Origin of the sequence: Flavobacterium cellulosilyticum (assembly GCF_004349355.1) — a bacterium.
In the GTDB taxonomy this organism is placed as follows: domain Bacteria; phylum Bacteroidota; class Bacteroidia; order Flavobacteriales; family Flavobacteriaceae; genus Flavobacterium; species Flavobacterium cellulosilyticum.
Genome location: NZ_SMFK01000002.1, coordinates 230,686 through 288,356, shown reverse-complemented (window position 1 = coordinate 288,356; position 57,671 = coordinate 230,686). Strand labels below are relative to the sequence as shown.

The 57,671-nt window shown below is 36.8% G+C and carries 51 protein-coding genes (2 of these 51 only partly in view); 24 read left to right on the top strand and 27 right to left on the bottom strand.

What is annotated here, in order from left to right:
* The 13 genes from E0F76_RS19465 to E0F76_RS19570 form a co-directional block, all read right to left on the bottom strand.
* Positions 1–329, bottom strand: the 5' portion of a protein-coding gene (locus E0F76_RS19465) for a hypothetical protein (protein ID WP_220398899.1). 106 nt of this gene lie to the left of the window's left edge; 329 of the gene's 435 nt are visible here — the first part of the coding sequence; it begins with the start codon at positions 327–329; its stop codon lies off the left edge, out of view.
* Between the two features lie 140 nt (positions 330–469).
* The gene (locus tag E0F76_RS05240) at positions 470–916 is read right to left on the bottom strand and encodes a hypothetical protein (protein ID WP_132002346.1); all 447 of its coding nucleotides are present in this window, start codon (positions 914–916) and stop codon (positions 470–472) included.
* 148 nt (positions 917–1,064) lie between these two features.
* Complete coding sequence (locus tag E0F76_RS05235; protein ID WP_132002343.1) at positions 1,065–1,292, bottom strand: signal peptidase; 228 nt, start codon at positions 1,290–1,292, stop codon at positions 1,065–1,067.
* 51 nt (positions 1,293–1,343) lie between these two features.
* Entirely contained in the window at positions 1,344–4,634 is a 3,291-nt protein-coding gene (locus tag E0F76_RS05230) for a T9SS sorting signal type C domain-containing protein (RefSeq protein WP_132002340.1), read from the bottom strand.
* A gap of 675 nt (positions 4,635–5,309) precedes the next feature.
* Entirely contained in the window at positions 5,310–6,080 is a 771-nt protein-coding gene (locus tag E0F76_RS05225) for a hypothetical protein (protein ID WP_132002337.1), read from the bottom strand.
* Positions 6,081–6,209: 129 nt separating this feature from the next.
* On the bottom strand, positions 6,210–7,430 hold the full coding sequence (locus E0F76_RS05220) for an alginate lyase family protein (protein WP_132002334.1): 1,221 nt from the start codon (positions 7,428–7,430) through the stop codon (positions 6,210–6,212).
* 37 nt (positions 7,431–7,467) lie between these two features.
* On the bottom strand, positions 7,468–9,267 hold the full coding sequence (locus E0F76_RS05215; protein WP_165932640.1) for a T9SS type A sorting domain-containing protein: 1,800 nt from the start codon (positions 9,265–9,267) through the stop codon (positions 7,468–7,470).
* Between the two features lie 125 nt (positions 9,268–9,392).
* The gene (locus tag E0F76_RS05210) at positions 9,393–10,424 is read right to left on the bottom strand and encodes a glycoside hydrolase family 88 protein (RefSeq protein WP_246021987.1); all 1,032 of its coding nucleotides are present in this window, start codon (positions 10,422–10,424) and stop codon (positions 9,393–9,395) included.
* Positions 10,425–10,813: 389 nt separating this feature from the next.
* Positions 10,814–11,680: a polysaccharide lyase family 7 protein gene (locus tag E0F76_RS05200; protein ID WP_132002327.1), complete on the bottom strand. Its 867-nt coding sequence runs from the start codon at positions 11,678–11,680 to the stop codon at positions 10,814–10,816.
* A gap of 85 nt (positions 11,681–11,765) precedes the next feature.
* On the bottom strand, positions 11,766–12,116 hold the full coding sequence (locus E0F76_RS05195) for a cupin domain-containing protein (RefSeq protein WP_132002324.1): 351 nt from the start codon (positions 12,114–12,116) through the stop codon (positions 11,766–11,768).
* Between the two features lie 8 nt (positions 12,117–12,124).
* Positions 12,125–14,380: an alginate lyase family protein gene (locus E0F76_RS05190; protein WP_132002322.1), complete on the bottom strand. Its 2,256-nt coding sequence runs from the start codon at positions 14,378–14,380 to the stop codon at positions 12,125–12,127.
* Positions 14,381–14,722: 342 nt separating this feature from the next.
* Entirely contained in the window at positions 14,723–15,031 is a 309-nt protein-coding gene (locus E0F76_RS19575; RefSeq protein ID WP_342773056.1) for a transposase, read from the bottom strand.
* A gap of 69 nt (positions 15,032–15,100) precedes the next feature.
* Positions 15,101–15,490: a transposase gene (locus E0F76_RS19570; protein ID WP_246021985.1), complete on the bottom strand. Its 390-nt coding sequence runs from the start codon at positions 15,488–15,490 to the stop codon at positions 15,101–15,103.
* Positions 15,491–16,139: 649 nt separating this feature from the next.
* On the opposite strand from E0F76_RS19570, the gene E0F76_RS05180 reads away from it, so the two are divergent.
* From E0F76_RS05180 to E0F76_RS05150, 7 genes are all read left to right on the top strand, one after another.
* Positions 16,140–16,985 (top strand): RteC domain-containing protein, encoded by an 846-nt coding sequence (locus E0F76_RS05180; RefSeq protein WP_132002319.1) that lies wholly within the window; start codon positions 16,140–16,142, stop codon positions 16,983–16,985.
* A gap of 250 nt (positions 16,986–17,235) precedes the next feature.
* Complete coding sequence (locus tag E0F76_RS05175; RefSeq protein ID WP_132002316.1) at positions 17,236–17,589, top strand: helix-turn-helix domain-containing protein; 354 nt, start codon at positions 17,236–17,238, stop codon at positions 17,587–17,589.
* Between the two features lie 26 nt (positions 17,590–17,615).
* Positions 17,616–17,924 (top strand): helix-turn-helix domain-containing protein, encoded by a 309-nt coding sequence (locus tag E0F76_RS05170; RefSeq protein ID WP_132002313.1) that lies wholly within the window; start codon positions 17,616–17,618, stop codon positions 17,922–17,924.
* An 83-nt stretch (positions 17,925–18,007) separates the two neighbouring features.
* The gene (locus E0F76_RS05165) at positions 18,008–19,480 is read left to right on the top strand and encodes a DUF3945 domain-containing protein (RefSeq protein WP_132002310.1); all 1,473 of its coding nucleotides are present in this window, start codon (positions 18,008–18,010) and stop codon (positions 19,478–19,480) included.
* 66 nt (positions 19,481–19,546) lie between these two features.
* Positions 19,547–20,005 (top strand): hypothetical protein, encoded by a 459-nt coding sequence (locus E0F76_RS05160; RefSeq protein WP_132002307.1) that lies wholly within the window; start codon positions 19,547–19,549, stop codon positions 20,003–20,005.
* Positions 20,006–20,011: 6 nt separating this feature from the next.
* Positions 20,012–22,096: a type IA DNA topoisomerase gene (locus tag E0F76_RS05155; RefSeq protein WP_132002304.1), complete on the top strand. Its 2,085-nt coding sequence runs from the start codon at positions 20,012–20,014 to the stop codon at positions 22,094–22,096.
* A complete protein-coding gene (locus E0F76_RS05150) occupies positions 22,096–22,974 on the top strand; it encodes an ORF6N domain-containing protein (protein ID WP_132002301.1) in 879 nt (292 codons plus the stop codon). Before E0F76_RS05155 ends, E0F76_RS05150 begins: the two co-directional genes overlap by 1 nt.
* A 75-nt stretch (positions 22,975–23,049) precedes the next feature.
* Here the strand turns inward: E0F76_RS05150 and E0F76_RS05145 are convergent, their stop codons facing one another.
* Genes E0F76_RS05145 through E0F76_RS05125 form a run of 5 tightly spaced genes read right to left on the bottom strand, consistent with a single transcriptional unit; the run spans position 23,050 to position 30,339 of the window.
* Entirely contained in the window at positions 23,050–24,696 is a 1,647-nt protein-coding gene (locus E0F76_RS05145) for a type I restriction-modification system subunit M (RefSeq protein WP_132002298.1), read from the bottom strand.
* A gap of 1 nt (position 24,697) precedes the next feature.
* On the bottom strand, positions 24,698–25,945 hold the full coding sequence (locus E0F76_RS05140) for an AAA family ATPase (RefSeq protein WP_132002295.1): 1,248 nt from the start codon (positions 25,943–25,945) through the stop codon (positions 24,698–24,700).
* Positions 25,942–27,195 (bottom strand): restriction endonuclease subunit S, encoded by a 1,254-nt coding sequence (locus tag E0F76_RS19250; RefSeq protein WP_165932639.1) that lies wholly within the window; start codon positions 27,193–27,195, stop codon positions 25,942–25,944. Before E0F76_RS19250 ends, E0F76_RS05140 begins: the two co-directional genes overlap by 4 nt.
* Positions 27,188–30,154, bottom strand: a complete 2,967-nt coding sequence (locus tag E0F76_RS05130) for a type I restriction endonuclease subunit R (protein ID WP_132002292.1) — start codon at positions 30,152–30,154, stop codon at positions 27,188–27,190. Before E0F76_RS05130 ends, E0F76_RS19250 begins: the two co-directional genes overlap by 8 nt.
* Positions 30,151–30,339, bottom strand: coding sequence for a helix-turn-helix transcriptional regulator (locus tag E0F76_RS05125; RefSeq protein ID WP_132002289.1), 189 nt, complete (start codon positions 30,337–30,339; stop codon positions 30,151–30,153). The genes E0F76_RS05130 and E0F76_RS05125 overlap by 4 nt, the downstream gene beginning before the upstream one ends.
* 223 nt (positions 30,340–30,562) lie before the next feature.
* On the opposite strand from E0F76_RS05125, the gene E0F76_RS05120 reads away from it, so the two are divergent.
* Positions 30,563–31,000 (top strand): DUF1896 domain-containing protein, encoded by a 438-nt coding sequence (locus E0F76_RS05120; RefSeq protein WP_132002286.1) that lies wholly within the window; start codon positions 30,563–30,565, stop codon positions 30,998–31,000.
* On the top strand, positions 30,987–36,404 hold the full coding sequence (locus tag E0F76_RS05115) for an N-6 DNA methylase (protein WP_132002283.1): 5,418 nt from the start codon (positions 30,987–30,989) through the stop codon (positions 36,402–36,404). Before E0F76_RS05120 ends, E0F76_RS05115 begins: the two co-directional genes overlap by 14 nt.
* Positions 36,405–36,473: 69 nt before the next feature.
* On the opposite strand, the gene mobC is transcribed toward E0F76_RS05115, so the two are convergent.
* The 3 genes from mobC to mobA form a co-directional block, all read right to left on the bottom strand.
* Positions 36,474–38,474, bottom strand: coding sequence for a conjugal transfer protein MobC (gene mobC / locus E0F76_RS05110; RefSeq protein WP_132002280.1), 2,001 nt, complete (start codon positions 38,472–38,474; stop codon positions 36,474–36,476).
* A 101-nt stretch (positions 38,475–38,575) separates the two neighbouring features.
* Positions 38,576–39,865 carry a conjugal transfer protein MobB gene (mobB, locus tag E0F76_RS05105; RefSeq protein WP_132002277.1) on the bottom strand — a complete coding sequence of 430 codons (1,290 nt, stop codon included), beginning with the start codon at positions 39,863–39,865 and terminating at the stop codon, positions 38,576–38,578.
* Between the two features lie 2 nt (positions 39,866–39,867).
* Positions 39,868–40,299: a conjugal transfer protein MobA gene (gene mobA, locus E0F76_RS05100; RefSeq protein ID WP_132002274.1), complete on the bottom strand. Its 432-nt coding sequence runs from the start codon at positions 40,297–40,299 to the stop codon at positions 39,868–39,870.
* A 700-nt stretch (positions 40,300–40,999) separates the two neighbouring features.
* Here mobA and E0F76_RS05095 point away from each other — a divergent pair.
* From E0F76_RS05095 to E0F76_RS05085, 3 genes are read left to right on the top strand one after another with little or no spacing between them, the layout of a single operon-like run.
* A complete protein-coding gene (locus E0F76_RS05095) occupies positions 41,000–41,767 on the top strand; it encodes a ParA family protein (protein ID WP_132002271.1) in 768 nt (255 codons plus the stop codon).
* A gap of 4 nt (positions 41,768–41,771) precedes the next feature.
* Complete coding sequence (locus tag E0F76_RS05090; protein ID WP_132002268.1) at positions 41,772–42,209, top strand: DUF3408 domain-containing protein; 438 nt, start codon at positions 41,772–41,774, stop codon at positions 42,207–42,209.
* Positions 42,210–42,213: 4 nt separating this feature from the next.
* On the top strand, positions 42,214–42,849 hold the full coding sequence (locus tag E0F76_RS05085) for a conjugal transfer protein TraD (RefSeq protein ID WP_132002265.1): 636 nt from the start codon (positions 42,214–42,216) through the stop codon (positions 42,847–42,849).
* Between the two features lie 19 nt (positions 42,850–42,868).
* On the opposite strand, the gene E0F76_RS05080 is transcribed toward E0F76_RS05085, so the two are convergent.
* From E0F76_RS05080 to E0F76_RS05055, 6 genes are read right to left on the bottom strand one after another with little or no spacing between them, the layout of a single operon-like run.
* Entirely contained in the window at positions 42,869–43,354 is a 486-nt protein-coding gene (locus tag E0F76_RS05080; RefSeq protein ID WP_132002262.1) for a TIGR02391 family protein, read from the bottom strand.
* Positions 43,355–43,385: 31 nt separating this feature from the next.
* On the bottom strand, positions 43,386–43,670 hold the full coding sequence (locus tag E0F76_RS05075) for a hypothetical protein (protein WP_132002259.1): 285 nt from the start codon (positions 43,668–43,670) through the stop codon (positions 43,386–43,388).
* A 5-nt stretch (positions 43,671–43,675) separates the two neighbouring features.
* A complete protein-coding gene (locus E0F76_RS05070) occupies positions 43,676–44,713 on the bottom strand; it encodes a nucleoid-associated protein (protein ID WP_132002256.1) in 1,038 nt (345 codons plus the stop codon).
* Between the two features lie 2 nt (positions 44,714–44,715).
* Complete coding sequence (locus E0F76_RS05065; protein ID WP_132002253.1) at positions 44,716–46,590, bottom strand: DUF3732 domain-containing protein; 1,875 nt, start codon at positions 46,588–46,590, stop codon at positions 44,716–44,718.
* Complete coding sequence (locus E0F76_RS05060; protein ID WP_132002250.1) at positions 46,587–47,033, bottom strand: three component ABC system middle component; 447 nt, start codon at positions 47,031–47,033, stop codon at positions 46,587–46,589. Before E0F76_RS05060 ends, E0F76_RS05065 begins: the two co-directional genes overlap by 4 nt.
* A complete protein-coding gene (locus E0F76_RS05055) occupies positions 47,030–48,262 on the bottom strand; it encodes a hypothetical protein (protein WP_132002247.1) in 1,233 nt (410 codons plus the stop codon). Before E0F76_RS05055 ends, E0F76_RS05060 begins: the two co-directional genes overlap by 4 nt.
* Positions 48,263–48,479: 217 nt before the next feature.
* Between E0F76_RS05055 and E0F76_RS05050 the strand changes: the two genes are divergently transcribed.
* The 12 genes from E0F76_RS05050 to E0F76_RS04995 form a co-directional block, all read left to right on the top strand.
* A complete protein-coding gene (locus E0F76_RS05050; RefSeq protein ID WP_107317354.1) occupies positions 48,480–48,785 on the top strand; it encodes a DUF4134 domain-containing protein in 306 nt (101 codons plus the stop codon).
* Positions 48,786–48,796: 11 nt separating this feature from the next.
* The gene (locus E0F76_RS05045) at positions 48,797–49,126 is read left to right on the top strand and encodes a DUF4133 domain-containing protein (protein ID WP_072938797.1); all 330 of its coding nucleotides are present in this window, start codon (positions 48,797–48,799) and stop codon (positions 49,124–49,126) included.
* Positions 49,123–51,627 carry a TraG family conjugative transposon ATPase gene (locus tag E0F76_RS05040; RefSeq protein ID WP_132002244.1) on the top strand — a complete coding sequence of 835 codons (2,505 nt, stop codon included), beginning with the start codon at positions 49,123–49,125 and terminating at the stop codon, positions 51,625–51,627. The genes E0F76_RS05045 and E0F76_RS05040 overlap by 4 nt, the downstream gene beginning before the upstream one ends.
* Before the next feature lie 27 nt (positions 51,628–51,654).
* A complete protein-coding gene (locus tag E0F76_RS05035; protein ID WP_132002241.1) occupies positions 51,655–52,287 on the top strand; it encodes a DUF4141 domain-containing protein in 633 nt (210 codons plus the stop codon).
* Positions 52,288–52,289: 2 nt separating this feature from the next.
* A complete protein-coding gene (traJ, locus tag E0F76_RS05030) occupies positions 52,290–53,285 on the top strand; it encodes a conjugative transposon protein TraJ (RefSeq protein WP_132002238.1) in 996 nt (331 codons plus the stop codon).
* Between the two features lie 22 nt (positions 53,286–53,307).
* Positions 53,308–53,931 (top strand): conjugative transposon protein TraK, encoded by a 624-nt coding sequence (gene traK, locus E0F76_RS05025; RefSeq protein WP_132002235.1) that lies wholly within the window; start codon positions 53,308–53,310, stop codon positions 53,929–53,931.
* Between the two features lie 11 nt (positions 53,932–53,942).
* On the top strand, positions 53,943–54,230 hold the full coding sequence (locus E0F76_RS05020; RefSeq protein ID WP_132002232.1) for a nitrogen regulatory IIA protein: 288 nt from the start codon (positions 53,943–53,945) through the stop codon (positions 54,228–54,230).
* Positions 54,217–55,554: a conjugative transposon protein TraM gene (traM, locus tag E0F76_RS05015; RefSeq protein WP_132002229.1), complete on the top strand. Its 1,338-nt coding sequence runs from the start codon at positions 54,217–54,219 to the stop codon at positions 55,552–55,554. Before E0F76_RS05020 ends, traM begins: the two co-directional genes overlap by 14 nt.
* A 23-nt stretch (positions 55,555–55,577) precedes the next feature.
* Positions 55,578–56,477 carry a conjugative transposon protein TraN gene (gene traN / locus E0F76_RS05010; RefSeq protein WP_132003141.1) on the top strand — a complete coding sequence of 300 codons (900 nt, stop codon included), beginning with the start codon at positions 55,578–55,580 and terminating at the stop codon, positions 56,475–56,477.
* 20 nt (positions 56,478–56,497) lie between these two features.
* Positions 56,498–57,058, top strand: coding sequence for a conjugal transfer protein TraO (locus E0F76_RS05005; protein WP_132002226.1), 561 nt, complete (start codon positions 56,498–56,500; stop codon positions 57,056–57,058).
* Between the two features lie 11 nt (positions 57,059–57,069).
* Positions 57,070–57,519 carry a DUF3872 domain-containing protein gene (locus E0F76_RS05000; RefSeq protein ID WP_132002223.1) on the top strand — a complete coding sequence of 150 codons (450 nt, stop codon included), beginning with the start codon at positions 57,070–57,072 and terminating at the stop codon, positions 57,517–57,519.
* Positions 57,520–57,628: 109 nt separating this feature from the next.
* Positions 57,629–57,671, top strand: partial view of a molybdenum ABC transporter permease gene (locus E0F76_RS04995; protein ID WP_132002220.1) — the 5' end (the start) only. The gene runs 251 nt beyond the window's last position; only the first 43 of its 294 coding nucleotides appear in the window; its start codon is at positions 57,629–57,631; the stop codon falls past the right edge of the window.

Genomic DNA, 57,671 nt, shown 5'->3' with positions numbered 1-57,671 from the left:
AACAGGATAGCCTTCTTGTCTGCAACAAAAGCTTGTCGCTCCAAGAATGCTTTTTGTTTTTCTAAAAGCTTGACTTGAACTTCAAGCTCCATAATCTTTTGTTCGGGTGATTTTTCCATCTTTGAAGGGATTTGGTTCTCCCAATCAAAGTTACCAAATTTAATTAACCATTGTACAACTGTCTTTCTACATTGGATACCGTACTTCTTGGTTGCCTCAGTAACTGTAAGTTGTCCTCGTTCTATTTCTTGAACGATTTCTAATTTTAAAGACATAGTGTAGTCTTTTTGCGTACGCTTTAAATAGCGCTTTTCTTGTAATGATTCCATAGGATACTTTTTGTGTATCGCTATTTCAGGACTAGACATTTATAAAAAACAAAACCCTGTCCGAACTATCGAACAGGGTTTTCAGTCTGAAAAAAGATTTCTAACTTGCCGTATTATAACAAACATATGGCAAATCAATTTCATAGGTGTGCCATTGCGTTTGTTTTATAGTATAAACCTTCTTTCTTAACGGAATTTACGATAGAGATGGTTTCGCTTTTCGACCGCAAAGACACCTTTTTTATAAAAAAAGTGCCATCTTTCAAGCATACTTTTAATCTGTACCATCTGTAATTATATACTTTTATAAAAACTGGAACAACGGTAAATAAAGCCACTAAAAGCACCATTTCAAATGGTAAAAACTGTATAGAAAGGAATACAAATAGAAATGGAAACAAGATAAATGCAAATTCAAATAATGGGTTTAATTTATACGATTTAATATAAATATTGTCCAGTTCCGAAAATGAAATTGTTCTTTCCGCTCTTTTGCCATTCTTTAAAATTAGTCCGTTCTCGACTATAGTTAAGCTGTCAAATTTAGCAGTACCAGCAATAATATTAGTAATAGTAGTAATATTCATATAATCTCATTTTAAAGATTGAATTCACTTGTTTTTCTATTGGGATAACCAAAACGGGGCTTTTCGGTTCTATTATTTGAAAAATTAAAAAAAAAACCCTGCCCAATGAACAGGGTTTGCAAAATAAATCAGTAGGTTTTGCGTGTTATTATTTCAATTGTGTATTTCCTTGTTTGGCAAGAGTCCTGAATTTAAAGAAAACAAAGACTAGACCTATCAATGCCAAAACCCACACATAATCGTCAATTGGTGCTGCTGGTGTGTCCGTGCCTTCTAAACCGGTACCGTCATCTTCCGTTCCAGGTTGTGCAAATAGAGTGAAAGTTGAACACAAGAAAAAGGCAGCTATATAATATTTTAATAAATTATTTTTCATTTTTGCTAATTTTAAAATTAATGATTTCGTTTAATTAAATCCCAAAGGTTTCTAATTCACTACTTTTTTGCTTACTACTTTATTGTCTTCAGCCGTGATTTTAATAATCAAAACTTGTTGTGTGGTCTTCAAATCCTTGATGGTGGCTGAATTTGCCTTCACATTTTTTTGTTCTGCAATCAACCTTCCTTGAATATCAAAAACTTTGATATTGTTGATTGTGTTTGCTCCCGAGTTTATATACAATACTCCTCCGCTTTTATACACGGCGACACTGTTATCATCGAAAGATGCAGCATTAACACCTAATGTCTTTTGATATTTCAACGAAAATCTGGCGTTATCTATTCCTGCTACTGTCGTGAAAGTATAGGCTCCTGCTTTCAAGTCTGTTTCTGTTCCAGTCGTGTTGTCTTTAAGAAAAACGTCTTGACCTTCGGCAAACAAACCGTCAACGTGGTCTAGTCCAATGGTGTAATCACCGGCAACATCTGTTTTGAAGTTTAAGGCAACAACATCAGAAGGGTCAAATGGCAAGGCACGACCTTGGATAGTGTAGTCTTCATTGTTGATGTTGGAGGTCAAGGCAATTGGACTGTCATTAATGTATTTTCCATCAATTCCAGCATCAACATCTTGCGTTGCATTCGTTATGTAACCTACTAACGCCTGACTAAAAACACCTGTTGCATTAGTCAAGTTCAACCAAACACGACTTCTTTCGGTGTTGTTTTTGGTTTTAAAAAACTGGTTTGCCGTATTTGCAGTTCGCATCGCATTGGTAAAAAAAGTATTTACTGTTGCAGCACTTTTAGCTTGAACAAAGAAACCTTGTCCCACTTGAATCGTCCCATTTGGCGCAGCACTAGTTGGCGTTGTAGTCGTCGCTCCTCCCGATGTATAAGTGGCATAAGCAGAACCACCTGCTCCATTTGTTTTTCTCCAGAAATACAAGGTGCTTTCTATGTTTGCCGAATTAGCCGCAAGAAATGTTTCTGCATTAATAGTCGATGGATAAGGATTTCCAACCATATTGTATCCGTGAGTGGCATCAACATAATTTAAAGTTACAGGAGTATCTCCATTATTCGGCAAACCTGTAAATACCCCAGAATAAGGTGCTGCTACAGCCAATGGATCCAACACTTGATCTACCCAATTGTCCGGCGTACGAATTAAATATCCAGCTGCAGTTGCGAATGGAGTGGTCGCCGGGCTTGATACTGCATTGTATAAGTTGGTGCTCGTATTATAGTTGTAAAATCTTGTAGGTAATGTTAATGGAGAGAAATCCAATAAATACTTGCTAGAGTTTGCAACCGGCGATGACCAAATAGTATAATCTAATTTAAATAAAGAAGAACTATTTCTTTTTACGGTAATATCACCCGCATTGGCCACATTATTCACCTGAATCAGGTTGGCTCCACTTTCGATGACAACGGCAGAAGCAGTTGAATTATTGGTTAATCCATTTTGAATGGTTATGTTGGCACCTGAACTCAAGGTTAAAGAACCTGTGGTCAACGTTAGAGCACTTATGTTTTTAGTCGTATTTAAAGTAACGGCTCCTGAACTAATGTTAACAGTAGTGGCTACGGCACTTGAATTTGGCATTTCATAACCAACAGTTTTGGCGACGGAAGAATTATAGTTTAGAGTCAATGTATTTCCAAAAATTGGTGCAGCATCTAAACTACCGCCCGATCTTGAAATAATGGCACCGTCCCCTAAAGTTATAAAATCACTATTAATTAATGTTCCTGCAGACAAACCCAAAGTTGTTGAGGTTGGAGATATACTTAATATAGTAACCGGTGTTCCTAAAGTGACAGAAGCATTCAATCCTGTTCTGTTTATGGTAAGGATATTGGCAAACTGGCTGCCGCTTGTGAAGTTTAATGTCCCCGCATTGCCATCATTTGCACCTCCAAAAGTGATACTGGCATTAGTATGTCCACTAATTGTTCCTGTTCCAGAAATAGTACCATTAATAGTAAAAGTAAATGAAGTGGTTGGCAATAAAACAATTATTCCATTATTTACAACATTGGTGGCAGTTCTTCCTCCTGTAACCGTGTAAGTAACTCCGCTATTAATTGTAAGCGTACCTACTTTTCCAGGAGTTGGAGAAGATACAAATTCATTACTGTTTGTTATGGTTGAACCAATGGTAACATTTACAAGATCTGTAGATAATTGACCATAAAAAACAGCACCAAGGGCACTAGGAAGAGAAGTCCCAGAAGTAACACTACGCTCTACCGTTGAGCCATCGAGCATGGTTAGAGGAAGTGAGGCTGTTGCCCCAAGAGTGGCAGTTCCCGTGAATTTCAACAATGAACTTACCGTTATAGGAGCAATAGGAGTTTTTGTATTTGAGTTAGACAATATTAATGTGCTGTAATTGTTAAAAAGAGTAGTACCCGGAATAGCATAAGCTGCCGAAGCAGATTGAAGTAATGTTTGAGAACCTACCCTGCTATATATTACCGTTCCATTATTTGTAAACGTCGTGCAATTTATGGCAGGAGTCGATCCTGTCAATTCAAGAATACCACCGGCCTCAATAGTTACAATACCACAAATTGCCGAAGATGAATTACCTATTACTCCTGAAGTTGAACTTATTGAAGTGACGAATTTCGCACCATTTTTTATGGTAAAATCTCCGTTTGAAACCGAAATAACAGAATTTGTTGCAACAGTGCCACTGGATATGACAATTGGTTTAAATTTGACACCAACGCCACTCAGTGTACCTATTGCATTTGCATCCAAAGCAAACTCTGCTGCATTTATAGTTCCTGAGGCATTCCATTCCCCAGCATTTGTAATATTTCTTGTTCCTCCCACAAATTTTAAAACACCGGGATTTATGGTTGTTATCATTGTGGCTGCAGGTGTCGTACTACTTGTCTGATCACTATAAAAAGTTCCATCATTAGCAGCAGCACCAATGACTGCGCCTAAAGTAGTTGTGTATGCCCTGATTTTTCCGCTCACGTTGACTGTATTTACACCTATGGCAAGAACTCCCACTATATTTAATTCTAAATCTTTGCAATACACATTGGCAACATCAACGGTTACAGTGTGACCATTTTGGACATAAACGTTGTTGGTAGCTGTAGGGACAACGGCAGTAACCGCCCATGCTCCTGAGGTTCTGGTTTCCCACATATCCGTGTCACTCCAATTACCCGATACTTTGGCGGTACGATAATCTCCATCAGATGCGATTTGGGCTTGTACTTTTGCGGAATTTGCAAACAGCGCCATAAAGCACAGACTGTAAAAAAGGGTTGACAGTTTTTTTCTACTAAGTAATTGTTTTTTCATAATTTATTCTTTTTAGTATTAATTGTTATTGGTTAATCGTATTCAAATGCTATTCTAAGTTAATCTCGGATGAAGTGTAAAAACAATATTTTTTTACCGTTTTTTTTGGATGACTAGTTTGGATAACCAATTTGGTTTTCCAAATATATTATTTATTTCCGAAAAAATAAATAAATTATCGGTTTTAAAACATAATAATTTGAAATCTAATAAAATATGGGAATCAAATCGTATCTATTCAACCGTCTGACCCGGTGGAATATGCAGAGCAACTTATGGGAAACAGCCAATGTCATTACTGCTATCTGTGTACCTATTAAAATTTTTGGGGATTTTACTTAAATAAGACACAATGCCCAAAACTAACGCAGCAACAAAACAAATCTAAATACTAACATCTGATCGAAAATTCAAAAATGGAGACACTATTGTCCAAATTCACGTTGACAATGAAATCAATTAAACTAGGTAGATTATTTGGCACTGCTATTTAACTGGATTGCAAAAAAAATAGTTCTACAACCAAATTAGAGGTTGCAGAACTATCGTTCTTGTACTACAGCGAGTTTGGGACTAAATTAAGCCCATTATTCGGATTTGCCAAATCATCATACAAAACCAACTTTCCATTAAGCCTATTGCCCAAATCCGTTGTAGCTGTTAGTGGCTGGCAATTTATTTTTTGTAAGTAATTTTAAATTTTGCAATTTCCTTATCCTTTGATTCTTGAAAACTCTTTTCCATATCTTCTTTCGTTATTACTCCTTTCATCATTTCTTCTATTTCATTATAAAATGATTTCTTAAGAATTTCTTTTTCGAATTCAATAGAGTCAAAGTATTTTTTCAATTCATCAGTTGGTTCAAAGTAATATATAAATTGAGCGGGAATGTTTTTTAAATATTCATATAATACATTTTCACAACCAATTTTTTTAAGTAACTCGTAGCAAATATGATGATTTGGAGAATTAGTTAACTGAATTTTATAAATAGCAGAATCAAGTTTTTCACCATATCTATAATAAGCACCTGCTAAAAAAGAATAAATCTGATTTTTTGTTTCAAATTTATTACTTAATAATTCCTCTTTTTCTCCGTAAAAACTATTTTTTTTTTTTGAAAGTTCATCAGAATACATTTCACTGTGATTTGATTTTTCAAAAATGATATCAACAGTAATATTTAATTCAGCCTTAATGTATAAAGTCAAATAATTTACCATTGGTTTTTCAAAAGGAAAATATCTGTCAATTTGCTTTTCTCTTTTCACATAATAAAAATGCCCATTATAATCACTTAATGTTCCCAACACAAAATAAACAGGATCAATTGAAACTGTTTGTTTTGTGTTTGCTAAAAGATTGCTTTCTACTTTTTTGTCTGTTTGGGAGAAAGCAGATTGAATTACTAAAAGAAATGCTATTATTAAAAGGTTTTGTCTCATTTAATCGGTTTTGTTTTTTGCTTGCCACTAATATGTGGATTTAACTTTGAAAAATTATGAGAATCATTCTTGCTAGGTTAAATTTAACCCTTTTGAATCCATTAGAATTCTGTCCTCCATTATCTCCTATTAAAAAAACAACTGATTGCTGTCCAATTGATATGTTTTTAAATCAATTTTTTTAGCCAAGGTATCATACTCTGGATTGGAATATTTTTTGGAAGCTATTTTCAAAATCCTGACGGTTTCTCCAAAACCTATATTTTGGATTTGCTCATACTCCCATTTTTTTTCATTTTTAAGGTAGGGCAGTAACCAATCAACGGCAGATTTTATATTTTTTCCCTCCTTGGTTTGATAGTTCCAAAGATCGATCTGGCTATTTTCGGCCAATCGGGCTGCGATAAAATAACCATCCAAATTCATGTTTGCATAATTCCAGGATTTTGTCCTTGTCAATTCGAAAGGCTGGCTTCCGTCGGGTTTTAATTGACTTTCCAACCTGTTTTTGAACGTTTCTATTTCGGCCACTGCAATTTCAGGATGATCCGTAAAAATGGCATAGGAAATTGCTTGAACACTGTAATGGGTTCCGTGATTGTTGTGCTCATCGGCTTCGTCTTTCCCTATTGGACTTTCCGTAAGCCAAGTCAAATAGTCCGAAAACCACTTTTTAAGTGCTAGATGATCTTCGCTTGACCAATTATTTGAACCTTGTATCAAAATGGCGGCATCTATAACACGGAACAATCCTCGAGTTTCGATTAAACCTATGCCTCTGCCCGTATTAATTCCCGGTATGGATTGCCCAAAATTAAGATTTGGATTTTGTCGTGTTTCCGAATTTAAAAACCAAGTTTTAATTACTTGTGAAGCCCATTGCGCATATTTGTCTTCCTTGGTAAAATAGTATGCCAAAGCCAAAGTTTCCGCATCATCTTCCACTCTATCCATTTCTTGCGAATCGCTGATTTCATAATATTCCGGATTACGCAAGCCGTCTTTTCTGATGTAAGGCAATCCATCAGGCTTGGTTGGATCTGGCCACCAATAAGGTCCTATGCTCATATAATCGTGCTTGTCACCACTTTGAGGTGTTTGTTTTTTGTTCATCACCGAATACAATTTTCTCGCTTTCAGCATTTTATCGGCTTTGGACAGAAGGCTTTGCAGTGCTTCTTTTTTTTCGGTGTCGTTTTCAATTATTAGTTGGCGATTGCGTTGCAAAACTGCCCCTTCCAGAACAATCGTTTTTGGAAAATTGCTTGCAGATTCCTTTACATTTTGTGCCGAAACGCCCAAAACACTAGAAAAGAATAAAAGAAATGTGACTTGTTTTAGATTTTTCATCTTGATAATTTAATTTATTAATTTTTGGGTTGCAAAATCATTTTTTTACGACCAACTTCATTGTTTTGGAAAAATCTACTGCCGTAAAATGTACGAAATAAATCCCCTCATTCAAATTTGAAATACTATATTCCATACTCAACTGATTTTGATTTACAGCCAGTATTTTGACCCGTTGCCCCGTTGCGTCATAAACAGTGATGGCTAGAGGTGAACTCATCTGGATTGTCCTCTTAATAGTGATGCTGTCTTTGGCTGAGTTAGGAAATATGGAAATGCTATCATTTTCATCCAATAAATTAATTTCCTTCACGGAAAGCAAATTGGATAACCTCTCGCTTAATTGAGCTTGAAATAAACTGGGAATGGCCGCGATCGGAGTTCCCTGAGATTCTACAGTCCCAAACGATTCCGTGACCACCGTCCCTACATTGGTAATTTCTGTGGCTTTGCATCCAATAGCCCAATTGCGCTCATCACCGGGAGGATCTTGAAGTATCATTTTTCCCGCAGTGCAGTTCCAAAACATGATTTGCCCTCCCGACCATCCATGACCGGAACCGGCATCAAGTCGATTTTGCACATCTTGGCTTCCATTGCCCACGATATTATCAAACAAAACTCCCGTTGACCATCGATGGTGTGGTCCAATATCGCTATTTTGAATGGTCGACGTGTTGTTATAAAAAACATTGGGGCCGCAAGTTCGACTGCCATTCACATAATCATGGCGTCCATTTTTTGTAGTGCAATTTGTCACAAGATTCCGTTGCCCATCGACATTAAAAGAATAGCGTCTGCTACCCGTAATTATTGATTTGGCATCCAGCATTTTGCAACTGTCCACCGTAACCCATGAGGCCGTGCCCGTGATATGAACTGCTGAATAGCCAAAATAATACACTTCTATATTTTGAGCCCAAGCATTGGCAATATTGGCAAAAGAAATAGCTGTCCAACCGTGTAATTCATCAGTATCGGAAGCATAATAAGACGAAATCCTCAAGTTTTCGATACCGCATTTTTCAATTCGGTTGGAGGTATATTTCATCAATTCTCCCGTGGAATAAACAGGATCTATGATGTCCATAATTGGTGCGTCCAAGGTAATCACGTTCCCATTAACTTCCATAACTTTTCTTTCCGAATACACGTCATAAGCAGAAGCTACCCAATCAATCGCAAGAGGATCAGCCAACGATATTTTATCCATTCCCAACAAGCTTATCCAAGCATCATTCGGTATCCGATGAACCAAAACCTTGTCTCCAACAACAAAAGTGTGAGCCGATGCCACAGTAATTTGTTTTTTTCCGATAGGCAAATAAGCATCCGTAATTTTTTTTATGGAAGATGAAATACTAGTTTTTCCGTTTGCTCCCGCAAAATTAAACAAGGTATGTTGAGACGTTTTAGTTGCCACAAAATTAGTTCCGGTTCCATCAAAACCTTCACCACGAAGAACAATTCCACTAGCTGTAATGTTAATGGTATTACTCAATTCATAAGTGCCACTTTTAAAAAGAATAGTTCCTCTAAAACCATTGGAATCTAGAGGCAATGCCGCCACTTCATTGATGGCGTTTTGCACATTCGTCCAGTTATCACCTGCCAAAGCATTGACTGTTTTCACGACAGCAATCGTTGGAATTGAAGATTCACTGTTCCTATAACCAACTCCGCTAAAATCGGGAACCACATTGCCTTTACTATCCGGCGTATAAACTAGTTTTCCATTAGAACCAATAGAAACCAGACTTGATGTTTGGGCATTGCCCTCTTGGAAAAACAGTAGCAAGAGTAAAAGTGAGAAAGCAGCTTTTAGGTTATTTTTCATCGGGGAATTTTCTTTGAAACCTTGATTTTGATTTATATTTTTTTGAATTTTAAATACTCTCCTTTTTCTGCGCATTAATGTTACCAAAACCAAATAGAATAAAAACCACCAATAGATTTGTTCTATTATAAAGATTGATTTTCATAAAATTTAAGGGCTTTTTTTCTAATTATTGCTTCCAAAAAGTAGTAATCCGCGTATATGATTGGCTCGTCTATTTCGTCTTTTTTAGGCCAATCCCCTGTGCTGTGATTCAAAATAAAAGGGCTATTTACAGATTTGTTTAAAAGGTATTTATCCGAACTCAACGTTTGGATTACTTTATTTGAATAGTTCAAATATGCCTCGTTTTTGGTGTATTTATAGAGTTCAACAAGAGCGGAAGCCATCACTGCTGCGGCTGAAGCATCTCTTGGAGCATTTGGAATACTCGTGTCGTTAAAATCCCAATATGGAATTCCGTCTTCAGGCAAATTTTCATTATTCATGAAATACTTGGCAGTAGCCTCGGCCTGTTTGAGATAAGCCAAATCTTTGGTATAGCGGTAACACATTGTAAAACCATAAACCGCCCAAGATTGTCCCCTGGCCCAAGAAGAATCATCCTTAAATCCTTGATAGGTTATTTTGTTTTTAGCAGCGCCAGAAATGGTATCGTAAACAACAACATGATAACTGCTGCCGTTGTTTCTGAAATGATTTTTCAAGGTCGTGTTGGCGTGTTGGATGGCAATATTTTTAAATTTTTCATTACCTGAAAATTTGGTCGCCCCAAAAAGCAATTCCAGGTTCATCATATTGTCAATAATCACGGGAAACTCCCAAATGTCTTTATTGAAATCCCAAGACCTGATGGAACCCACTTTTTTATTAAATCGGGTAGTCAGCGTTTCGGCACTTTTAACAACGATAGCTTTATATTTTGCTTTGTCTGCAACTTCCAGCCCTTTTCCAAAACTGCCAAAAACCTTAAATCCCACATCATGGCTATGATTATTAAATTTTTCTTTTTCCATAAAAGCATTCCAAAAAACTGCTCTTTCCTTGAATCGAACATCTCCCGTAAGTTGATAAATCTGCCAAAGATTTCCAACAAAAAAGCCACTTGTCCAATCTTTAGAAGGTACTTTTTTAATAACAGCAGTCTTTAAGGACATACTCCGCGGAAACCCTAAAGAATCAATTGGGTAATCCAACAGTTTCTCATATCGCTTTGAAAAAGGGCATTGACATCTTTCGTATTTGAATGATTTTGTGCTACAACATTAGATTTACACGCTGTAAAAAACGTTGTAAAAACTAACATAACAATTAAATATTCGATTCTAACCATAACTGTTTTTCAATAATGTGATTACTTAATATATTGGAATAAATTAGGAGATGCTTAAAAACAGAAAAAAAACAAAGTGATTTATCATTCTGGTTTCGAAAAAAAGTAAGGAACATTTACTAACAGAAAGCTTGGGAAGCTTATTTGGCTATTTGTTTAAACCTTTTCACTTTACCCTCGATACAAAGACTTTAGTTTTTTTTGTAAAAATTATTAATGCGAGGTTTCTAAAGCGTATATCTTAACCTTGGCAAAAGCATTGGGCTCTGTTGATTGAAAATAATTTCCCGCTTTGAAATAGTTTTCAAAGGCACCCCATTTTTTCATGTTTATATCATTATAAACAAATGACTCACCACCGTTCAGAGTGACTATCATTTTGCCTTCAGAAACTTTAATTTCCAATGTGAATTTGTCGAAATTCACTTTTTCATTAAAATCCTTGCCTTCATCATCGCCCCAAGCTTTCACATTCAATATTTCTTTTTCAGATGCATTTAAATCTTTTAAAACCTTTGTTTTAACTCTGATTTTTCCCTTATCCCAATAGATTTTTAATATCGGCGGCGCATTGTTGTCTTTTTGTCCAATTAAATCTCTCTGTTCATTCGTTAAACGTCCGTGAATTTGAGCAATAATCACACGACTGTATTTACCATCTGCTTCTTTTGAAACAGCATCAATTTTATAGGTTCCTTTAAAATATCCTCCTTGGGCAAAAGTCCAATTTTTGTTCTTATTACCAGGATCCATAGTCTCTCTCAATTCTGATCTAGAATATGAACTATTGGCTGTCGTTGTACCTGATGGAAAAGCATAAAACACTATTGATTTGTCTTTTTCATCGTTATACATCCATTTATTTAAAAGTGGATTATTTGCATAACCCAATATTTCCGGATATCCAACTTCAATTGGTTTACCTGGTTTGTTTGGATTTTCTCCAGGAACTGTGACACTCCAATACGATAAATCTATTGATGGTGTTTTCTTTATTTCCTTGCCTGCATCTTGACCATAACTATAACATACCAAAGAAAGGGCTGCAAAGGCTGCGATTTTTGAAAATTTTATATTCATTATAATTTAAAAATGGGTTGTGACAATTTATTTATATTAAAAACATCTTTCTGTATTAACCTTGTTTTTTCTAATCCTATGTGGACTAAACCGTCATGAAATCTTCACGAATTGGACTAAAAACATCAATAAGAACACCGTCTTCCAGACAAATAGCTCCGTGCAATACGTGAGGCGGAATATAAAAACAATCTCCACCTTTCAAAATTTTGGTATCATCGCCAATTGTCATTTCAAATTGACCGCTAACAACATAGGTTACTTGTGCATGATAATGCTCGTGCATTGGACCTATGCCACCTTTTGCAAATGATACATTTACAAGCATAATGGTGTCATCATAACCCATTATTTTTCGTTTTACTCCTTCTCCAACTACTTCCCATGGAATTTCATCTCCCAATAAAAATTCTTTACTTGCTCCAAAACTTTTCATACTGTTTTTTATTTAATTGTTGTTTTATAATATGCCCCTACCCAATTGTAGGTTTTGTTATTTATTTTCAAACGGTGTTTCTGATTTACTTTGTTGTTTTTTGTTGCCAAAACAAAGAGAGTAACTACTCCAGATTTATTTTTAATTTCGACTCCAATATAATTTGGGTCTTCATAAACTACTTTTAATGAATCAATAGTACTATACGAATTTGTAGCTAATTCAGTAACTTTATTGTAGTTACCGTGCGTTTCGAGAACAGAGACAAAAGTGGCTTTTTGAACATTCTTTTTTCTAAAAATAATACCTGGATCTTTTCTTAAATTAAAGTTGGGATCGTTTGCCCCTATTCTCACAAAGAAAACCTCATCATTGGGCTGTGTAACCGAAGTTAGTGTATAAAAACTTCCTTCGTTCAACCAAGAAATCTTGGAATTATCTGTTGAAAAAATAGCTGAGCCTTCTTTCCATAAATGTTGATAGCCGTTTGCTTTTCCATAAGGCTCCAGAGATTTTGGGGTTTCATAAGCAAAATTAGCCGACATAATTTGTCCCAAATAATAGAACGGCAAATCATATTGATTAGCAGTTTTTGAATCTAACTGAATAATATCCAGCAAAAATGGTTTTTCAAATCCTTCTTCTTGGATTAATGTCATTGTTCTTTGCATTGTCGTTCCTGGATAGGCATTGTTTTCGTTGGCACTAATAATTTGAACTTTAGGATTAGAAACATCAAACAGGTATTTTTCAGAAAAAAACTTGCTTCCTGTCTCAAAATCTCCACCAAAATGGGAAGTTTCGTTTTGAACAATCGTGTTGTGCGCTATGGTTTGTTTGGCCCATGTTGTGTTCTCCTTTAGATAATTACCGCCTCCTTTTTGTTCAATATTCACAAATCTTGCTAATCCATAATCTTGCAGGACATCCGTGCCGTTATTATAAAATGAAAAAGAAAGCTTATCGTAATGTCCGTGACTCAATCCTTGAGAAGCATATTTCATTACCAAAGTCAATTCATTTTCATCCGTTTTATTCCTAATAATAGCGACTCCTCCTTGCTTTCCATCAGACCCGTCGGATAAATCGATGGATTTTTTTTCAAATGGTTTTTCTAAATTATTCTTAATCCCGAGTGCCACCGCCATACCTGAATTGTCTAACTGGACTCTTCCTTGTTTTTCGGCAATTGACAATAGAGAAGGATCTTTTCCTCCATAAAAATAGGCGATATCTACCGCTGAAACTAGTTCTCTGGAATAATAAGACATCCCTTTTTGACCATCATTCAACGGAAAAAACTCTCCTTCTGAATTAGTCAAATTCAACAAAGTATATACAGACTTTATCAAAATACCATTTTTATATTCAAAAATTTTTAAATCGGGCTTAATGTTTTGAAGGGCTTCGGCAAAAACCATAAAAGGATACATGGCATATCTTTGATAATAAGGCCCTTCCGTGTAATAACCATCAGGAGAAAAAGGCTCGTCAACATTGGCCAAAAAACCTGTTTTTTGACCCTCTTTTTTAATTAATCCGCCATCATTGTCTTTCATTCCTATAGGCAAACCATCATTTTTCAAACCATTTAAAGCACGATCTAGAAGTTCCACATCATTCATTACTAAACCTATCATCCCAACGGCAACATTACCCCATGTGCTGTGGTTATGCACCCTGTTAAAAAACTGTGGGGAACCAATTGATATAAAATCTGCAAAAGGTTTAAACAAGTCTTTTTCAATTGTAGAACGGTCAGTTGGGCTAATAAAATCATAGACACAATCATAAGCTTGGCTCACATATACAAGCCAATTGGCATCATTTAAAGCTTGCCAAAAAATCTTCCCTCTGGCATAAGAACGCTCCTGCGGGTGCAAAGGTAAAGTAGGATACATTTTGGCGTAAGCCAATAACATATCTCGAACATAAATTGCATATTTTTTGTCTTCTAATATTTGATACAAAACTCCTGCCCTTTGTAAAATGAGGAAATTTCTTTTATGACGTTCGTGCGTGTATCCTCCCGAAAAATCTTTTGGGACAGGAATATCATTACCCAAAACAATTTCGGCATCTACTTCTTTTTTTACATCCGCCAAGGAAGCATCAAAAAGCGGCACTTTTCCTAATTGAGATCGGATTTCGCGAACTCCTTGCTGCGTCAAAACCAAACTTGGATGTGTTTGTGATTTTACATTTATATGTAAAAATGTCAAAAGTATAATTAGTACTATCCGTGCTTTATTAATTGTGCTCATAATTTATTTTATAATTTCCTTCTTGTGAAATAATTCTCCAAACTTTAGTTTCCATTTTTATCTTGATTAAAGTCTTTTTATTATGTTGTAGTTCTCGACTATTACCAATCATTCAAAAACAAATATTGGTTAACCAATTTGGCTCTCCAAATATATTGTTTATTATTAAGACAAAAAATAAAAAAGGCCTTTTTTATTTTTTTCTGAAAAAATGTAAAATAAAAAGAGAATATTCTTTGAGTATATTTTTAAAAAATTTGTTTAGTAGGAACAAATAAAAACGAATAAAAAACTATAGTAAACGATATAAATTAGTAATAAGACTTAGTAACTGTTTAAATTTTATTTTTCGAGCCTATTTAGCATTAATTTTAGCATTGCAAGTTGAACAATTACTTCGCTGATTTTTGTGTGATATTCAAAATCTTTGCTCAATCTTCTGTAACTTTCAAACCAAGAAAAAGTTCTCTCCACGATCCATCTTTTAGGAAGTATTTTAAATTTTTCCTCTTTGTCAGTTATTAAAACTACTTCTAACAAGAAATTCAAATTATTCTTTACATCATCAATTAGTTCTCCTCTATAACCGCCATCGGCAAAGACCTTTACGAGTCTATAAAACTCACCTTTTAATTTTTTCAAGAACCTCAAAAGCAGCTTTGCTATCGTGCCAGTTTGCAGCGTGAACAACCACAACTAATAATAAACCTAAAGTATCCACTACAATATGTCTTTCCTCCCTTTTACTTTTTTACCTCCATCAAAACCCCTGTTTTCGCCACCTTTTCTGGTTGTTTTAACAGACTGACTATCAATAATTCCTACACTTGGAGTTTCGTTTTTTTTGTACTTCTTCCTAACTTTTTCTCTAATAACTTTGTGAATAAAATCTATAGTTCCATTATTTTTCCATTTCGTAAAATAGTAATAAACTAACTCCCATTTAGGGAAATCTTTCGGGAGCATTCTCCATTGACAACCTGTCTTGACTAAATAAAATATAGCATCAAAAACTTCTCTTAAGCAATGCTTTCGTTTGCGTTTATCCTCTAAAATGGTTAATATTGTTTTCCATTGACTTTCAGTGAGATTTGTTGAATATTTTTTCATTTTTAACTTTATGTGGTTAACAACCATAAAGTTACGAAAATCAATCGATTTAATAATCTGATAATCAATGCCTTATATTGATTATTTTAAAAATTAAACAGTTACTAAATATTTCACATTTTTATTACTAAAATATAATTTTCAGTTTGGCTAAAACTCAATTTATACAAATAGAACACCAACTTTTGTTATTAGCTTTCTTTATGACATCTGTTTCTTTCTCACAAGAAACTGCTTTATTTAGGGTATAATTACTTCTCAAATATAAAATTTAGACCAAGACAAAGTTGTTTCATTAGGTACTAAAAAGACACGTAAAAAGTTACTCTAAAAAAAGAAGATAGAGCAACTACATTTTTTCGTATAGATTTGGATGGAAAAATATTTACACGTTTACAAAAACGTTTGTCAATAAATTTTATGTGCTATTTTTTTATTTCCACAATTAAAGGAACAATATTGAGTTAATTAATAATCATACTTATAAAAGTGTCATTATTACTACAATAAAATAATAGAAAGATGAAATAAATAAGAAATACTGTAGTTAATTACGCTTAGGAAATATTTTCTTTTATCTTATTGATGTTTGTAAATTAATTAGGGGAATTCGCTATAAAGGACGGTAATCCTCGTAAAAAATATAGTTATGAAGTACTCATTACAAAACATTATTTTAGAGATTCATAACAAGGAGGATAAGATTTTATCGCAAAATAAGAGATTGATTGATGAAGCTTACGAAATGACTTTGTATCTCCAAGACTTGTTATTTACGGTCAAGAAATACGTTATTGAAGAAGGATTTAAAAATGATGAAGAAGAGATATATTTTTTCCATACCATTAAGCCGAAAATCCTTGGAAAGCTAATTTATTACAATAAGGTATACCGCATAGAAACTGGTTGTCCTGTTAGTAATGGTAAAATATATCACACCTATTTTACAAGCCGTTTGCAGGAATTGAAAAAAGAATACGATGAGCACATTTGTAATTCAGATTTTTATAGATATTACCGCTCAGGAAGATCTGATAAAGATGACGTTTACTACCGACTTGGCAACATCAACTATCACGATGGACTTAATAGTTTCGTATTTGAAATTGATCCTCAGTTCTCTACTTTTTATGACTATAAAGTGGCTCGAATTATAGCAAATGAGTTATTGTATAATTACTTGCTAACAAAAATTAATCCCGACGAAAACCCCGATGTGATTTTACAAAATTCTGAATCAACAAAAGATGTTTTTTGGACAGATAGCAAAAATGCACTTATAGAATTGGTGTATGCTCTTTATGCTTCAGGAGCTATTTCTCACGGTAAAATTGGTATCCGAAAAATAAGCTTAATGTTTCAGATACTTTTCCGAGTTCCTCTCGGAGATCTACATCACTCTTTCCACCGAATGAAAACAAGGGCAGGTTCTAGGACAGCATTTTTAGATCAGCTCAAATTATCACTCGAAGAGTATATGAACAAAGAGTTTTAACTAAATGAAGTACCCTGTTCAAAGCAGTGCATTTAATGTACTGCTTTTTCTTTGCCCATATCTGCCAATTGGCAAATGTTGGCAAAGCCCTGTTACAAAAAACACCCCAAACACCTTAAAATCTTTATTAAACAAGGTTTTTTTCTATTTATAAAAATTTTCAAAAAACAGCCAAACCAATTGGCAAGGATTGGCAGACAACCACTGCCACCTTCCACAATTTTGCATAGTGAACTTTAAATGCTGTGCAATGAAAATAATAACCATTGAAGAAGAAGCGTGGCAACAGCTAAACAGCCGTATCAATGCCATTGCCGACTATCTGAAAAGACAGGAAGACAAAAGCTATGATGACCTATGGCTCAATAACCACGAAGTATGTCAATATCTGCATATCAGCGAAAAAACCCTCTGGCGTATGCGTACCAAAGGTGAGATAGCTTATTCAAAAATATATGGTCAATACTTCTATACCATTGGAGCTATTAGGGATATGCTCAAGGCCAATGCCATACAGAGCAGTGATGAATTTGTGCAGGAACTTATGGTAAAAGGCAAAAGCTATATCGAAAAAGGCAGAAAGCTAAAGACAGATAAAAAATAGGTATGAACCCTTAAAAGTATATCCCTATGAATATAGATAGAATGGAATTTTTGGGGTGGATGGAACGACTAATGGGTCGCCTTGATATGCTGGGCGACACTATAGACGAATTACAAAAGAAACGTAACAGTATAGACGGTGAGGAATTGTTGGATAATCAGGATTTGCTCCAAATGCTAAAAATCAGTAACCGTTCTCTGCAACGATACCGCTCCATCGGCAAACTGCCTTATTATACCATTAGCGGAAAATTGTATTACAAGCTATCTGATGTGCATCAGTTTATAAGGGAGAGTTTTAATCCTCCCGTAACTAAACTGAACGCCAATAAGTGACAAATACTGCCTTTGACTGCCACTTTGGGTAATGCAATGGATGCTTACTTTACATTCGGCATCAAGCTTAAATTTTTCGGATTATGAGTAAAGAAACAACAAATAAACAGGAAATGCCCGCCGAACAACTATCGGACATATTATTGGTGCTGGATAAAGAAAAAATGAAAATCCAGGCAGTAAAAAGTATTGACGAAAACGGAAAATTGGAAACCGTTGGACCAACGAAAAAGAACCAAAACCAATTTATGCGTGTGGACAAAAGTGGTGATTTCTTCTCCAATTTCTTCTCCAATTTTTTTAGCCAACTGAAGAACCCAACCAATTTGTCATTTTTTAAAGTATCGGCTGATGAAGCTGTAAATAAAGCGCAGGAAATGCAAAAGCAGGTAGATAACCCAACACCCAAAGGTGAAAAAGTGATGAAAGAGCACGAAATAAAAGTCGAAGCAAAACAGGATAGTAAACAAGAAAATCAAAATAATATGGAAACAGCACAAACAACGCCGGAAACAAGCGAATACCGCTACAAGCCGGAACTGATTGATTGGGACACAATGAACAATCTCGGATTAAGTAAAGAATACCTTGAAAAAAGAAACCTCCTTGAACCTTTATTGAAAGGCTACAAAACCAATGAGCTTATACCTGTGAGCGTTAATTTTGGCACAGCCATTCTCCGTACAGATGTACGCTTGTCTTTACAGGCAACCGAAGACGGAAGAGTAGTTCCTGCATTGAACGGCATTCGCAAAGAACCTAACCTCAACTTTGAATTTTTCGGACACAAGTTTACGAATGAGGACAAGAAAAACCTACTCGAAACAGGTAATATGGGTCGTGTGGTTGATTTGAAAAACTCCAAAACAGGCGAACTGATGCCCTCTATTATCAGCGTGGACAGGCTTACCAATGAGCTGGTTGCATTACGAACGGATTTCATAAAAATCCCCGATGAAATTAAAGGCGTGAAATTGAACGATACCCAAAAGCAAACTTTGATAGAGGGTAAACCGCTGAAAGTAGAAGGTATGATTTCTACGAAAGGAACTGAGTTTTCGGCAACAGTACAGTTCAATGCGGACAAGCGTTATGTTGAGTTTCTTTTTGATAGAAGTAATTCTAATAAGCAAACGCAAAGCAACGGACAGAACGATCAACAAAGCAATCAGCAAAATCAACCACAGGAAGCTCCAAAAACATTCCGTGGTAAGGAACTGACCGATGAGCAAAATAAGGATTTCAAAAACGGTCAAACCATTTACATTGACGGCTTGACAGATAAAAAAGGACAACCTTATCAAGGCTATATCACTTTCAATAAAGAAAATGGGAAAACCAATTTTGAATTTCCCAATCAATACAAGGAAAGGATAAAACCTACTGAGACCCATAAAACACAAACTGCCGTCAATTCAGAAGGCAAAACCAATGAGGCAACCAAAAACATCAAAGAGCCATTAAAATCAGGACAAAAAAATCCTGATAGCAAACAGCAACAGGAAGAACAGGAAAAACCCGAAGCACCTGCAAAGTCCAAACGCAGAAAAATGTAATCATCTAAATACCAGTGTAAAAAAACTCTAGACTTCTTGATTAATGAAATTAAAAACATATTAATTATGACTAAACAAGATCAACGACAATTTGAGGAAGAACTCTCCGATATCCTATTAATAATGGATAAAAATGATAAAAAAGTTTATGGAATGAAGGGAGTTGGAAAATATGATGAATTTGAAACAGCAGAAGTAAACCTGAAAAATCAAGAACAATTTAAGCTGTTCGATAAAAATGGTAGTTTCCTTATGGAATTTCTGATCGAATTCTTTTCGTCGATGCAAAATCCAATCCAATTCAGATTTTTTACTGTGCCACAATCCCAAGCAGTGGAGTTGTCGGATAAAATTCAGTCAGGTGTCAATAATTCATCTAAAGAAGACAAATCATTGGTACAGAAATATGAATTGCAAATCGATCACTTATCAGGACGATTGAAAGCAGGAAACGAAAATTTCGACATTCAAAGGAAACCGGAACAGCTAAAGACACCTGCTAAGTCCAAAGGCGTAAAAAGATAATCAAGTATGAAAACAATCATTGCAGAAAAACCAAGCGTAGCAAGGGAAATAGCCGGCTTGTTAGGCGCATCCGAGAAAAAGGACGGCTACCTAACAGGTAACGGCTATTTTGTTACGTGGGCATTCGGTCATTTAATAGGATTAGGAATGCCCGAAGATTACGGGATTACAGGATTTGACAAAGCATCACTGCCAATACTTCCCAACCCTTTTTTGCTAACCGTCCGCAAGGTCAAAAAAGACAAAGGCTATACCGCCGATACAAGAGCATTAAAACAACTGAAAGTTATCGAACAACTTTTTAACCGTAGTAATAGCATTATCGTGGCTACCGATGCAGGTCGTGAGGGCGAACTCATCTTTCGGTACATTTATGAATACCTGAAATGCAACAAGCCCTTTGAACGGCTCTGGATAAGTTCGCTTACCGAAAAAGCTATCAAGCAGGGTTTTGATAATCTTAAAGATGGAAAAGAATTTGACGGATTGTATCAGGCGGCACAAGGCAGAAGCCGTGCCGATTGGCTTGTGGGCATCAATGCTACACAAGCATTGAGCATTGTCGCAGGCAATGGTATCTATTCGCTCGGAAGAGTGCAAACGCCTACATTGGCTTTGATATGCAAACGCTATCTGGTAAACAAGAATTTCCTAGTGCAGCAATATTGGCAGATACAGTTATCGCACAACAAAGAGTTGATAGATTTTAAAACCATTTCCAAAACCAAATGGGAAGACCAAAAAATTGCTGATGATGCGCTGAAAGCCATTCAGCGAATTGGAATAACAACAATTACATCGTTAGAGAGAAAAAGTGTTACAGAGCAACCGCCTTTATTGTTCGACCTTACTGGCTTGCAAAAAGAAGCGAATAAAAAGCTGAACCTTTCTGCTGAAGAAACGCTGAACATTGCCCAAAGTTTGTACGAAAAAAAGTTTATCACTTACCCACGTACCGGAAGCAAATATATTCCCGAAGATGTATGGACTGAAATTCCCAATCTAGTAAGGGCTTTGCAGGATAGGGAAACCTGCAAACAAGCCGTATCAAGAATGAAATGGGGACGTTTCAATAAACGTATCGTGAACGACTTGCGTGTTACCGACCATCACGGATTATTGATTACAGATAAAATCCCATCGGCACTGAACGCAAAGGAAAATGCGGTTTATGATATGATTGCCTTTCGGTTGCTCGAAACTCTTTCACAAGCCTGTATCAAGGAGATAATCGATGTCAGTTTACAGGTATTGCATTACGATTTTACCGCAAAAGGCTGTAAGATTATAGAAGCGGGCTGGCATTCCATTAAAGGTAGTTTTTCGGATGATGACAGCGAACTTGTACAGGATTTACCTGAACTGAAAAAAGGCGATGAGCTCAAAATCAAGGAAGCCACCGTTTTGGAAAAGGAAACCAAACCACCTGTGCTTTATACCGAAGCAGGGCTTTTGTCAGCTATGGAAAGTGCTGGAAAGAAAATCGAAAATGAAGACGAACGCAAGGCTTTACAAAACATAGGTATTGGCACTCCGGCTACAAGAGCTTCTATTATCGAAACCCTTTTTACTCGAAATTATATCCAACGGGAAAAGAAATCTTTAATCCCAACTGAAAAAGGATTGCAAGTTTACGAATTGGTAAAAGATCGAAAAATTGCGGACGTAGCAATGACAGCCGAATGGGAACTCGCATTACAGAAAATCGAAAACAACGAAGCAGATGCAGGAGCATTTCAAAAGGAAATGGAAACTTATGCAAAATCCATTACTTATGAATTACTGCAAACTTCCATTGCCCAAGGCAACCTACCTAAATTGGTTTGTCCGAAATGCAAAACCCAGCAACTCATTATCCGTGATAAAATTGTCAAATGTCCCGATGAGGTTTGTAATTGGTTGCAGTTCCGCAATATGTGTGGCGTACAAATCGGTATAGCCGATATTGAAAGTCTTGTAAGCAAGGGAAAAACTTCACTCATCAAAGGGATGAAAAGTAAAGCAGGTAAGAAGTTCGACGCCTACATCGTCTTCAATGAAAAAGCAGAAAGTTCCTTTAAATTTGCCAAAAATAAAAGCTACAAAAAGTAATGGAAAACAAGCCTACCATTAGCACAACGGAAATCAGAAATCTGATTTATTCCATACGTGGAAAGCAAGTGATGCTGGATAGCGACCTCGCTTCCTTATACGAGGTGGAAACAAAGAACCTCAACAAAGCCGTAAAAAGAAATATTGAAAGGTTTCCTGCTTCTTTTTGTTTTCAACTGACCGAAGAAGAAGTTGAAAACTTGAGGTTCCAAATTGGAACCTCAAGTTTGAACTACGGGGGAAGACGTTATTTGCCCTATGTTTTTACAGAACAAGGGGTTGCAATGGCTTCTGCCATATTACGTTCAGATATTGCCGTTAAAGTCAGTGTTGAAATTATGGAAGCCTTTGTAGAAATGCGTAGAATGCTTATCAGCAACGCTTCTTTGTTTCATCGTTTGGATAAGATTGAAATTAAACAACTGGAAGCTGACCAAAAATTTGAAGAGCTTTTTAAGGCTTTGGAAAGCGACAAGCTCCACAGTGAAAAAGGTATTTTCTACAACGGGCAGGTTTTTGATGCCTATACCTTTGTATCGGATATTATCCGGAGTGCTAAAAGCTCCATTATCCTGCTGGATAATTATGTAGATGACACGGTACTGACTTTATTGGGCAAACGTAACAATAATGTAACCGCAACAATCTATACCAAAACTATCAGCAATCAGTTACGGCTGGATGTGCAACGGTACAACAGCCAATATCCCCCGATTGAAATTGAGATTTTTCCCGATGCTCACGACCGCTTTTTGATTATTGACGATACCGAACTTTACCATATCGGAGCATCACTAAAAGATTTGGGTAAAAAATGGTTTGCCTTTTCAAGAATGGATATTGAGGTTGGCAGGATGCTACAAATCTTAAATAAATAATAAACCCTCCAAATTTGGAGGGTTTATTATTTCAGATTAATCTTTAATCAAGATTGGATGTAAGCACCTCTAAAATTAAATATTATTTAAGCCTAATTCTTTTAAAAACTCATTGTGTTTATCTGTATTTATTTTGATGCTTTCGTTTATTGAAGTCAATTTAGCATTAACGTCTTCCAAATCAATTTGCACTTCGTCTTCTGATGTACTTACGTAACGAGAGATATTTAGATTATAACCATTTTTTTCGATTTCTTCCATTGAAACCCTACGAGCATATCTTTCAATATGTTCAGGTCTGAACTGATAGGTTTCTACAATTTTTTGAATATCGTTTGGTTCTCCGTCGTCGCCTTCTCTCAGCGTATTTTGTTTTTTGCCTGGTTTAAAGTGTTCAGCAGCATTAATAAACAAAACATCATCTTGTTTTTTACACTTTTTTAAGACTAAAATACAAACTGGAATACCTGTTGAATAGAACAAATTAGAAGGCAAACCTATTACTGTGTCAATATGATTGTCTTTTAATAATTTTGTACGAATTCGCTCTTCGGCACCGCTACGAAATAAAACACCATGTGGTAAAATAATTGCCATTGTTCCTTCTTTTCCTAAGAAATGAAAACCGTGCAATAAGAAAGCAAAATCCGCAGCAGATTTTGGTGCTAAACCATGACTTTTGAAACGAAAATCTTCTGATAATGTATCATTAGGTTCCCAACGTAAACTAAAAGGAGGATTGGCTACTATGGCGTCAAATTCAATCTTTTTACTAGGATTCATTTCATTCAATATATCCCAATGATTAAGCAAGGTGTCTCCGTGAAAAATTTCGAACTCTGTATCTTTTATACCATGCAAGAGCATATTCATTCGGGCAAGATTGTAGGTTGTGATGTTTTTTTCTTGACCGTAAATTTTGTTAATATGTCCTCCGCTGTCTTTAATTCGTTTTCGCACATTCAGCAATAAAGAACCTGATCCACACGCAAAATCCAGCACCTTATCCAATTTGTCTTTTTTACCTGTCGTTGGGTCTTGACTATCCAAGGTTACAATTTCAGATAATATGGTTGAAATTTGTTGAGGTGTATAAAATTCACCAGCCTTTTTACCAGAACCTGCGGCAAATTGACCAATTAAATATTCATATGCATCTCCCAAGGTGTCAGAATCAGTAGAAAAATCGGCAATACCTTCAGCTATTTTAGTAATAACTTTACAAAGTTTTTCGTTTCTATCGGTAGATGTTTTTCCTAACTTTTCAGAATTCAAATTGATTTCAGAAAATAAACCTTGAAACGCACTATCAAAAGATTCGTCTTGAATATATTTAAAACCTTTACCTAAGGTTACTGATAGTTCATCATCTTGAGTTCTTGCCATTTCTGTAATATTACTCCACAAATATTGCGGCTTAATCACGTAATGGACTTTTCTTCTCATCTGTTTTTCAAACTCTTCAATATCATCCGAATTTCCCTCATACCATAATTGGAGTGGTGTTGATACCCCAAATTCCGATACTATGTTTGAATCTGTTTTAGGATAATCTGAGCCTAACTCTTTTTTTGCAGCCTCTTCATAGTTGCCGGATAAATATCTTAAAAACAAAAATGAAAGCATATAATCACGGAAATCATCCGCATTCATTGCTCCACGTAAATCGTTCGCTATATCCCAAAGGGTTTTACCCAATCGTTGTTGTTCCTTTTGTGTCATTTTAATTTTCGTTCTTTTCTGATTCCTTTTCTGGTGTTTGTATTGCAACTTCTTCCGCTACTCCAATTTCTTGTTCAACTTGAATTTCAGGTGCTGCTAACACTACTTCTTCCACTGGTTCAGATATTATATTTTCATTAAAAATTTCTGGAAAGTAAAACTCATACTTACCTAGAAATCCAGCTAAAATTCGTTTAAAAAGTTCTTTGTTATCATCACCCATTTCTACTGGGTCGAATATTGAATATTTTCCATGGCTGAATAACTGCAATGCCCGTTCAAAAAGCACATCATCTTCTAAACCATCGATACATTTATCAATTCTATCATATCCAAAAAATGTTGCGGTCTTTTCTAAAATACTCCTCAATGAATTAAAATGATACGTATAGATTTTGTTCGATTCAACAACTTTCTTCAGTTCGCATAATGTAGCTATATGATGGAAAAAAGGCGTGTCATTTGTCTCTTGCAAAGCATAACCATCATTTCCTTTACTATGTAGAAAGTAGCGTTTGTTTTTCACTTTTCTGCCAAATTCATTGTAAAGCACATTGAAAAACAGACTATGATGTGTCGAAATTATAGTTTTAATCTCGTTACCTTCAGTTGTTATTAAATTACATAAATCGCATGCCACGGCAATAGCATTGTTTTCATCAAGAGATGATATGGGGTCGTCAATGTAAACATATTTTACCCAACTATATGCAGGATCTTTGTCGATAGCTAGTTGACAAATAGCAAGAAAAAAACACCAAATAAATAAAGTTTCCTCACCTCTTGATATTTTAATATTTTCTACTGTTTGCTCATTTCCATCAACAATTATACTTCTGGAAAAAGCTACGGTTGATATATCATAATCAATGTCAAATTTTAAATCTACATAATTATTAAAGAATGATTCAATTTTGACATCTAAATCTAATTCATATAGTCCATCAAAAAATGCAGAATCAGGATTAAGTTTAAGAGTCCTATTGGTATCGTGCTCTAAGTCATTATTCCATGAAAATAAATCTTCTGTAAACGCATTAAAATACAAAGTATCTCTTTGAGTTACCCTGCCATCATTATCAAACTCTTTTCCAGCCTGTTTAAACTCCATTGAAAGCCTAGTTTTACCAATGCCATTATGAGCAAAGAATAGTACTAAATCTTTCATTGGTCGATGATCTCCTATTAAATCTTTTCGAAAATGTTGGGCTACTTCTGTTAAAGATGCAAAATTTATTATTGTATTCATTTTCTATAATTTATTTTTGGAAATAAACCTTGCATTAATCCTTTTTTGTGCTGTTTCAAATGTTCTATTTGTTTTACCTGTGAAGCAATGAGTTCATCAAGGACAGAAAGACAAGAAGCTGTTTTTTGTTGTTCTTTTAGCTTTGGAATGTTGATTTTTAAGGTTTTTAACTGGTTCGAATAAAGGTGTACTACTGAAATACCTTGTGCTAATTGAGCTATTTCTTTTTTCTTCGCATTATTCATTAAGTAAGATAGAAACACTCCGTTAATTTTTGTTCGAATGATATTTAAATCCCCACCCAGAGCAATTCCATCAGCTAACACGCAAGAAGCTGTTGCAATATCTTCTTGTGTTTCTCCTGATGCAGGAATAATTACATCATTCGCTTTACTTAATACTAAATCGTTAGTACTTAAATTTGTATAAGATTTTATGACACTTATAGTTTCATTATAGTGAGTATAAAGCTCTCCATATCTGATACAAGGCAAACTGCCGTTTTCAGCAATATCAGATTTTGAAACTCCTTTCCCTTTTAAAAAAGTAGCCACCTCATCCAACGTTTTCTCCACCCACTCAGCATCGTTAATAAACTCAGGAAAACGAAATTTAGGAACAGTTTCTCCACCTTGTGGGAAAAGATTCTGCAATAAGCCATTTTTATGATCTTTAAGTAAATCTAACTTCAGACTTTGTGCTTTAATGACTTCGTCTAAAGACGAAAGACAATCTGCTATTTTTCGTTGCTCCTTCGGATTTTCAGGAACGGGAAATTCATATTTTAAAAAATTTTTCCCATTTATTGAATTAATAGTTGCTCCTAAATCAGCTTTAACTAGTCTATCATACATATCAGTTTGAAACAACTGAAACACAAATTCAGAGTTCTTTGCTCTGAAAACTGTCATAAAAGCTCCATGGGTTACAAAATGAAGATCTTTCGGGATAATTGCATTTTTACCGATTAATTTTTTTGAACCATTTCTAACACAAATTAAAATATCATTAGGTTCTGATAGATTGGCTCCTTTTATATCTTTTCTGACATAAACAAGATCATTCAAATCTATTAATCCATTTTGGATGTTTGAAGAACGTAATACCAATAATCCTTCTTCTCTAACATCATCTGGGCTATAGGTAAGTCCATTAATTAGCTCCCCTAATTCACTTAACTTTTCAATCTTCCAATTTCTTTCAAAACTGAATTCAGGAAACCGCAATTCTGGTATTAGTATTTTATTCATAAGCTGCTAGTCCTGAAATTTCACGCCCTTGGGCTATTTTTTTTAATTGGGGTACTAAATCCTCCATTAATGCCAGTTCTTTTACTCTACGCTCTTTCCAGCTTAATTGCAAGGGTTGTAATAAGTCTGTTAATTCTTCTCCGTCAAAAATCATCCTGGTCATTATTTTTTCAACAAAACCTTTTAAAGTTGCTGTTTGCAATTTGTGTGTGTGGGCAATCTCAGCCAATTCTTTGTTATGTTTATCGTCTTTAAAAGCTTCGTATCCTTTGCGTAAACTATTTACATCTTGTCCGCTGTTCCAATCCAATGCGTTAATGTACTCCGTTAAATCTTCCTGCTCGTCCAGCATATTAGCATTGGCACTCATCAGGCTGATAACCTGTTCTTTGGTCATTTTTTGCTTAGCAGGTTTCTTTTGCGTACTCTCTGCAATCAGGTTCATGATGTAATCATAATCAATTACCGCAGACGCAAACAAAACAAATTCAAAATCCAATTGCTGGATTTCAGGTGGTGCATCGTCACCTTCTTTCTGCTGTCTTTTCTGAAATTGTTTGGCGGTTTCTATATAGGAACTACGAAACTCCTGAAAATTTTCTTTTGGTAAAATAGCTTCAATCTTCGCCTTTTGTTCTTCGTCCAAATCAGTGAATTGATCTAACTGCAATTTTAACCGTTGTATTTCCTTGAAATTTTCAATGAAAGTTATTTTTGCTGCATCCCCTTTTATATTATATACTTCTTCTGGTTCGCGAAGCAAATTATGATCCTGCATAAACACCCCCAATTTTTCTACGGCTTGTTTAAATTTATCCATCACCACTGGTGAAGGATCTACTAACCATATTTCTCTAGCATTGTCGCTGTTTCCTCCGGAAAAAAGAGCAATTGCCTGATTAACCAGTTCCTGCTGTGAACGAAAATCCAAAATATTACCATAAGGTTTCGTGTCATTTAATACACGATTGGTTCGTGAAAACGCTTGTATTAGTCCGTGGTATTTGAGGTTTTTGTCCACATACAAAGTATTAAGGTATTTGGAATCAAAACCTGTAAGCAACATATCCACTACGATAGTAATGTCGATCTTGTTTTTATGTGGATAATCTTTATTGCTGTATTTCTGGTATTTAATACGTCTTTGAACATCCTGATAATATAAATCAAACTCATTAATACTGTGATTGGTATTAAATTGTATATTGTAATCAGCAATTATTTCCGTTAATGCTTTTTTCTTTTCTTCTGGATTTTGCTTATTATCTTCTTTTTCCTGTGTTAAATCTTCCTGAATTTGCTGAATATCTTTGTTCCCTTCAGCTGGTGGAGAGAATACACAAGCAATATTCAGAGGAATATATTCTGTATTCTCGATTTGTTTCTTTTTTTGTGCCTCTTTAAAAAGTTTAAAATATTCAATAGCATTATTAATGGAAGCCGTTGCTAATACTGCATTAAATTTACGTTGATTGGTAGCTGCATCATGTTTTTCCATAATCGCTTCTACAACTGCTTGTTGTGCAATCGCTTCACCTGGTTTAGCATTATATGTTCCTTTGCCTTTAAAATAATCAATATGGAAACGCAAAACATTCTTATCCTCTATAGCATGAGTAATCGTATAAGCATGCAATTCCTGTTGAAAAATATCCTTCGTGGTTTTATACGAAGCATATTCCCCTTCTCGAATATTATAAGTAGCATTTTCATCAAAAATTGGTGTTCCCGTAAATCCAAACAACTGAGCATTAGGAAAAAACTCTTTAATAGCCTTATGATTATCTCCAAACTGAGAACGATGACACTCATCAAAAATGAATACCATACGTTTATTGCTAAGTGGCTCTAAACGCTCCTTATAATTTTTCTTGTTTGTAGCATCAAGAGCTAATCCTAACTTCTGAATGGTAGTAACAATAACTTTATCCGCATAATCTGTAGATAATAAGCGCCTTACTAACGTCTCTGTATTAGTATTTTCTTCTACACTACCTTCTTGAAATCTATTAAATTCTTCCCTTGTTTGACGATCTAAGTCTTTTCTATCAACCACAAACAAACATTTTTCAATATCTGGATTGTTTTTCAGCAAAGTAGAGGCCTTGAAAGAAGTTAATGTTTTTCCACTACCTGTAGTATGCCATATATAACCATTACCTCTGTTGTCTTTTATACAATCTACAATGGCTTTCACAGCATATATTTGGTAAGGTCTCATTACAAGCAATTTCTGCTCACTCTCTACTAGTACCATATACTTACTGATCATTTCGCCAAGGGTACACTTGGTTAGAAATTTATCACTGAAATCATGTAAGTTATTGATTTTTTTATTGTCAATATTTGCTAGTTCATATACTGGTAGGAATTGTTCATCAGCATTAAAAGCAAAATGTTGATTTTTATTATTAGCAAAATAAAGTGTTCTTCCACCATTACTAACGATAAACATTTGCATAAAGCAAAGCAGTGAGTTAGCATAGCCGTTACCAACTTCATTTTTATAGTCAACAATCTGCTGCATGGCTTTCCGATGTGAAATATCACCCTTTTTGAGCTCAATTTGTACTACTGGTAAACCGTTGATGAGCAAAATAACATCATATCTTTGATGACTATTCTCTGTATTGATTCTTAACTGATTGATGACTTCAAAATCATTTTTACACCAGTCTTTGTTGTTTACTAATGTGTAATGAAGAGGTGTGCCATCCTCACGCTGAAAATATTGTCTTTCACGTAATAATTTAGAGGCTTCAAACACATCAGGGTTTATGATTTCTTCGCGTAGTCGCAAATACTCGCTATCCGTCAATCGAACACGATTGAGTGCTTCAAATTTTTGACGGAAGTTGAGTTCTAAAGTTTTTCTGTCGACAATTTCAGGACGATACACATATTTAAGCCCTTTTAGCTGTACTATGAGGTTTTCCTCTATTTGGTTTTCTTTACTCATTCTTCTGTCAATAAATCTTTAGCGTTAACATTCAGAATTTTTGCAATTCGGTACAAATCTTCGATACTTGGTTGTCTCACATTTCGAGCATACTCATTTATAGTATTATAGCTTTTGTCTAACTTTTTTGCAAGCCAAGCCTGTGAGATACCTTTTTCTTTCAGAACTTCTTTAATTCGGTTCATTCAGTGCCTGATTAAATTTACAGTGTCAAATATAGTGAATATACAATACAGAGAAGTGGGAATACTCATTATATTATTGTGAGTTTTAAAAAGTCTAAAAAAGAGGTTTGATCTTATTAGGTCAAATTCTACCTCTCAAAGCCAAACACTACCACTTCTTTAAACCCTGTTAATCTCTGCTATAATTTTAGGCTTCAAGAAAAATTCTAAACAAAATTATAGTATGGATACACAGCAAAAAGACCTATCGTATTTCAGGTTACGACTGCAAGAATTATTAAACACCAGCTTCCCCGAAAAAGCAAACGACCAGAAATTTATTGAGGAACGTTCCTTGTGGGCTTCCAATGCCTACGAGGGTGCTTTTCGTTCAGGAAATCCTATTGAGCAATGCAACGAAATAGCTAATTATATCCTGTTTGAAAAACTGCATTTCTCCAAATTCGACACCCTATTTCAGGTGGTCTGTAATGAGTTTGATACCATAATGGCAGATGAGGAATTGCGACCATTTGCCCTGAAAATGTCTCCTGTTTGTGAGGTCGTTTTTTCCAACTATGAACTAACCGATGATTTCGCATACGGTTATGAGTTTGACCTACTCTATACCGAAATAACCGGAACCATCGCAATATGGATAACGGAAAATGGGCTTCAGTAAAAAGCAACATCTCCAACAAAACATTGATGCCCTGCGAATTGCTTTTAAACTGGAAAAGGAGAAACGCCAAGCCACCGTAGGCGAAAGACTGCTAATGATCCAATACAGCGGATTTGGCGGTCTTAAATTCGTGCTGAACCCCATAGCGAACGAAATAGACATCAATAATTGGAGAAAAACAGAACACGATCTTTTTCCTCTCACGCAGGAACTCCACCAGCTACTCAAAGAAAATTCCGAAGACGAGAAGCAATACCGCAGGTATGTAGATAGTATGAAAAGCTCTGTACTGACGGCTTTTTATACACCACCACAGGTTATAGATGCGATTTCCACAACCTTGTGTGAAAGCGGTCTGAACATTGATAAATTCCTTGAACCTTCCGCAGGTATCGGCTCATTCATACAATCCTTTTCAGAAAATCAAAAAGCCAGTGTTACCGCTTATGAAAAGGATTTGCTCACAGGCAAGATTTTAAAACAGCTTTATCCCGAAAGTAATATCCGTGTAAGTGGTTTTGAGGAGATACTCGAAAAGGAACAAAACAGCTATGATGTAATTGCCAGCAATATTCCTTTTGGCGACACTTCGATATTTGACCTTTCCTATTCCCGAAGCAAAGACACGGCAAAAGTACAGGCTACCCGAAGCATACACAATTACTTTTTCCTGAAAGGTGCTGATATGCTCCGAGAGGGCGGTTTGTTGGCGTACATTACTTCACAGGGTATTCTGAATAGCCCAAAGAACGAACCGATACGCAGGGCTTTGATGCAGGATAACAATTTGGTTTCGGTTGTCCGATTGCCTAACAACCTGTTTACAGAATATGCAGGTACGGAGGTTGGCAGTGATTTGATTATACTGCAAAAGAACACAGCAAAACAAAGTCTGACCGAAAGGGAAGATCTGTTTTGCCAAAGCAACCGAAAGGAATACGATACTCCAAGCAATACGTTGTTTCAGGATAGCACAAGAATTGTACATACCTCCCGGAAATTAGATACCGACCCATACGATCAGCCAGCCTTAATTTATACACACAAAGACGGCGTTGAGGGAATTGCTAAAGATCTCAAACAAATGCTTTCCGAAGATTTTGGCAAGCATCTGAATTTGAAGCTATACAAAGGCGAACGGAACGATGAGCCTATAATACAAATTCCCGCTTCTCCAAAGGTAACACCTCCAATTGTAGAGCTTGTAACTATTCAGCCGGAAATACAATCTTTATCAATCATTCGGGAAAGCCCGCAGGAATTAAAACAATTAAGCATTTTTGACTTGTTTGAAAATGTGGATGAACCTGTAATGGTTCTTGCTCCACCCAAAACAACGACACAATCCAAAAGACAAAGTACTAAAAAAATCAGCCTTGCAATGGGTCGCCAACCTGACCTGTTCAGTAGTGTGATGCAACAACCTTATACGCCTCCAGTTACAAATAGAAATGCCAACGGAAGTACATCAACCAACGGTAAAAAACAGGAAGCTATTGGCGACCTGTTTTCAGATATCAACGGGATTGGCCAAGCTGATAAGCCAGTCATTCCCAACATCATTCCCGAACCTGCTCTTTATAGTGGCGAACTGCAACCATTCTATCGTAACGATTGCCTTGTCGTGGATAATGGTTGGGTAGGACATCTGCAAGATGTAGATACATCTGCTGGTACAGCGGTTTTCTATCCTTTGCAATTACCACTTCTGCAAAAAGCAAGAGCAGAAGCGTATATCGGAGTACGTGATTTTTACCAAGAGCTATATTATAAAGAGGCGAAGTTTAAGACCGAATATAAGGAAGAAAGAGAAAACCTTAACCGTTTATATGATGCCTTTGTCAAAAGGTATGGCAATCTCAACAGTGCCGATAATGCCAAATTGATTAAAACAGACAGTTCCGGTAAGGAAATCCCTTATTTGGAGCGTGTTGTTGGTGGCGTAGTACACAAAGCAGATATATTCAGCCGTCCTGTAAGTTTTTCTACCTTAACAATAGTAACAGACAATCCCGAAGAAGCATTAGTAGCTTCACTCAACAAATACGGAAGCGTGGATTTGGACTATATGTCCAAAATCAGTAGTATGACAGATGATACTTTGAAAGAAGCCTTACACGGTCGTATTTTCTACAATCCTTTGCAAAAGGAATATGAAATATCCGAACACTGGATTGCAGGTAACGTAGTGGAAAAAGCCCAGGAGGTCAAAGCGTATCTCGAACGCAATCCCGATGATACCGTCGCCAAAGCAAGTCTTACGGTTTTAGAAGAAGCCAGACCAAGACGTATCGAATTTGAGGAACTCGATTTTAATTTGGGGGAACGTTGGATCCCCACAGGCATTTATGCCCGTTTTGCTTCACATCTGTTCGATGCAGAGGTACTCATTCATTATTCCGAAAGTGCTGATGACTTTTCTGTAAAGTGCGACCAGAAGAATGTGCATATATGGGAAAAATACGCTGTCAAAGCAGAGAGCAGAACGTTTGACGGAATTGCCCTGCTCAAACACGCTCTCGTCAATACCACACCAGACATTACCAAAAAAATTAGGATTGGCGACCAAGAGGTCAAGGTGCGGGATATGGAAGCCATACAAATGGCGAATACCAAAATTGATGAAATCCATACCGCTTTTACCGATTGGCTTCACGCCCAAAGCGATGAGTTTAAAAATAGGCTGACCGATCAATACAACGATACGTTTAACTGTTTTGTTCGACCGAACTATGACGGAACACATCAGGACTTTCCAGGATTAGACCGTAAAGCATTGGGCATTGAAGACCTGTATTCGAGCCAAAAGGATACCGTTTGGATGATAAAGCTGAACAATGGGGCTATCTGTGACCACGAAGTAGGTGCAGGAAAAACCCTTGTGATGTGTACCGCAGCACAGGAAATGAAACGTTTGGGATTAGCCCACAAGCCAATGGTTATAGGACTGAAAAGCAATGTTCACGAAATTGCCGAAGCCTACCGTACTGCCTATCCACATGCTAAAATTTTGTTTCCGGGCAAAGAAGATTTTACGCCCCAAAAACGCCTGCGGATTTTTGGGGATATTAAAAACAACGATTGGGATTGTGTTGTTCTGACACACGACCAATTCGGTATGATACCGCAGTCGCCCGAAATACAAAAAGAAATTCTCGAAATTGAATTGGATAGCGTTGGGCGAAACCTTGATGCACTGCAATCGCAAGGCAAGGAAGTTACCAGAGGTATGCTTGCCGGAGTAATCAAGCGGAAAGAAAACCTCGAAGTCAAACTCAAAACCCTGCAACACGATATTGAAAACCGCAAAGATGACGTGGTGGATTTTAAGATGATGGGCATTGACCATTTGTTTGTGGACGAAAGCCACCAATTCAAAAACCTAATGTTCAACACAAGGCATACAAGGGTTGCCGGATTGGGCAATGTGGACGGAAGCCAAAAGGCAATGAACCTACTCTTTGCCATCCGTACCATTCAGGAACATACAAATGCGGATATGGGAGCAACCTTTCTGTCGGGAACTACTATCAGCAACTCATTAACTGAACTGTACTTGCTGTTCAAGTACCTGCGACCAAGAGCAATGGAAAAACAGGGCATTCATTCTTTTGATGCGTGGGCAGCAATCTATGCAAGGAAAACGACCGATTATGAGTTTTCAGTTGCCAATAATATCGTAGCCAAAGAGCGTTTTCGATACTTTATCAAAATGCCGGAGCTTGCACAGTTTTACTCGGAAATCACGGATTACCGAACAGCAAAGGATATAGGCATTGACCGCCCCAATAAGAACGAGGTATTGTATAACATACCGCCTACACCAGACCAGTCAGCATTTATCCAAAACCTAATGCAGTTTGCCAAAACGGGTGATGCTACCTTATTAGGAAGAGAACCTTTATCACAAAGTGAAGAAAAAGCAAAGATGCTCATCGCTACGGACTATGCCCGTAAGATGTCGCTTGATATGCGTATGGTAAGCGGTATGTACAAAGACCACCCCGATAATAAGGCTTCGCATTGTGCGGCAAACATCGCCAAGTATTTCAACCAATGCAATGCACAAAAAGGAACGCAGTTCGTTTTCTCCGATTTGGGAACATACAAACCGAACCAATGGAATGTGTACTCCGAAATCAAACGCAAGCTCGTGGAAGACCACGGCATACCTCCAAACGAAGTCCGGTTTATACAGGAAGCGAAAAATGATAAGCACCGCAAGGAGCTTATCAAAGGTATGAACGAGGGTAAAATTCGTGTGCTGTTTGGTTCAACGAGTATGCTAGGAACAGGAGTGAACGCTCAAAAAAGAGCCGTTGCCATTCATCATTTAGACACACCGTGGCGACCAAGCGACCTTGCTCAAAGGAACGGCAGAGCTGTCCGAAAAGGCAATGAAATTGCGAAACATTTTGCAGACAACAAAGTAGATGTAATTATCTATGCCGTAGAAAAATCATTGGATAGCTACAAGTTTAATCTGCTGTACAATAAGCAACTTTTTATAGACCAGTTAAAAAACAACAATCTCGGCAAACGAACGATTGACGAGGGAAGTATGGACGAAAAATCAGGAATGAATTTTTCGGAGTATGTAGCTATCCTATCGGGAAATACAGACCTGTTGGATAAAGCCAAATTAGAAAAACAGATTGCAGGATTGGAAAGCGAGAAACAGGCGTTCAATCGTTCTAAGTTCAGTGCCAAATACAAGTTGCAAGATTTTACGGGATTACTGGAAAGTTCGCAATCTCGTTTTAACCGAATGAGTCTTGATTGGGAAAATTTACAAGGGCGCATACAAAAGCGTTCGGACGGTACTATTACAAACCCTGTTTTGCTGGACGGCTTATCTCCTAATGCGGATATAAAACAAATCGGTGCAAAGCTCAGTCAGCTTATGGACAAAGCCCGCACTGGAGGTCAGTATGAAGAAATTGGTACGTTGTACGGATTTACGCTGTTGGTCAAAACCGAAATATCCGAAAAAGAGGACGTGAATATAAGGGTAAACCGATTTTTGGTACAGGGCGAGGGCAATATCAAATACACCTTCAATAACGGTTTAATGGCAAAAGACCCCGAAACCGCTTCAATGAATTTTTTAAAGGCATTGGAAAAATTGCCCAGCTATATAGACCAAGAAGAAAAAAAGATTGCCGAAATTCAAAAAGACTTGCCTGTACTTCAGGAATTGGTGGGTTGTACGTGGTCTAAAGAAAGTAGATTGAGCGAACTTAAAACAGAATTGGCTGCAGTTGAACGGAAGATACAGTTGTCTATCACGCCGGAGCCTAAAGAAGAAGCTGTGGAGCAGACTGAAAAACAGAAAGAAACTCCAAACAATTCGGAGAATTATGTACGGACAAAAGGTATTCATTTACCCAGAGGAGTATTGTGACTTGTACTGTAATTATTTTAAAATAAAGAGCTTGCAGATGATGACCAGCTTTTTTATATCCCTTTTTGGTTATTCTTTTTGTACCAAATGTTGCAGATCGGGGTCGTTTTTAATTCGCTCCAATTCGCTTTCTATAATCAGAACAATGTCTCGTTTTATCTGCTTATAATTTGCTTCAATTTCTTGTTTCATCTGGTCTTCTCCTTGTGCATCTACAAAGGATAAAATTTGCGGTAACTTCTGATAGTCTTTTGTCTCGGATGCAACCTTTTCATTGTCCACTACAATTTCAGAATGGAAAATCTTCTGTTCAATACGTTCATCAAAGTTATCCGATACAGCACCAACAAACATACCTTGTGTAAGCGTTGAAATTTTCGATGCTGGAATAAGACTGTCTAATTGTGTAGATATTGAGGTTGACTTATCGTTTCTATTAATGGTCAAACTTTGGCGTTTCTGCAATACTTTACCGAAGCGTTCCGAAAGGCTTTTTGCCGTTTCTCCGACAACCTGCCCGCTGAAAATATTACCTACAGTATTTTGGATAACCTTGCTTTCCTTATCTCCATAATCCCTTGTTAATTGCGAAAAATCCTGAAAGCCCAAACAAACTGCAACCTTATTACTACGGGCAGTTGCGATAAGATTATCCAGTCCCCTAAAATATATCGTAGGCAGCTCGTCTATAATAACGGAACTCTTTAATAGCCCCTTTTTGTTGATGAGCTTTACAATTCTTGAATTGTACAATCCCAATGCTGCGGAGTAAATATTCTGGCGGTCGGGATTATTACCAACACACAAAATTTTAGGTGCTGCTGGGTTGTTAATGTCTAATGAAAAATCATCGCCCGTCATTACCCAATACAATTGCGGGCTAATCATTCTTGACAATGGAATTTTTGCCGATGCAATCTGTCCCTGTAATTGGTCTTGTGCTCCTGATTGCCAAGCATCCATAAACGGAGAAAGATAGTTTTCCAAATCGGGATATGAGGTAAGAATAGTAAATACGTCCGAATACTTTTTATTCAGCAATTCAATGGCGTGTGGGAATGTACAATATTTACCATCCTCATAGATTTTCAGATACCAAATAATGGCTGCTAATAGGATAATTGGACTTTCCACGAAAAAATCGCCTTGCTTCTGTATCCAACTGCGGTTGAGGTTTAGCATTATGGTATAAGCCGCTTCATAAGCATCGGAAATGTCCGTCATAAAATCAGGATTAAGCGGATTACAACGATGACTCTTACGTGGATCGTCAAAGTTGATGACATAGAATTTGGGTTGTACTTTATACTTATCCTGATGCTTTAATAAATGGTTGTAAGCAATGGTAGAAAGGTCGTCAAACTTGAAATCATAGATGTACATTGAGAAGCCTTTCTCAATCTGTTGTTTTATGTAATTATTGATAATCGCATACGATTTTCCTGAACCCGGAGTTCCCAAAACAATCGTTGCCCGAAAAGGATTGACTATGTTAACCCAGCCGTTGTTCCATTTTCCTTTGTAATAAAATTTTGTGGGAAGATTGACAGAATACTCATTTTCCATCAATTTGGTTTCCTGTTGGAAACTCTCGTTTTCATTATTGAAAACATCGTCCATCAGATTAGTACGGAGCAATCGGCTCATCCAAACTCCGGCTACCATTAAAGCGATATAACCTAAACTTGTGGTAAGGATATAAAGGATTGTGGCCGTAATTATTGATAGCTTTAATAAAGGTGTGTTCAGAAAAAACAGAACAAAGCCAATCGCCAAAGCAATATAAATTTTAGTCCAGGTTATCTTCTCGTCTTTAACCCCCTTTGTACCCAAACAGCTTAATGCTAATAATACCAAAGCAAATAGTTTGGTATATAAGGTATCCGAAAACAGTCCAGCGGTACGCTGAAAGTTGCCTAATATTTTGTTGATTATTTCTAAAGTCCAGCCACGTTCTATAAAGAAACCGTAGCAGAACCAATAAAGGTGCATCAGTACCAAAAGGATACTTACTGCCCGCATAAATGCCATAATCTTGGCAAGTCCTCTTAAATCATCTTCTCCCTGCATTATTTTAATTTTTAATGTTCGGGCGTGAATTTAAAAGCTATGCAGCTCGGCTATAAGAATGTGGCAGTCAATGGCGATGCGTGGCAGTGTTTGGCTTAATGCTATTTCTGACCTCTTTTGCGATTTCTTTTCTTCTTCATTCTATTGGCAAAATCCTGTTCCTCGTAATCTTCGCTCTGTGTTTCAGGCAATAAACCGCCTAATGCTTCAATCAAACCGTCTTCGTGTTTTTCAGGAGTATTCAGGAAGTCGAACAAATGGTGCGGTTCTTCCGCAGGAAGATCTGCATCATTTGGTCTTGATATTTTCGATTGTAGTACAACAGGCTCTTTAATGTTGGGTTTGATATTATTGTTCCAATAATCATTAAAAGTATTGGCAGAAAGTTCTTTGCCCAAGCGTGAACCGTTCCAAACGGTCTTAGAATTGTGGTCTATAAAAGTTATTCCGTAAATACGTTCTGTGTCATTTCTACGTACCACTACATTGATGCCCTGTTCGCCTAACTGTTTTTTAAAAGCCTGCTCATCACTTGTTGATTTCAGGGCAATGGTAATGGCCGCTTTAATAGTTGGCTTTGTAGGGTGGTCTTTCAAAGCGGCTTTGCATTTCGTAAAATGCAATTCCAAAGTCGGAAGTCCTGCACTTTTTCCGAACAGAGAAGCCTTGAACGGATGTCCGGCTCTTTCTCCTTTTTTATTTAAAGGAATGTACAGTAAACCCTGCCGTAGTTGCTCCTGCAATTCGCCCTCCACTTTTTCGGTGGTAATATTGAACAGCGAAAGCAAAGCGTTGTATTCTCCCAACGTTTGGTATTGATAATAGTTGGGCAGGTGTCGGACTACTGAAGCTATCTGACTTTTCACATCGCCTGTCCGATAATCTACCGGACGGAAAATTTTGTCGTTCGGCTTATGTTCTTTATCTGTTGCGGATATTAATCCGTGTTTCCTTTCCAGTTCACGGCATAGATTCATAGACCGCATTTTCTCGAATTTATCCGAAATCTTTTTGCCCTCTTCGTCCACACAAACCGATACAATATGAATATGACTACGGTCAATATCGGTATGTTTGAATACTACGAAAGGCTGTTCGCCGTAACCCATTTCCCGCATATATTCTTCCGCCATTTCCCTGTACTTGCCATCGTTTACCTTATCTTTCGGGTCGGGATTGAGCGAAATATGCAATGTATGTTTCTCGGTATTGCGGTTGGCTATCAGGTAAGGAGCAAAAGATTGGGCTAATTGAGCAACGGAATAACGACCATTAGCGGTTTCAATCATCTTATTAGCAAACAAAATCTGTCCGTTTTCATTTTCTACTTTGAGCAGATTGTATGCCAATGCACCGTATAAATTTACGCTTCTTCCGATTTTTGCTATCATTTCTAAGACTGTTTTTTCAAATGTTTTGCTTCAAATTCTTCGTTTATCTGAATGATTTTTTGACATAGCATCGCCATTTCAGCCGTCTGTTTTTCCAATTTGTAAAGGAACGCAGCGGCTTTTTTTTCAGAAAAATGCTTGTACAACAACTTTACAATCTGGTTGTAATTAACACCTACGGAGCGGAATTGACTGTGAAAAGAAGTCAATCGCATATAAAAATCAACCGTTCCTTTATCAATTTTAACCGATTTCATTTCCTTACTGAACAGCAGGGAAATTATAAATTTTGCTTTATTGGGCATTCCCGATGCTTCAAAAAGCGATAGAAGTTTGGCATTTTCTTCGTCTGTAAGACGGAAAACGTGGCGGTGGATGCTCGGGTCGGTTTTTGGTGTCCGTCCTCCCTTATTCTGTTTTTGGTTATTATTCATCACTAATCCATTTTTAATTCACACAAAACCTCGACTTCGGAGAGTGTTTTTTAGCTCCCAGCAGGGCAAGTTGTTTTGAGGCACTAACTCGATTTCGAGTGCCTCAAAACACAACTTGCCGTGTTCTGTTGAACACAAAAATCCGCCCTGCGGGACGGATTAAATGTAACAGGGAAAAACGGCTCGAAGCCGTTCCCATTGCCCTCCACTTTGTCAAAATACTTTTGCATAAATCCGTTAATAAAAATCACTATACAAAGTAAACTCCTCTTTACGAAAGGATTGTACTATACAGAAGTGCCAAACAATGCCTTTAAACGCCAAACAATGCCACAATAATAAAAGCACCTATATGTCTACATTTCTTTGTGCTTATAAACAGATATAAGGGCATAAATAGCTATGCAGGTAACAACGCAAATACGTAAGTACCCATATAGAAAGGTGCAATAATATGGATGTAAATAGGTACTTCAATCTGTACCTGTTTATGTGGTTAAGCACATAAGGTTTTAAGCAGGTATGTTGATAAAAACCTGCATATCTGCCTACGGATATAAATGCGTATTCGGGTATATAGACAGCTCGTTGCATACTTGCTTCTGTACAGGTTTATGAACATAGATACAGTGATGCGTAGCTAACTGGGTATATGCGGACATAAGTAATTAGGTATATAAATAATTAAATAAGTAGAAATATGAACACAAAACACAAAACAGTATTCATCGCCTTTTCTTCTCAAAAAGGTGGTGTCGGCAAAAGCACTTTTACAACGCTTGTTGCAAGTACGATGCACTATCGATTGGGCTACAACGTAGCCGTATTTGATGCGGATTTTCCACAGCACAGCCTTATGAAAATGAAGACAAGGGATTTGGCAATGGTAATGGAAAATGAGGCTTTGAAAAAGCTGGCGTACAAACAATTTACCACTATCAACAAAAAAGCCTACCCAATTATGCAACACAAAGCGGATAGCGTATTGCAAGCGGCTCACGAATTTCTAAACGCTTCTTCCGTTCCAGTTGATGTTGTATTCTTTGACCTGCCTGGAACCGTGAACACGCCCGGCATTCTGAAAGCATTGGCAGGAATGCACCACATTTTTACACCCATCACGGCAGACCGTGTGGTAATGGAAAGTACGCTCATTTTTACACAGCTTTTGCACGACGTGATTATGAAAAAAGGGGAAACTTCCATAGAAACTATTAACCTGTTCTGGAACCAGGTTGATGGCAGGGAAAGCACACCCTTATATGGAGTGTATAACCAACTTATTAAGCAATTAGGGTTAAGTCTGATGCAAAGCCAAATCAAAAGCAGTACCCGTTTTCGTAAAGAAAGCGAAGTGGATAGCAAAACCGTTTTCCGTTCTACCGTGATGCCTCCCGATGAACGTTTGATGAAAGCCTGTCAGTTAGACCTGTTCATAGACGAATTTCTAAAAATCATTCAATTATAGCCCTATGGAGAAAGATAATAAAAGAAAAGCCACACTTGATATTAACGAGGAACAGATGATGAACCTTATGGTGGACGGCATTAAAAAGGACGGATTACAGCTTCCGCCTGAACCTACGGAAGAACCACAAAAGGAAGAGGTTAAACCTAATGAATTGCCAAAGGAGAAACTTACGGTTAAAGAAAAAGTAAAGGCTAAAAGGGCAAGTGAAACCGATTATGAAAGTATCTTTTTCAGAAGACCAGACACCAATGCCCGTGACGGGAAAACAGTTTATATCCGACCGGATTTTCACGAAAAACTATCACGGATTGTCCAAGTAATAGGAGAAGACAAAATAACCATTTATGCCTATTTAGACAATTTGCTGGATTACCATTTTCAGGAATTTGGCGAGCAGATTACAAAGAGTTTTAATGATAAATACAAACCCATTTTATAAAGCTATGGAAACAGTAATTGTGATATGCCTATTGATTATAATTGTCCTGCTTGTACAGGACAAGATTGTCATTAAAAAAAGGTCAGAGCAAAAGCCGATGCAAGAAAAAATTAATCCAAATCTGCCCGATATTATGGGGCAACCCAAGCCTGTAAGAAGACTTTACGTGCCAAACACTGCCAATGAAAGCCAAATTGAAGAACCAGAGATAAACCCTGATAATTTAGACATTGAATACGATGAAAATGAAAACGTAGGTATTCAAATTCCGCAGGAAGAGCTGGACGAAGTTTTCTGTAATATGCCTGATTTGGAGGAAGAGGAAGAAGAATGGAACAGGTACGGAATATTCAGTAGCGTTGACAGTCTTGCCCAAGGGGTTACCTATGATGAACTAAGCTCCGTAGGTGCGTTACTCCAAAAAGAAAATTTGGAGCAAGCCCAAAAAGAAACGGCGATTGCGATAGTTCAAAGATTACAGGGTACTGAATTATTCAGCCTGCTGGAAAATTCCATCGAGGGTGCTTCCCGAAAAATTGCCGAGCTTTTGGATAGCACACTCTCATCTGAAACGGAAGCCGGTTCTTCCACTTTGCGGAAAAGTGATTTGGAGGGGTTTGATATTGGGGAGTTTGTGTGAGCAAACTCCCCAATGTTTTTTATAATACTTTATCCAGTCTTTTGTGAATAAATGAAATAGTATTTAAAATATCGAGTGCCTCTTCTTCAGTAATCTCAAATTTAATTTTGGGTTGATGAGCGGTTGGATTTCTAATTAATCCAAAAATACCTTTAATTAAATTACATAACCCAATATGTTCACTTCTATCAGTTTCCGTTATTAGATTATTTATTTTAATTAATGGGTTTGTTGTAGAGAATGTAATTTCTACCAAAGCATTACCATCCGCATACAATCCAGTCATTTTTCTTAATCTGTCTGCAATACTTTTTGTTGCTTCAAAAACAGAGTGAAAGTAATTTTCTACTAATAATTCAGCTTTACAATATTCAAATATTTTATTATGAATACTACGGCTTTCCAATTTATGTTTTAACCGACTTGCTCTTTGTTCCGCTTCAGAAATTGTTTTTGCTTTTTGTACCTCCCTGAAAGTTCCTTCCTCGGTAATCTCTGCACCCATAAAAAATAATCGCTTATTTACTTCTAATCGTCTAGTATGAAAAAACTTCTTCCTTACCAATGTATCTAACAGGTTGTAATGCGTCTTGTACAAATCTTAATATATGATTTGAACATTGATTTTTATTTTGCCAATCTGCAAATGCTGAATATAATCTTCTCCACTTTGTATTTTGGGAATCGATATCTGGGATATTAGAATTTAAAAGGATTTGTCCAATTTCAGTACCAGTTAGACCATCTGCCGAATCCCCAATCGTTCTACACAATCCTTCCAATACGTGAGTCTCGAACATTGGACGTTTAATACTTGCCATTTTTTCTACTTTTCTTCTTGATAATAGATTTTATAATACTTTCTACCATCCTTTTCAATACCTTTTTCAATGAGATTTTTATCTCCGTGGATGTAGATGTCAAAATTTCGATCGAGTTTTAATACACTTTTGAAAATACGAGATTGTTTTTTTACAGCTTGAGAAGATATTTGGAAATTGTCTGCTAGTTCGACTTCATTTTCTTGTCTGTAAGTTTGGCTAAATTTCTGGAAAGATTCTATTAAATTTTCATCTCCAAAAACTTGTTTTTCAAATTCTTGCTTATTAAAGGTTTCACTATTTTTGAAATAGTCAACAGAACGATTTAAATAGTCAATTTTATCAGCTTTGGAAACTTCAAAATTTTCATCTAATTGTTTAGTAACAAACTGTTTTGCAATGCCTAAAAATTGATTGGTTTGATGAAAATCATTTTTGATTGTTTTGATTCCTAAAAAATCATCTTTCCAATATTGGGCTTCTGAACTTTTATTGGTATTATCAACGACAGAAATTAAAAAGCCATTCTCTTTTCTGGTATTAAAAATTAAGCATCCTTTATCTAATTTATTTGTATTTATTCCTTTTTCTCCAGTTAGTTCAAATCCATTTTCTTTATTATTTATTTTAAGAATAGTATCTTTATTTTCTGATTTAAAAATTCCAATACAGTCTACTATTTCATTATTTATTTTGCAATCGTTGAAATAGATTATACCTAACTCACCACTTTTTATTTGTGGATGAGTACTCTTATCATATAAATATCGACCTGCATTTTGTGATTGTTCAATAAATGATTCTTTGCTTTTAAAAATTGAACTTACGAATTGATATACAGGATTAAGTTCCAAATTTGGAAGAAAAAAAAATTGATATAATTCTTCGAACTTAAAACTATTGTTTAGCAACTGCTTAATATGCTCTTCAATTTTATCAAAATCAGTTAAAATATCAGAAAAACGTACCCCATCTCCATTGTTCTTATTTCCAATAGAATGAACTATAAATTTATTTATTTCGCCTAATGTTATATTTTGCATATTTAGTTGTTGTATATTTCTTTTGGAATTAATCCTTTACCATCTATAAATTCATCTACAGTATGAAAATGTGATAAATTGTTGTCGATCCAATACTCTTTAGGTGCGTGTTCAACCATAAAAATTTGAAAATGTGTATTTTTTTGAGTTGTTAGATAATCAATAAATGAATTTAACAAGGTAAACGCATCAATAAGTTTTGTTTTATCATCATTTCCTTTTTTATTGTCTCCAGTGTAATAAGGGATACTTGGTTGGTCAATAAATAAAAATTGAGGCACGTGTACTTGCTCTATATTTATTATGTGTTCGTGTAATCCTAAATAAACACATAAGTGCATAAACATATAATTAGATTTGCTTCCAACGTTATCTAAAGGAAATTGAAATTGATCTATAGGTGGATACAGTTTCAAAATCATTTCATTCTCATCAAATCTCGTTGTGTAATTTTTATAGGTAGGTAGTGAGTTTAATTGATTGTAGTTTCTTTGAATACTCTCGTCTAACTGAGTTTTCATCAAGTACTTTATCTGATTATTGTCTATTGGAACTTTTTCTAAACGAGCTTTTTCTTCATTCAAACTATTCAATTTTATTGTATCAATAGGCTTATTTATTTTACCTTTAAATATTTGTTCGAATATAATTTCTATTTTTCCCAGTTCAATGAATTTCTGTCCTTCTGATTGATGATTTTTCTTAATATCGTTAAGTTGAGTTATTCGTTTGTCAATTTCCTGAATTTGCGTTCGTAACTCCTTCACATCACCTGTAACCTTCAAGGGTTCGGTAATTTTCTTTGAAAGATTATCTTTAATATTTTTCAAAGAAGAGTCTAATGACTCTATAAAAAGTTTTGCTTCGTATGAATCTACTAATTGGTCTGATAATTTTTGACTTAAAAATTCTATAGGTTGTAAGCTGTCAGCAGATTTATTCAAGTTCTTCTTATATAGATCATATTCTCTTTGATATTGACTTATGGAATTAAGCTGTGCTTGTAGTCCGTTTTTGTTTTTGTACAAAACATTAATTTCCGAAAATAATTTTGAGTTTTCTGCAACCTTCTTTGTGTTGGCAATAATATCTTTAATAGTCAAGATTGCATCATCTACATTATCGAAAGAATCAGAATATTCAATGAATTTTTGTATTTTACATTTTTCAATTAGGTTAAATACTTCTTTTTCAAAATTCTTTGTGTTATTTTGATTATTTCTTTCTTGATTTTGAATTTTCTTTAAATCATTATCAATTTCTTGAAGCCTTTCGTTGGCTTTGATATTTTTCATATCATTTACTCCAATCACCAAATCAAAAATATGTCTTAAGGCTTTGTCATATTCTTCTTTACCATAAAATGTAGTGTCAAAATATGTTTTTGAAGTACCAATAATATCTTCTGTAATCGAGTTGAATAATAAAAAATGCCTAAATGAAATGTTGAATGATGTTTTTTCCATTTCTTTTCCATAAGGGAATCTTAATGTATCGGTAATTCCAAATTCTTCATCTAAAATTGATTTAATTTCTGCAATTTCTTTGTTTTTTACAGGGCTATTTGGAAATACACTCCAATTAAAAAATACTTCTGATGAAACCGCTCCATTACTTGGAGTTTTGCGAACTATAGATATTTCTTTTTCTCCTATTGTAAAATGTATTCCAAACCATAGTACTTTATCATTGATTGTATTTGCTACATTTACGTCTCCTGACAATAAGCAATAGTCAATTATACTCCAGAAACTTGATTTTCCAGTGGTTGCATCCCCTGTAATGACATTCACTTTATCGGGTAAAAATTGATAGCTTTTAGGTTCAGTATTTTCGTCCTTAAACCAAAGCTTTATTTCGTGAAGTATAAATTTCATAATTGTACTTTTAAGATTTTGTATAGTTGAATGGTAGAATATTTTTCTATCATTGATAAAAACTCTGGAATTATTCCCTCTATTTTAGTAAATCTTTCGCCTAAATTTTCATCTTTTGAATATAATTGTGTAGTCGCTACTATTTCATTTCCTATACTTATTTGATTGCTAGCATTTAATATTGTCAAAGAATTGATTGTAACTGGTAATAGTGTTAAATACCTCTTATTAAACGATGCAAACAAACGTGATTGCTCTTTTATCATATCCTCTAATTCCATATCTTTATTTTTGGACAAATAACTAACTGTTCTATCATCCAATAAGAATGGCAAAACCAAACAAGAACGAGCAATATCTAATCCTTCGATATTATTCAATATTGATAAAAATATGCAACTTGCAATTGCCTCGTTATTATATACATAGTAGATTTCTTTCATTCCTTTTTGTATTTATTGCCCCAATCAAAATGCCATCCAATTTCAAGTTTGTCTGATAGAGCGTAGTAATGTCCATTGCTAAATTCAATACCCAAATCTGAATATCCAGGTATTGACAAGTTTTGTCTTCTGATATATTCAACTAAATCAACGCCTAAGTTTTTAATATCATCTTCTAAATCCACAATGGCATAACCATTATTTATTTGACGCTCAATTTGTCTATATTTTGCTTTAAATTCATTTATCCATATTAGGATACTGTTATTTTTGAATTCTTCTATGTCTGTAAGTAAAATGAAATTTTCTTCCTCAGACCAATAAGTAAAATGATTTAAAAATTTCAGCATTTGGGTAGTGTAATTCCTAATATCATTAGAACCTGTTTGTACTTCGCCTATGTCAAGTAATTGCTTTATGAAAATCTGACTTTCTAAATCATCAGGTAATAAAACAGGAAATTCTCTTTTGGGTAGGGGTTTAATATCGGTTGTTACCTTGAAACATTTTCCGAATTTTTTTCCAAAATCTTCACCTGAAATTTCAAATCTTTGACCAGCTTTTATTTCTAAATACTTTGATAAATTCAAATTTGCTGATAACCTTTCAAATATTGGCTCAACTAAGTTTTCTTGATAATATTTTTCAAATATTCTTTTTTTAATCTTATCGATAATTCCGTCTTCACCGGTTTCTATCGTCAAATTCTTTAAAAATAGTTCAAGTTTACTTTTACTTAATTTGGAAACATTTTTAAAGTATTTCTTCAACGTTTCGTCTTGAGTTTTGTTTCCTAACTCAGCTATTTTCAATTTCACTTTATCAGAATCATTATCTGCTTTGAATGTATTAAGCGTAGTTATAAAATCATTGTTATTTTCACTCTTATTTGTGACTAAAATGAATGTATGTTTTTTAAGAAAATCGGAACTTTTATCTGCATTAATAAAATCAACCCAATTAGATAAAGTTTTCCATAAATCAGTATCCAAATCCGTTAAATTCTGAGGATTACCTTTTGAATTTTTTATGATTGTATGTTTTGCTTGATATAATACTGTTGTTCCATCTTCTTTGTCAATATGTACATCATCCTTAACTTCAAATCCAATTTTTTGACCAAATTTAAGATCAAGTGCTAAAAGCATAAAGTAATAGAATTGATAGTCAAATCCTATTGCTTGTGGTCCAGCTGTGTGTTGTTCTTGTATTGTTTTTGTTCCAGCCATATATCCTTTAAAATATTTTTGTCAGAAGTTGTTAAATAAGTATTTCGTTTTTTTTTAAGATTGGCTAATATACTACATTTTAACACATAATAAGCCATCAACAGCCAAACAATTCCTTTGACTGCCACTTTGTTATAACGCCTTTATTTCTGAAACACCTTTGTCCCGAAAGTCCGCAAAGTGCGGAAAAAGAGTAACAAAATAATGTGTTTCAATTATGAAAAAACAAAGAAAAAAAATTTTGCCAGTAGCCGTGGCTATGCTGTCAGGAATTGGTGCCTTCGCACAGGGAAACGGTACAGCTGGCATCAACGAGGCTACCCAAATGGTAACGTCCTATTTCGAACCCGCAACCCAATTAATCTACGCCATCGGTGCGGTTGTGGGCTTAATCGGAGGCGTTAAGGTGTACAACAAATTCAGTTCGGGCGACCCCGACACAAGCAAGACGGCGGCATCGTGGTTTGGTGCGTGTATCTTCTTGATCGTTGCTGCGACTGTTCTGCGTTCATTCTTCCTTTAATTTTTTGCCTTATGAACTACAATATCAACAAAGGCATAGGGAGAACGGTGGAATTTAAGGGGCTGAAAGCACAATACCTGTTCATATTCGCAGGCGGACTGCTCGGTACGCTAATCCTCGTGATGATACTGTATATGGCAGGTGTAAACTCTTATATCTGCCTGTTCCTCGGAGCAGGCGGTGCTTCGCTGATTGTATGGCAGACCTTTTCACTGAACAGGAAGTACGGCGAACACGGACTAATGAAAATCGGAGCAGGAAAAAGACATCCCCGATACATCATCTGCCGCAAGCCTGTACATCGCTATTTAAAATTCACTCCTAAATCGAATGCCCTATGAGAAACGTATCAAAGACAACAACACTGGAAAACAAATTTCCTTTGTTGGCAGTAGAAAACAACTGCATTCTTTCCAAAGATGCAGACATTACCGCCTGTTTCGAGGTGCGTTTGCCAGAACTGTTCACGGTAGCTTCTGCGGAATATGAAGCCATTCATTCCGCCTGGCACAAGGCTATCAAGACTTTACCAGATTTTACGGTCATTCACAAACAGGATTGGTACATCAAAGAAAACTACACTCCCGATTTGGCAAAGGAAGACCAAAGTTTTTTGGCTAAATCCTACCAACGCCATTTTAATGAGCGACCGTTCCTAAACCATTATTGTTACCTGTTCCTGACCAAGACCACTAAGGAAAGAATGCGGACGCAAAGCAACTTTAGTTCGCTTTGCAAAGGTACGCTGATACCAAAGGAAATCAGGGACAAGGAAACGATACATCGCTTTATGGAAGCCGTTGCACAGTTTGAGCGTATCGTGAACGATAGTAGTTTTGTAAGCCTGCGGCGTTTGACCGAAGAAGACATTATTGGTACGGATGAAAAGCAGGGATTGCTGGAACAATACCTTACACTATCAAAAGAAGCTGGAGCACCAATGCAGGACATCGCACTCTCAGCGGAAGAAGTTCGTATCGGGAACAAAAGGTTGAGCCTGCACACCTTGTCCGATACGGACGACCTGCCGGGAACCGTTTCGGCTGATACCCGTTTTGAAAAACTATCTACCGACCGGAGCGACTGCCGTTTATCGTTCGCTGCACCTGTTGGATTACTGTTAAGCTGTAATCATATTTACAATCAATATTTATTCTTGGATAACAGTGAATCCAATCTCCAAAAGTTTGAGAAGTCCGCAAGGAATATGCACTCTTTGGCAAGGTATAGCAGGGCAAACCAAATCAACAAAGAGTGGATAGAAAAATACCTGAACGAAGCACATTCGTTCGGTCTTTCTTCCATAAGGGCACACTTCAACATTATGGCGTGGTCGGAAGACCCTGCAGAACTGAAACAGTTGAAGAACGATTGCGGTAGTGCGTTGGCACTAATGGAATGTAAGCCCAGACACAACACTACGGATGTAGCCACTTTGTACTGGGCAGGAATGCCGGGCAATGCAGGCGATTTTCCGAGTGAGGAAAGTTTTTACACTTTTATAGAGCCTGCATTGTGTTTCTTCACAGAAGAAACGAATTACCACAATTCGCCCTCTCCGTTTGGTATCAAAATGGCTGACCGGCTGACTGGAAAGCCTATTCATCTGGATATATCAGATTTGCCGATGAAACGTGGGATTATCACGAACCGGAATAAGTTTATACTTGGTCCGTCAGGTTCGGGAAAATCTTTCTTTACCAACCATATGGTTAGGCAGTATTACGAGCAGGGTGCACACGTGCTGTTGGTGGATACAGGTAATAGTTATCAGGGCTTATGCGAACTCATCAAAGGAAAAACTAAAGGCGAAGACGGCGTTTACTTCACTTACACAGAAGACAACCCGATTGCCTTTAACCCTTTCTATACCGATGATGGCGTGTTCGACATTGAGAAGCGTGAAAGTGTCAAGACTTTGATACTAACACTCTGGAAACGTGATGATGAACCGCCAACCCGTTCGGAAGAAGTGGCATTGTCCAATGCCGTAAGCGGTTACATCGACCGTATTAAACAGCACAGCGAATTTCCTTCCTTCAATGGTTTTTATGAATATGTAAAAGGAGATTACCGCAAGGTATTGGAAGAAAAACAAGTTCGTGAAAAAGACTTTGACATCGCCAATTTTCTTAATGTATTGGAACCCTATTACAAAGGTGGTGAGTATGATTATCTGTTGAACTCCGATAAGCAGTTAGACCTGCTTTCCAAACGCTTTATCGTGTTTGAAATTGATGCGATTAAAGACCACAAAATCCTTTTTCCCATCGTGACCATCATCATTATGGAGGTCTTCATCAACAAAATGCGCAGGCTCAAAGGTATCCGTAAACTCATACTGATTGAGGAAGCGTGGAAAGCCATTGCCAAAGAAGGTATGGCGGAATACATAAAATATTTGTTTAAAACCGTCAGAAAATTTTTTGGTGAAGCGATTGTCGTAACGCAGGAGGTGGATGATATTATTCAGTCGCCCATTGTCAAAGAAAGTATCATAAACAATTCTGACTGCAAAATTTTGCTTGACCAACGCAAGTATATGAACAAATTCGATGACATACAGGCGATGCTGGGGCTTACGGATAAGGAAAAAGGGCAGGTACTTTCTATCAATATGAACAACGATCCAAGCCGACTCTACAAAGAGGTTTGGATAGGTTTAGGTGGTACGCATTCGGCAGTTTATGCCACCGAAGTTAGTTTGGAGGAATATCTCGCATACACCACAGAAGAAACCGAAAAACTGGAAGTGATGCAATTAGCTTCCGAATTGGACGGCAACGTAGAACTCGCCATTAAGCATATCGCAATGGAAAGGCGGGACAAATCAAATCAATAGTCATTAACATTTTAAAATTCAAGAACAATGAAAAAAGTAATGTATCTGGTGTGTACGGCACTAATGCTCGCCGTAGTACCGTCAGCGAAAGCACAATGGGTAGTAACCGACCCTACAAATTTGGCTTCGGGTATTCTTAACAGTGCGAATGAAATTATACAGACTTCCTCCACGGTATCGAATGTAATTAAAAATTTCAAGGAAGTGGAAAAGGTGTATAAACAAGGCAAGGAGTATTACGACAAGCTACAAGCTGTAAATAATCTCGTAAAAGATGCCCGTAAGGTACAGCAGACCGTACTGCTTGTTGGTGACGTATCCGAAATGTATGTACAAAATTTCGGTAAGATGATGAACGACCCAAATTTTTCTGCACAAGAATTGGCCGCTATCGCCAACGGTTATTCGGCACTATTGAATGAAAGTACCGAACTGCTGAAAGAACTCAAACAGATTGTAAGCTCATCAAGCCTTTCGCTGAACGACAAAGAGCGTATGGATATTATTGATAGAGTGTACAAAGAAGTAAAAGAATACCACAGTTTGGTACGCTACTACACCAATAAGAATATCTCTGTGAGCTTTTTGAGAGCAAAAAAACAGAACAATACCAAAAGAGTGCTTGACCTCTACGGAACTCCTAACCAAAAATACTGGTAGATATGGAATTTCAAAATCTTCACGAAGTCCTACGCTCATTATATGATGAGATGCTTCCACTGTCCGCCGATATGGCGGCAGTGGCTAAAGGAGTAGCAGGTTTGGGAGCTTTGTTCTATGTCGCCATAAAAGTATGGCAGGCTTTAAGCAGAGCTGAACCCATTGATGTGTATCCTTTGCTCCGTCCGTTTGCTTTGGGGATTTGCATTATGTTTTTTCCAACTATGGTATTGGGAACAATCAATGCCATGTTAAGTCCAGTAGTACAAGGCACACACACAATCCTCGAAAATCAGGTGCTTGACCTCAACGATTTACAGGCTAAAAAAGACCTGTTGGAAAGGGAAGCGATGTTGCGAAATCCCGAGACGGCTTATCTCGCTTCTGACGAAGAATTTGACAAGAAGCTCGAAGAATTGGGCTGGTCGCCCTCTGATTTGGTAACAATGTCGGGAATGTATATGGAACGTGGTATGTACAGTATGGAACAGACTGTAAAGAATTGGTTTCGCAATCTATTAGAGGTACTATTTCAGGCAGCAGCTTTGGTTATTGATACCATACGGACGTTCTTTCTAATCGTCCTGTCCATACTAGGGCCGATAGCTTTTGCGATAAGCGTGTGGGATGGTTTTCAGGCTACACTCACACAATGGCTGACACGATACATCAGTGTTTACCTGTGGTTGCCCGTGGCAGACTTGTTCAGTTGTATGCTTGCCAAAATACAATCCCTCATTATCGAAAAGGATATAGAAATGCTTGCCGACCCGAACTATATCCCCGATACATCCAATACTGTGTACATCATTTTTATGATAATCGGTATCGTGGGTTACTTCACTATCCCTACGGTAACAGGCTGGATTATTCAGGCAGGCGGTGCAGGAAACTTTACCCGTAACGTAAACCAAACGGCAATGAAATCAGGCAATATAGCTGGAGCTGGAGCAGGTTCAACAGTTGGAAATATCGGTGGCAAGTTAATGGGAAAATAAAAAACAATCAGATCATTTAAAAATGGAATTTAAAACACTCAGAAATATCGAAAACAGTTTTAGGCAGATACGGCTATATGCCATTTTATTTGCCACACTCTGTCTAAGCGTGGTAGGATTTTCAATATGGAAATCGTACAGCTTTGCAGACGAACAACGCCAAAAAATCTATGTGCTGGATAATGGAAAATCGTTGATGCTTGCCTTATCGCAAGATGCAAGCATCAACCGACCCGTGGAAGCAAGGGAACACGTTAGGCGTTTTCACGAGCTTTTCTTTACGCTTGCTCCCGACAAGAATGCTATCGAAAGTAATATGAGCAGGGCATTCAACCTTGCCGACAAAAGTGCTTTTGACTATTACAAGGACTTGTCGGAAAAGGGCTATTACAACAGAATTATTTCTGGTAATGTTCAGCAACGCATCGAGGTCGATAGTGTCGTATGCAATTTCGACACCTATCCTTATGCGGTGCATACCTACGCCAAACAGTTCATTATCCGTTCGAGTAACGTAACCAGACGTAACCTGATTACTTCCTGCTATCTCGTAAACTCTGTCCGTTCGGACAACAACCCGCAGGGCTTCAATATTGAAAAATTTGAGGTGATTGAAAACAAGGATATAGAAGTAATTGAACGTTAAAAGCTAACGATATGAAAAAAATCAGGGAAAATATGGACAGGCACTTTGACAAGCTGGACGAACGTTGGCGGGCATTGCCCTTGCGAAAACAGCACCAATACACGCTTTATTTTTTTGTGGGGTATCTGCTGCTTACCGCAGGTGTCATTTGCAAAGTAGGGTACGATACCTTAAAGTCTGGTAACGATATGGTCATTAAGCATATCGAAAACCCTGTCCTCAAAAAAAGTGAAAGTCCTGCAAGATTGCAGGACACAGTATCAACAATTCTAAAAAATAAGATTTATGAAAGAGAATGAGAACAAAAAGTCGGTTGTTCGGGTAACAGAGGGGAACCCGTCAGCAACTGCTGATGTACTGCAAGACGGTACACAGAACAAAGTCGAAAAACTCAAAAAGCCACTCCTATTTGTTTTGATGGGTGTCGTGTTTCTCGGCTGTATGTACCTGATATTTAAACCGTCTTCCGATAAAAAGGAAATTGAAAATATCGGATTGAACGATGAAGTACCAGAGGCTACCGGAGCAGGAATGCCTGCCAACAAAGGCAAGGCGTATGAGCAGGAAATGCTAGAACATAAAGAGCAGGAAAAGCGTAATGCTTTAACTACACTTTCTGACTATTGGAATACCGAAGACAAAGAAGAACCGATAAATGAACAACTTCCTGAAGAAGAAGAAAGCAACAGCAATGGAGGTGGCAGAAGTTCGGGAAGAAACGGCAATCCTGTATTAAGCAGTTACCGCAATGCACAAAGTACATTAGGTTCATTTTATCAGGATAACAATTCGGAAACAACAGAACTCCGTAGGCAACTGGACGAGCTGAAAGAAAAGCTGGCTGAAAAAGAGGTGCCTAAATCTGTAACCGTTGATGACCAACTTGCCCTAATGGAGAAATCCTATCAGATGGCGGCAAAGTATCTTCCAACGAGTACAAATTCGACAGCAACTCCACCTACTAAAAGTGCAGGTACAGCTACGACAGGTTCAACTCAAAAAGAAAATTTTGTAGCATTTACGCCTGCAAGGAAAAACACAATATCAGCATTGTACCGTGAGCCTACCGACAGTACTTTTTTAGCCGATTGGAGCGAAACAAGAAACCGAGGATTTTACACTGCTGGTTCTATTGAGCAAGCGGTACAACCGAAAAATAGTATCAAAGCCTGTGTACACGATGCACAAACAGTTATTGGCGAAACGGGAGTAAGATTACGATTGTTAGAACCTGCCCAAACGTCTGGACGTACCATTCCGAAAGGAACGATTGTAACGGCTAATGCCAAAATTCAGGGAGGACGATTACAGTTAAAGGTTACTTCCATAGAACTGGACGGAAACATCATCCCGGTGGAGATTACGATTTACGATTTGGACGGACAGCAGGGCTTGTACGTTCCGTATTCGCCGGAAATGAATGCCCTTACCAAAATGGCGGGCAATATGAGCCAGCAATCCGGGACGAGCCTGATGCTTACCCAATCAGCAGGACAACAGGTTGCGGCTGATTTGAGCCGTGGTGTTGTACAGGGTATTTCGGGCTATTTCGCCAAAAAAGTACGAACACCAAAAGTTACCCTAAAGGCAGGGTATCAGGTTTTCCTTGTATCCAAACAATAATGTTGAACTCAATAAATAAAACAATGAAAAATCTTTTTAGAACATTCTGGGCATCTGCCCTGACCATCGGCTATGCCGTAACCTCTTTCGCACAGGACAGTGCAAATGCAAAAACTCCGCTTGCTTTGGGTAAGATAGAACCGTACCGTATGGAAGTTACCTACGATAAAACTTCACACCTGATTTTTCCGACTGCCATACGATACGTGGATTTGGGAAGTGAGTTCCTAATTGCTGGAAAAGCGGAAGATGCTGAAAATGTATTGCGTGTAAAAGCATCGGTAAGGGATTTTGAAGCGGAAACTAATTTTTCTGTTATCACGAATGATGGACGTTTTTACAGCTTCAATGTGCATTACAGTTCCTGTCCCGAAGCGTTGAGCTATGACCTGCTGACAATGCAAAAGGCAGTGGACAAAGAAAACGGAAACGACGTCCTTTTTGAAGAATTGGGGAATAATTCGCCGTCATTGGCAGGCTTGCTTTTAGAAACCATTTACAAAAATGACAAACGTATTGTAAAGCATATTGGGGCCAAAAGTTTCGGCATTCAGTTTACCCTCAAAGGCATCTACATCCACAACGGAAAATACTATTTCCATACAGAATTGAAAAACCTTACCAATGTGCCTTTTGGGATTGATTTTATCAATTTTAAGGTAGTAGATAAGAAAGTCGCAAAACGCACCGTAGTACAGGAACACCCGATGATACCGCTTAGGACTTATAAACCATTGGACGAGATTGGTGGAAAAACGACCGAACAAAACGTGTTCCTGTTAGACCAATTTACCATTGCCGATGACAAGGTATTGTTGGTTGAGATTTTCGAGAAAAACGGTGGCAGACATCAAACGCTCCAGATAGAAAATTCAGATTTAATCAAAGCTCGTTTGATTGACGATATGCACCTGAAATTTTAATAACCCTTTAAAGTAATTATATGAAAAAGTATATCTATACCGTGATGTTCCTCTTTTTGTCCATCACGATTGCACAGGCACAACGAATGTTACCCAAACAGAAAGGATTGGAAGTAAGTACAGGTGTGTTGTCCGATGATAAAATCGGAAACGATTATTACATCAGTGTTGCGATGACCGTAAACGGTAAAAATGGCAATTACCAACTTTGGGCGTTGGAATACACGCACCAATACCAAAATTATAAAGACCTCCGCATACCACAGGAAACCTATACTGCCGAGGGCGGTTACAGTTTCTTTCTGTTGGGTGATGCCCGTAAGAACATCACGTTAAACTTTGGAATAACAGGCGTATTAGGTTACGAAAGTATCAACCAGGGCGAAACAATGTTGTATGACGGGGCAAAAATATTGAGCGAGGATAACTTCATCTACGGAGCTGGCGGACGGTTCACTTTTGAAACGTACCTGTCCGACCGATTTGTGTTAGTCCTGCAAGGACGTACAAAGGTCTTATGGGGTACGGATTTGGAACAATTCCGACCGTCAGCAGGTGTTGGATTAAGGTTTAATTTTTAAAAATAGAAACAATGATAGCAATATTCAATAAATTCAGAATAGGATTACTGCCGATATATGTATTCTTGACAATCCTCACAGCTTCGGTTACATTGGTATCTTGTACCAAAGATGATGAACTCGAAATACAAAACGATTTTCCTTTCGAGGTAAACATAATGCCTGTACCTACAGCTATTGCCAATGGGCAGACGGTAGAAATACGCATTACTATACAACGAACAGGGAATTACAGCAACACGCAATATTTTCTCCGTTACTTCCAATTTGACGGACAAGGTACATTGCGGTATTATGACGAACCGCCGTACCTGCCGAATGATTTATACCCGTTGCCTGTGGAGCAGTTCCGGTTATATTATACTTCGGCTTCTTCCGTATCACAATCCTTTGAGGTTTGGATTTCGGACAGCTTCGGGAACGAGAAACAATTGAGCTTTAAGTTCAATAGTAGTGATTAAAAGCAATTGTAAAAAAACAAAACCGACTACATTAGGTTGGTTTTTTGCTTTTCGGCTTTCGATATAGATGTTTTTGTTTAAATTTACTTGATTTATAATCTCAATAAGTATGGATGCGGTTACTTCTCAATTAGTGTTGGGTATTATTCCTC

Excerpts from the sequence above, each read along its gene's own strand:
- E0F76_RS05000 (WP_132002223.1), top strand. The coding sequence starts at position 57,070 with ATGATAGCAATATTCAATAAATTCAGAATAGGATTACTGCCGATATAT.
- E0F76_RS05230 (WP_132002340.1), bottom strand. The coding sequence starts at position 4,634 with ATGAAAAAACAATTACTTAGTAGAAAAAAACTGTCAACCCTTTTTTAC.
- E0F76_RS05075 (WP_132002259.1), bottom strand. The coding sequence starts at position 43,670 with ATGGCAAGTATTAAACGTCCAATGTTCGAGACTCACGTATTGGAAGGA.
- E0F76_RS05150 (WP_132002301.1), top strand. The coding sequence starts at position 22,096 with ATGGAAAACAAGCCTACCATTAGCACAACGGAAATCAGAAATCTGATT.
- E0F76_RS05095 (WP_132002271.1), top strand. The coding sequence starts at position 41,000 with ATGAACACAAAACACAAAACAGTATTCATCGCCTTTTCTTCTCAAAAA.
- E0F76_RS05055 (WP_132002247.1), bottom strand. The coding sequence starts at position 48,262 with ATGGCTGGAACAAAAACAATACAAGAACAACACACAGCTGGACCACAA.
- E0F76_RS05220 (WP_132002334.1), bottom strand. The coding sequence starts at position 7,430 with ATGAAAAATCTAAAACAAGTCACATTTCTTTTATTCTTTTCTAGTGTT.
- E0F76_RS05170 (WP_132002313.1), top strand. The coding sequence starts at position 17,616 with ATGAATATAGATAGAATGGAATTTTTGGGGTGGATGGAACGACTAATG.
- E0F76_RS05195 (WP_132002324.1), bottom strand. The coding sequence starts at position 12,116 with ATGAAAAGTTTTGGAGCAAGTAAAGAATTTTTATTGGGAGATGAAATT.
- E0F76_RS05165 (WP_132002310.1), top strand. The coding sequence starts at position 18,008 with ATGAGTAAAGAAACAACAAATAAACAGGAAATGCCCGCCGAACAACTA.
- mobC (WP_132002280.1), bottom strand. The coding sequence starts at position 38,474 with ATGCAGGGAGAAGATGATTTAAGAGGACTTGCCAAGATTATGGCATTT.
- E0F76_RS05050 (WP_107317354.1), top strand. The coding sequence starts at position 48,480 with ATGAAAAAACAAAGAAAAAAAATTTTGCCAGTAGCCGTGGCTATGCTG.
- traK (WP_132002235.1), top strand. The coding sequence starts at position 53,308 with ATGGAATTTAAAACACTCAGAAATATCGAAAACAGTTTTAGGCAGATA.
- E0F76_RS05140 (WP_132002295.1), bottom strand. The coding sequence starts at position 25,945 with ATGAATACAATAATAAATTTTGCATCTTTAACAGAAGTAGCCCAACAT.
- E0F76_RS05200 (WP_132002327.1), bottom strand. The coding sequence starts at position 11,680 with ATGAATATAAAATTTTCAAAAATCGCAGCCTTTGCAGCCCTTTCTTTG.
- E0F76_RS05145 (WP_132002298.1), bottom strand. The coding sequence starts at position 24,696 with ATGACACAAAAGGAACAACAACGATTGGGTAAAACCCTTTGGGATATA.
- E0F76_RS05210 (WP_246021987.1), bottom strand. The coding sequence starts at position 10,424 with ATGTCCTTAAAGACTGCTGTTATTAAAAAAGTACCTTCTAAAGATTGG.
- E0F76_RS05040 (WP_132002244.1), top strand. The coding sequence starts at position 49,123 with ATGAGAAACGTATCAAAGACAACAACACTGGAAAACAAATTTCCTTTG.
- E0F76_RS05215 (WP_165932640.1), bottom strand. The coding sequence starts at position 9,267 with ATGAAAAATAACCTAAAAGCTGCTTTCTCACTTTTACTCTTGCTACTG.
- E0F76_RS05020 (WP_132002232.1), top strand. The coding sequence starts at position 53,943 with ATGAAAAAAATCAGGGAAAATATGGACAGGCACTTTGACAAGCTGGAC.
- E0F76_RS05190 (WP_132002322.1), bottom strand. The coding sequence starts at position 14,380 with ATGAGCACAATTAATAAAGCACGGATAGTACTAATTATACTTTTGACA.
- E0F76_RS05070 (WP_132002256.1), bottom strand. The coding sequence starts at position 44,713 with ATGCAAAATATAACATTAGGCGAAATAAATAAATTTATAGTTCATTCT.
- E0F76_RS05035 (WP_132002241.1), top strand. The coding sequence starts at position 51,655 with ATGAAAAAAGTAATGTATCTGGTGTGTACGGCACTAATGCTCGCCGTA.
- E0F76_RS05180 (WP_132002319.1), top strand. The coding sequence starts at position 16,140 with ATGAAGTACTCATTACAAAACATTATTTTAGAGATTCATAACAAGGAG.
- E0F76_RS05045 (WP_072938797.1), top strand. The coding sequence starts at position 48,797 with ATGAACTACAATATCAACAAAGGCATAGGGAGAACGGTGGAATTTAAG.
- E0F76_RS05115 (WP_132002283.1), top strand. The coding sequence starts at position 30,987 with ATGGGCTTCAGTAAAAAGCAACATCTCCAACAAAACATTGATGCCCTG.
- mobB (WP_132002277.1), bottom strand. The coding sequence starts at position 39,865 with ATGATAGCAAAAATCGGAAGAAGCGTAAATTTATACGGTGCATTGGCA.
- E0F76_RS05090 (WP_132002268.1), top strand. The coding sequence starts at position 41,772 with ATGGAGAAAGATAATAAAAGAAAAGCCACACTTGATATTAACGAGGAA.
- E0F76_RS05060 (WP_132002250.1), bottom strand. The coding sequence starts at position 47,033 with ATGAAAGAAATCTACTATGTATATAATAACGAGGCAATTGCAAGTTGC.
- E0F76_RS05130 (WP_132002292.1), bottom strand. The coding sequence starts at position 30,154 with ATGAGTAAAGAAAACCAAATAGAGGAAAACCTCATAGTACAGCTAAAA.
- mobA (WP_132002274.1), bottom strand. The coding sequence starts at position 40,299 with ATGAATAATAACCAAAAACAGAATAAGGGAGGACGGACACCAAAAACC.
- E0F76_RS05175 (WP_132002316.1), top strand. The coding sequence starts at position 17,236 with ATGAAAATAATAACCATTGAAGAAGAAGCGTGGCAACAGCTAAACAGC.
- traJ (WP_132002238.1), top strand. The coding sequence starts at position 52,290 with ATGGAATTTCAAAATCTTCACGAAGTCCTACGCTCATTATATGATGAG.
- E0F76_RS05125 (WP_132002289.1), bottom strand. The coding sequence starts at position 30,339 with ATGAACCGAATTAAAGAAGTTCTGAAAGAAAAAGGTATCTCACAGGCT.
- E0F76_RS05065 (WP_132002253.1), bottom strand. The coding sequence starts at position 46,590 with ATGAAATTTATACTTCACGAAATAAAGCTTTGGTTTAAGGACGAAAAT.
- E0F76_RS05240 (WP_132002346.1), bottom strand. The coding sequence starts at position 916 with ATGAATATTACTACTATTACTAATATTATTGCTGGTACTGCTAAATTT.
- traN (WP_132003141.1), top strand. The coding sequence starts at position 55,578 with ATGAAAAATCTTTTTAGAACATTCTGGGCATCTGCCCTGACCATCGGC.
- E0F76_RS05120 (WP_132002286.1), top strand. The coding sequence starts at position 30,563 with ATGGATACACAGCAAAAAGACCTATCGTATTTCAGGTTACGACTGCAA.
- E0F76_RS05225 (WP_132002337.1), bottom strand. The coding sequence starts at position 6,080 with ATGAGACAAAACCTTTTAATAATAGCATTTCTTTTAGTAATTCAATCT.
- E0F76_RS19250 (WP_165932639.1), bottom strand. The coding sequence starts at position 27,195 with ATGAATAAAATACTAATACCAGAATTGCGGTTTCCTGAATTCAGTTTT.
- E0F76_RS05005 (WP_132002226.1), top strand. The coding sequence starts at position 56,498 with ATGAAAAAGTATATCTATACCGTGATGTTCCTCTTTTTGTCCATCACG.
- E0F76_RS05155 (WP_132002304.1), top strand. The coding sequence starts at position 20,012 with ATGAAAACAATCATTGCAGAAAAACCAAGCGTAGCAAGGGAAATAGCC.
- E0F76_RS05160 (WP_132002307.1), top strand. The coding sequence starts at position 19,547 with ATGACTAAACAAGATCAACGACAATTTGAGGAAGAACTCTCCGATATC.
- E0F76_RS05235 (WP_132002343.1), bottom strand. The coding sequence starts at position 1,292 with ATGAAAAATAATTTATTAAAATATTATATAGCTGCCTTTTTCTTGTGT.
- E0F76_RS19570 (WP_246021985.1), bottom strand. The coding sequence starts at position 15,490 with ATGAAAAAATATTCAACAAATCTCACTGAAAGTCAATGGAAAACAATA.
- E0F76_RS05080 (WP_132002262.1), bottom strand. The coding sequence starts at position 43,354 with ATGGGTGCAGAGATTACCGAGGAAGGAACTTTCAGGGAGGTACAAAAA.
- traM (WP_132002229.1), top strand. The coding sequence starts at position 54,217 with ATGAAAGAGAATGAGAACAAAAAGTCGGTTGTTCGGGTAACAGAGGGG.
- E0F76_RS05085 (WP_132002265.1), top strand. The coding sequence starts at position 42,214 with ATGGAAACAGTAATTGTGATATGCCTATTGATTATAATTGTCCTGCTT.